Raw genomic sequence first — 57139 nt, forward strand, 5'->3', positions numbered from 1 at the left:
AATGCGTCCAGTAACAAGGTGGTCATCGCCGCCAGTCCGGGGCCGATTTCCACCATCACTTCGCCGCTTTGCGGATGAATTGCGCGGATAATCTGGCTCAATACCAGCTGATCGGTCAGGAAATTCTGTCCGAAACGTTTTCGTGGAATGTGTTTCATTTTTTAATATTCGTCATTGCCATGGCAGCTGCAGTGCGCAGTGCCACCTGCATGCTGCCGGTATCAGCGTGTCCGACACCTTGTGCTGCCAGATCGAGCGCTGTTCCATGATCGACCGAAGTCCGGATCAGGGATAAGCCCAGTGTGATATTGACACCCAGTCCAAAACTGGCATGTTTGAGTACAGTCAGTCCCTGATCGTGATACATCGCCAGCACACAATCAGCCTGCGCCAGATATTTTTGCTGAAACAGCGTATCTGCCGGATAAGGACCGGAAACCTGCAGTCCGAGTGCCTGCGCCTGAGCGATGACGGGAGCGATGATGTCGATTTCTTCCCGCCCAAGATAACCATTTTCTCCGGCATGCGGATTTAATCCGGTCACCAGAATGCGCGGATGTGCAATTCCCATTTTCTGCCGCAAGTCTGCGTCGATAATTTGCATAGTACGCAGCAGTTCATCGGACCGGATCGCATCCGGCACTTCTCTGAGCGGCAAATGGGTGGTTGCCAGCGCCACCCGCAAAGGCTGTGGCAGCTGAGGATTGGCATCGCAGGCCAGCATCATCACCACCTGCGGCGTCTGCGTTTTTTCTGCCAGGTATTCGGTATGGCCGCTGAACCGGACGCCTGCCTGATTGATAGTACTTTTTTGCAGCGGCGCGGTCACGATGGCATCGCACCATCCCTGCTGCACGCTCTCGACCGCCACATCCAGCGTCTGCAGCACAGCACGGCCATTGCGCGGATCAAGCTGACCGGCAATGACATGGGCATTGAGCGGACAGTCAATCACCGTCACACGCTGCTGATCCGTAGCGGGCAAGCCGGCGTTGCGCATGGCCTGCAGGGAAATACCCATCAACCGTATCGACGGATCGATTTCATTTGCCAGCATCGCCAGATAAGCGGCATCACCAATCAGCACCGGCCGCATTTGCTGCCGCAAAGCCCAGGCAGCACGAATGGAAATTTCAGGACCGATCCCTGCCGGTTCTCCTACTGTGACCGCGATCACCGGCAATCTGGAATCAGGCATTATTGATCTTCCGTGCGGTATTCGACATAAGTGCGGTCACGCAACTCACGCAGCCAGTCCTGCTGCGCCTCATCGGCTTTGCGCTCGCGCAACGCCTGCCGGGCGGCCATGCGCTGGCGGTCTTTCGACTGGTCTTCCGTCTTGCGCTCCAGTACCTGAATCAGGTGGAAACCAAATGGCGACTGCACAGGATCACTGATTTCATTGACTTTCAGCTTATTCATCGCCTGCTCAAACTCAGGCACCGTGTCGCCAGGATAAATCCAGCCTAACTCACCGCCTTTGGCAGCGCTGCCATCTGCAGAAAAGGATTTCGCCATGTCTTCAAATGTTGTGGCCTTGCTTTCGATTTTCTGTTTCAGCTCGACCAGTTTCTGGCGCGCTTCCGCCTCGGTCACAATCTGGTTTGCCTTGATCAGGATGTGACGCACACGCGTCTGCTGCACACTCGCAGCGCCATTCTGCGCGTCGTTGGCGGCGCGTTTGCCAGCAAGCTTCAGAATATGAAAGCCATTCGGACTGCGGATAATGTCGGAGAATTCGCCAACCTTCAGTTTATTGATGGCATCGACAAACAATTGCGGAATCCGGTCCTGTTCACGCCAGCCGATCTCTCCGCCCTTCAGCGCCTCGCTGCTGTCGGAGTAGGTCACTGCCAGCTTGGCGAAGTCACCGCCGGAACGCAGTTTTTGCACGACTTCTTCCGCACGGCTGCGGCGCAGGGCAATTTGCTCTGCGGTTGCATTTTCAGGAATGCGCACCAGAATATGGGACAGGTTGACTTCCTGTTTGCCTGCTTTGGCGCTGGCTTCCGCAGCCAGATAACTATCGACTTCTGATTCGGTGATGAGAATCTTGCTGTCCACCTCACGATCACGAATACGCTGCATCATGATGTCATCGCGGATCTCTTCGCGGAAACGGGCATAGGATGTGCCTTCACGCTCGATCTGATTTCTGAATTCCTGCAGGCTCATCTTGTTTTGTTCAGCCATGCGTTGCAATGTGCGGTCCAGCATCACATCATCGACGCGCATACCGTTCTCTTTCGCCAGCTGCAGCTGCGCCCGGTCAATAATCATGCGCTCCAGCAATTGCTTCTGCAGATCGGTGCGATCCGGCAACGCCGTTCCCTGCGCTTTCAGACGACGCTCGACGGAAACCATCCGCTCGTTCAGTTCCTGCCGGGTAATAACCTCGTCATTGACAACTGCAACGATATTGTTCACCAGCTGTGCCTTGGGTGGTTTCGATGGCACAACCGATTGCTGGGCAAAACCAGCCTGACTGGCCAGCAGGCTTGCTGAAACAGCGATGGCGGAAAAAAGTGTGCGTTGTTTCATGTGCAGTAAATGTCGCATAATGTTCTAAAACTGGTTAAGCCATGCTGCCGGAACAGCGCATCCTTCCGGTGCAAAAGCTGCAATATACACGTTGGTACGTATTTCACAAACAAAGTTTCCTGATATTACCAGGAGGCAATCAACGTCCCTCTCGGCCGCCCTGAATCTGTGCCTTCGCTCCGGCACCGGTTCGGTCGCGCTCGTTCAGTTCAGCGCTCGGAAATCGGCTGATAACCGGAAATATTCCGTTTCAATGCTTCAATCGGGTTATTTCCGACACCCAGCCGCGCCAGTCCGTTCAGTTCCAGCTGAATCGAAAATCCGGTATTACTGTTGATGCTGTCGATCGCAAACCGCTGCGCCACAAAACGCAACGACCAGCAATCGGCCTTATACTCAAACCCCGCCAGGCCATCCACAATCCGCTTATCCATTAATGAGTAGTTAGTCCGGCCAACCGCATACCAGCGATTGGCTAACGGCCATTGGCCTGAAAGGTCAACCTGCTCCAGTGTGTCGCGCTGAAAACGGTACGCCAGATTCAGCACTTTTTTAGGCTCGGGATGCCAGCTGATGCCATAGGTTGCACGAACCGACTGATGCGTACTCTGACTGATCTGCAAGGCGGTTTCCGCACTCAGCGTATCAAAAATTCTGCCATCTGCAGTCAGAAGCAAATCTGAGCGGCCAGGATTTTTTACGCCATCCAAAGTCACTCTCTGCTTACTGAAATTGAATCTCTGTCCAATCGCCAGTTTTAACCGTTCTGCCCCGTCTTCTTCCAGAAAACGGGAAATCAAAGCTAAGGTTACCTGATTAGCATCGCCGACCCGGTCTTGCCCTGTAAATCGGTTCGGGCTAAAAATCTGTGCAAAATTAAAATCCGCAATGGCGCTGTCAAAATTCGGCAATCTCCCCTGGCGATGATACGGGGTATTTACATAAAATATTCTTGGCTCCAGAGTTTGCGTCGTCGTTTTTTCGAACAATTCGCTGGGGCGTTCAAAAATCAAACCGCTGTCAACAGAGAAAGTAGGAATTTCCAGCTGGTAAGAGGGCTTCTGCCTTTTCCCCGGATTGGCCAGTTCATATTTGCTGAGATGCAGGGAAATTTTGGGAATCACAAAATATCCCGGCTGAATCAGTGGCAAAGAAAGCTGTGGAGTCACAACCAGACGATCGCCCTGAACCAGGGTCGGATGCTGAAAACGCGTTAATGTACTGTCAAGCGTCCAATCAAACCCCATTAAGTCATATTTTTCAGCATGGAACTGCAATTCAGGAGAACGGCTATATGGCAGAGCAATAGGAGTGGTCGCAGTGACGTCCTGCAAGACCTGATAACCGGTTGTACGCAAAGACGTATTCCAGAATGAGCCATAATAAGTCAGGCTCACATCACGCAGCAGCAGACGTTGTGCGGTTTTGGTGATAGAGTTCGAGAAATCGGATGGATAATTATCATCCGATGCAGAATTCAGATTCCATTCGAGCCGTAACTGCGGCGTCAGCTGCTGCTGATGCACGGAAGTCAGCGCGTAGCGGTTGGAGTTGGTCAGACGGTCATTCGCCAACCCCTCAATACTCGTTTCACCCCGATATGTTTCTCCGAGATAACGTCCTTCAACCCCCAACTGCAGGCCACGGCGGGAAATCAGCTTGGGGTACAACGTCAGGTCGCGGTTTGGCGCAATGTTGAAATAATACGGCAGCGCGAATTCAACGCCGCCTTTCGACGATGCGCCGACTACGGGCGGTAAAAACCCGGAATGACGCGCACTGGACAACGGGAAAGTCAGCGATGGCGTCGCCAGGATTGGCGTTCCCATGAAATACAGCACCGACTTCCCGGCAATGCCGGTATCGAGCCCGGTATCGAGGTTCAGCGTCTCCGAACGCAGGTACCAATCAGGATTCAATCCTTCGCAGGTGCTGTACGTGCCATTATTGACAATAGAACGCTCTTCATCGAGAAAATCAATACGTTCAGCTTTACCCTGCGCATTGTTGCGCAGTAATTGATAGACGGGATTAACGACATTACCGGCACCGGAATCGAGCTGCATGCGAACACTGTCACCGTTATAGCAGTCACCGTTACGCAGCATACGGACGCTGCCTTCCGCTGTCACTTCGTCTTCCAGAAAGCTGTAGCTGGCCCGGTCAGCATTGACCTGCGTGGCGCCTTTGAGGATTTCAACTTCATGTTCGAAATGGATGAAACGCTCTGGCCTGCCCCAGAATTTTCCGGATTCAATCAGGGTCGGCGCATTTTTATCGTCGGGTTGTTTTTCCTGCTGCAGCATCTTGTAACTTTGCTGACGTAGCAGTCTGTCCTCTTCAAAACTCTGAGGAGTAACGCTCTGCGCCTGGGCCTGGGCAAAAAAAGCAGGTACAAGCACCGATGCAACAATCGCCGGGATAGTAGGAAACAATAGCGGTGAGTGAGATAATACGGGTTTCCTGCGCATGAATTCAGAAGTCAGTAAGCGTTTTGGCAAGCATTCCGGACAGTGTCATCAGATCATCCGCCAGAAATCAATCGCCTATTATAGGTGAAATGCTGTTAAAACCGCCTGAACATTGCGCACAAACAAACTCGCTCATTTTTCTCATGTCACTCAACACGTCCCTCATTACGCAAACGGCTTCAGAACAAAAAGAACAGCGCCGCCTGGCTTTAAGTACCTGGCTGGCGCAGAAAACCGCACAGAATTTGCAGCTGGCCAGTATGCGGCCGGCATCGGCAGATGCCAGTTTCCGTCAGTTTTACCGGATAGATACGAGCACCGGGGAAAGCGTGATTGCTGTGGACGCGCCGCCAGCAACAGAAAATTCCGCCGCTTATCTCAGCATGGCAAAACTTCTGAAAGCGGCACACTTATCCGTGCCGGAGGTGCTGGAGTACGACCTGGAACAGGGATTTCTGCTGTTGACCGATCTGGGCCCCCACACCTATGCCCACGTTCTCAATCACAATACGGCACATCAGCTGTATATGGAAGCGATTGAGGCGCTGATTCTGCTGCAGACACAGAGCCAGCCTGAGGTACTGCCTGAATACGACCGCGCATTTTTAAAGCGCGAGCTGCACATTTTCACTGAATGGTATATCGGTAAACACCTCGGTGTGACGCTCACCGACGCACAGAGTCAAACCTTGAACACCGTATTCGACCACCTGCTGTCGGGCGCGCTGGCGCAGCCCCAGGTATATGTGCACCGTGACTTCCACTCCCGCAATCTGATCTGGATGGCAAAAGGTAATCCCGGCATCGTTGACTTTCAGGATGCGGTCTATGGTCCGCTTACCTATGATCTGGTATCGCTGTTGCGTGACGCATATGTGCAGTGGGATGAGGAAATGGTGCTCGACTGGGCGATCCGTTATTGGGAAAAGGCGCGCCGTGCCGGATTGCCTGTGCCGCAGGATATTGACCATTTTTACCGTGATTTCGAATGGATGGGCTTGCAGCGCCATCTCAAGATTCTGGGTATTTTCGCCCGCTTGTCCTATCGTGACGGCAAGGATAATTTTCTGAACGATATCCCGACCGTGATGGACTATGTCCGCAAGACTGCCCATCGTTACAAAGAGCTGGTGCCATTGCTCCGCCTGCTCGATGAGCTGGAAAATACCGCGCCACAAGTCGGCTACACGTTCTGAGGTGGAAACCATGAAAGCCATGTTACTTGCCGCCGGACGCGGTGAACGGATGCGCCCCCTGACCGATACCTGTCCGAAACCGCTGCTCAAGGTGCGCGGACGGCCGCTGATTGTCTGGCACATCCTGAATCTGGTCAAAGCAGGCATTACTGACATCGTCATCAATCATGCCCATCTGGGCCACATGCTTGAGGATGCGCTGGGCGATGGTTCGCAGTACGGTGCGCGACTGCTTTACTCTGCAGAGCAACAGGCGCTGGAGACGGCAGGCGGTATTGCCAAGGCATTGCCGCTGCTGGGTGATGCACCATTTGTCGCCGTATCCGCAGATATCTACATTCCCCATTTCGATTTCAAAGAATGCATCAATACGCTGGAAGATAACGATCCCTGGGGTAACCCACATGCCCCGGATCAGCGCGACATCGCCTGGCTGTATATGGTCAAAAATCCGTCCTTCCATCCGACCGGGGATTTTGCGATGACGCTGATGGGTTTATCCAATGAAGGAACACCGCGTCATACATTTGCCAATATCGGCGTCTACCGGCCTGAGATGTTTGCCAGTATCCGCCCGGGTGATCATGCCAAACTGGGCCCCCTGCTACGTGAATTCATTGATGCCGGACGGGTCGGCGGCGAACTGTACCGCGGCGAGTGGCATAATCTGGGCACTCCGGAACAGCTGAGTGCGCTGAATACACCGCTGTTCCAGCATCAGCAGTCATGAGCGCGGTACCGGCAAATCTGCATGGCTACCAGCAGCGCCGTCAGGCGTTGATGACGCAGATGGAACAACGGGGCGGCGGCGTTGCGATTATTCCGACGGCAAGGGAGTGGGTACGGAACAATGACAATCATTTCCCGTACCGGCATGACAGCTACTTTTATTACCTGTCCGGCTTTTGCGAACCGGAAGCGGTCATCGTGCTGACAGTCCGTCAGGGCCGGCAACAATCCCTGCTGTTCTGCCGCGAAAAAAATCCTGACCATGAAATCTGGGATGGCTACCGCTATGGTCCGCACGCCGCACAAGAACTGTTCGGCTTCGATCATGCTTATCCGATTGCCGATCTGGATGCCTGCATGCCGGACATTCTGTCGGACACGCCGCATTTGTTTTACAGCGCCGGCAATGCGCCGCATCTGGATCCGTCTTTACAGCAATGGCTGCAAGCCGTGCGTGAGCGCAGCCGTTCCGGCGTTCAGCCACCGCACACGATAATCGACATCCGTCCGCTGCTTGATGAGATGCGCCTGTTCAAAGACACGCATGAAGTGACGCTGATGCAGCGCGCAGCAACGATTTCCGGCCAGGCGCATCTGCGCGCAATGCGCCATGCCCGCCCGGGGCAATTTGAATATGAGCTTGAAGCAGAGTTATTGCATACCTTCCGTCGTCATGGCGCGCAATCGCCAGCCTATGGCGCCATTGTGGCCAGCGGCGCCAATGCCTGCGTACTCCATTACCAGAATAATCATTCTCAAATTCGCGATGGCGAACTGGTCCTGATTGATGCCGGTTGCGAATTCGACAGCTATGCTGCCGATATCACCCGCACCTTTCCCGCCAATGGCCGTTTCAGTAAAGCGCAACAAACCCTGTATGAACTGGTGCTCGCAGCGCAGCAGGCGGCACTCGACTGCGCCCGCCCCGGTGCCCGCTACATGGATGGCCATCATGCCGCCGTGCGCGTGCTGACGCAGGGTATGCTCGACACCGGGTTGTTAAACAAAAATCAGGTCGGCCACGTCGATGACGCCATTGCCAGTCAGGCTTACCGCCAGTTTTATATGCATGGCACGGGACACTGGCTGGGGCTGGACGTGCACGATGCCGGCCAGTACCGCGAGCCGGATCAGCAGGGTGATGAACGTCCTTACCGTCGCCTGGAACCCGGCATGGTCATGACGATTGAGCCTGGACTTTACGTCCGCCCGGCAGAAGGTGTTCCCGAAATTTACTGGAATACCGGCATCCGCATTGAAGACGATATTCTGATCACGCCGGACGGGCATCTGAACCTGACCCGGGACACGCCAAAAACAGTGGCCGAGATTGAGTCGGAAATGCGTCCGCACACCATGCGTCCATGAGGAAATAATGTCAGCAACGATGAATGATTTTGACATAGCCATCTGCGGCGCAGGTCCGGTGGGACAAGTGCTCGCTTTGTTATTGCAGAAACATGGCATTGCAGCACAACGCATCGCCTTATTCGATGCCAAAACCAGTGACCAGGCGGAGCAGGATGCGCGCACGATTGCGCTGTCCTACGGCAGTCAGCAAATCCTGCAGATGGCGGGATGCTGGCCGGTACGGGCAACTGCCATCCGTGAAATCCATGTCTCCCGCCGCGGCTATTTTGGTCGTACGCTGATCCGGGCTGAAGAACATCAGGTACCGGCACTCGGTCAGGTCGCCTGCTATGGCGACATCATTCGCCCGATGCAGGCTGCGCTGGCGGCCACCGAGGTGCAGCAATTCCGGCCATGTCTGGTGGAAAACCTGGAGGAAGCTGACGATCATGTGCGGCTCAATCTGTATCAGCCCACAACGAACACCCGTTTCTGCAAAAGCGCCAATATTGTCGTGCAGGCGGAAGGCGGGACATTTTCAGACCAGTCGCAGCGATTGCAACGGCACGATTACCGGCAAACCGCCCTGATCGCCCATGTGGAATTTGAGCAACCCCGTCCTGGTCGCGCATTCGAGCGTTTCACAGAACAAGGTCCGCTGGCCCTGCTTCCTCAGGATCAGGGTTATGCGCTGGTCTGGTGTGTCCGCCCGGCACGGGCGGAGCAGCTGATGGGCCTCAGCGATACGAACTTCATCCAGGCATTGCAGCAGGAATTCGGTCAACGTATGGGCAAGCTGCGCAAGCTATCCGCCCGCTCGGCTTATCCTCTTGGCCTGAATGCGCAAGCCCAGGCGACAGCGCGTACGGTCTGTATCGGCAACGCCGCCCAGACCCTGCATCCGGTTGCCGGACAAGGGCTGAATCTAGGGCTGCGCGATGCCTACACGCTGGCGCAATGTCTGGGCAGGCAAGACAATGCCGGTCAGAATGTGTTGCAACAATTCCTGCAGCAAAGACATACTGACCGCCAGCTCACCATTCGGCTGACCGACACGCTGGCCCGTATTTTTGCGCAGGATGAGCACGCGCCGCTGACGCAGTCAGTGCTCGGGCTCGGGCTCGGTATGCTGGACATGATTCCACCGCTTAAAAAAGTTCTTGCCGGACACATGATGTATGGCTGGCGCTAAACTGATCCCTTTGATCCCTTTTAACCTTTGACAAACAGGAAAATCAATGAAATTACGTACCAAACGACGTTTGCTGAATTATGGCCGGCTATATAACTACCAGCTGGCCACTGTACTGAATGCCGCTTTTGAGGAATTCAAAGCCGACTTCATTCAGGAAGGGGAATCCGTCTCTGACTCGCAGGAAGCCTTGAAAAAACTGGGTAACAGCTATCGTTACTTTAAAAAATTCAGCCTGCGTTTTGTCATTACACGCTGACATAGCATGACAGCAAGGCGATGCAGCACCTCGCCGCCCTGCTGTCTCTGCACTGCGCCGGATCTGCCGGTTGCCGATCAGGGTGCATGCCCGGCATTCTGCAACGGTAGATCAGATAAGCAATCAGCCGATCGGCAAACCACTGACCGGCTTGATTTCTTCCATACAAATCATCGACCGCAGCGATGCCACTCCCGGCACCTGCATCAGGGTATCCGTCAGAAACAAAGACAAGCTCTTCAGGTCAGCCGCCACCACTTTCAGGATGTAATCAAAATCCCCGGAAATCGTGTGGCACTCAATAATGTTGGGGAACGCCATCAACTGCCGTTCTACTTCCCTGACATTGCGGAATTGTTCACGGTCCAGTGAAAGATTGACGAAAGCCATCACCCCCAGCCCCACCGCCTGAGGTGCCACCTGCGCCACATAACCGCGTATCACCTTTTTTTCTTCCAGCATCCTGACCCTGCGCAGGGTTTGCGGTGCAGACAAATGTATTTTTTCAGCCAGATGCAGATTGCTGATACGGCCATCATCCTGCAAGTGGCGCAAAATACTTAAATCGTAGTTATCCAACTTGACCTCTTTTCACGGACATTTTCTCAATTATTTTATATAAAACTTTATTTTAGAAATAAAAATACTTTTTTCAATAAAAATAGAAATTTTATTTCTCATTAAATAGAATCAACAACACATTTAGCAATCTTATTATCGCCGGGTCTGGCTACAATGACTATCAGGACTCGTTGTTTTGGAAAGCAAGGTTTTGCTTGAGGCTTTTGCGAAATGTGGAAAAATTTCGCAACAGCTTCCGGACATGCCTCAGATGCTGTATCTCTGGCTAAGTTCAATGACGATGTTCCAGACAGATCAATCAACATCACGGAGAACATCATGGTGACCTTCATCGGCACAAAGGAAATGCAAACCCATTTACGCCAGGTACGGCTTGAAACCGCGATTACGCGGATGGCGGAAATGATCAGGGAAGACTATCTGCGCTGGAGCAGTTTTGATAAATCAGCCCGTGTTGCCAATCATTCCGACATTGGCGTGATTGAGCTGATGCCAATTTCGGACGGGAAAAATTATTCGTTCAAGTATGTGAATGGCCACCCGAAAAATACTCAGGCCGGTTTGCTGACGGTAACCGCTTTCGGTGTACTGGCTGATGTTGCCACTGGCTATCCGCGCTTGCTGTCAGAGTTAACGCTCACGACCGCCATCCGCACGGCGGCGACGTCTGCCCTTGCGGCACGCTACATGGCACGGCCAGACAGCCGCAGCATGGCGCTGATCGGCAATGGCGCGCAAAGCGAATTTCAGGCCACCGCTTTTCATACCATGCTGGGGATTCAGGAATTGCGCGTCTTTGACGTTGATCCGGCAGCGACGGATAAACTGGTACGAAACTTAAGCGTCTATCCTGCATTGCGCGTCATCCGCGCCCGCTCGGTGGCAGAAGCCGTTAAAGGTGCAGATATTGTCACGACTGTGACAGCAGATAAAACCAATGCCGTCATCCTGACCGCCGAAATGACGGAACCCGGCATGCATATCAATGGCGTTGGCGGCGATTGTCCGGGAAAAACCGAGCTTGACGCCGGGATTTTGCAAAACGCACGTGTTGTGGTTGAATACGAACCGCAATCCAGAATAGAAGGCGAATTACAGCAGATGCCGGATGATTTTCAGGTCACCGAGTTATGGCAGGTGCTCAACGGCGATACAATGGGACGCGAGAATGCGCATCAAGTCACGGTATTCGATTCAGTCGGCTTTGCACTGGAAGACTTTTCTGCCATGCGTTATCTGGAAAAATACGTCGTGCAGAAAAATTCCCCCGTGCTGGATCTGATTCCGGAAATGCTGAATCCCAAAGATCTGTTTGGCATGGGAATGAACGGCACGATTGCCACGACACAGTCACCAGTCAGTTTCGCCGCGCCTGCAGTACCGATACAAGCAGTACACGCTTAATTTTTACTATCACGACCCATCATCATAAGAATGAAAACTATTTCCATCATCGGGGCGCCAACAGATGTCGGCGCCAGCGTCAGAGGTGCAGGCATGGGGCCTGATGCTCTGCGGGTAGCAGGACTGAATGAGGCGCTGGAAGCGCGTCAGCTCAGCGTCATTGACCACGGCAACCTGCATGGCCCGGCCAATCCCTGGGAGCAGCCAGTGAATGGCCTGCGCCATCTGACACAAGCCATCGACTGGAATCAGGCAGTTTATGATGCAGTCAGTGAAGCCTTGCTGAATGGCCATTTCCCGATGATGCTGGGTGGCGATCACTGCCTGGCTATCGGCTCAATCAGCGCAGTAGCGGCACACTGCCGCCGGGCCGGAAAAAAATTACGCGTTTTATGGTTTGACGCACATGCCGACAGCAATCTGTCCACCATCAGCCCGACCGGTAACATTCACGGTATGCCTGTCGCCTGCCTGATGGGACACGGCCCCAAAGAACTGATCGCTTATTCGGGCGTCACCCCGGCTATACAGCCCGCGGACATACGGCTGATCGGTATCCGCAGTGTGGATGCCGGAGAGAAAAAATTCATCCACGATATGGGTATGCAGGTTTTCGACATGCGCTATATCGATGAATACGGCATGCGCAATGTCATGAGTTCGGTGCTCGCCGGGTTAGATTCTGACACGCACCTTCATGTCAGTTTCGATATGGATTGCCTGGACCCCGGCATCGCTCCGGGTGTCGGTACGGCTGTATTAGGCGGCCCGACCTACCGCGAAGCACAGCTCTGCATGGAAATGATTGCCGATACCGGATTGCTGGCATCGCTCGATGTGGTGGAACTGAATCCGGCGCTGGACGTCCGCAACCAGACGGCTCTCCTGGCGGTTGACCTGATTGAAAGCCTGTTTGGAAAATCCACGCTGGTCAGAATGTGATCTGTACAAAAAAGCCGCTGATACAGCGGCTTTTTTGTAGCATGTTGCTTATTTTTTCCCTCCGGATGGCGTACCATTGGTCTGCCCCCCCATATTCGGAGGGCCCATGCCGGTTGTTTTCGCGCTCATCAGATTTTGCTGATTTTGTTTGTCCTGTTCCTGCTGAAAAGCAATTTTCTTCTCAACTGCTTTATTGTTTGCCACGATAAAATCTTCTGTGGCTATTTTCCATTGTTTCTGACGCTGCAACATTTCATCCAGCGTATTCTTTGCGTCACTTGCAGCAGAGGCATAAGCTTTATCCATACGCTCTGTCGCCGCATCCATTTCATCCTCGTTCATAAGACGTTCAATATCTTTAGGAATGACTTTTCCAGCCGGTAAAGAATTCGTCAGATTTTCAGCGAACCGGTTATAACACTTTGTCCAGGCCGAAAATTCATTCTGTACTTTTTTAATTTCCTCATTGGTTTTAGACACTTCAGGAATCACTGGCGTACCGCACTGAAATGCACTCAATTGCACCTCTTTGCCGTCAAATTGGCTGGTGTAGTATAAAATTTTCTCCCGATTGGCTGCACGGTCAGCAATTAATTTCAGAAATTCTCTACCTTTGACATTTCCTCCCATGGCAGACTGCCGGAAATATTTTTCTGCAATCTGTTCATCTCTTTTCACACCATCGCCATACCAGTAAAGCTCTCCCAGAGCTTCCTGAGCGTCCGCATTCCCATTCTGTGCCAGCTTGTTGTAAATCGGAATCGCATGTCCAAAATCCTTTTTATCCGCCAGCCTGGCGGCTTCTGTCAAATCATTCGCAAAAGCCAAGCCTGCAATACTCGATAAGAAGATAATACTGATCCATCGTTTCATACAACTTCCCCCGATTGAAATGAAGTACTGTGATTTTTATGATCCATGAATTCAAACAGCGTCATAAATGAGACTCAAGAAAATTTTTCAGAATACCCAGATAACTATGCGATCAACTGACGATGCGTTTTCTGCACTTCTCAGTTACGTTGAACTAACATGGATGTATTAATATATTAGTACAATATTTCATTAATTGGAAAAATTGAATGCCTTTAATGCACCAAAATTTGGCGACTGACTTCTGTTGAGACGTACTGCCGGTTGATTGACTGCATACAAATTTTCATTCATAAAAAAACCTCCTGCGAATACAGGAGGTTTTTGAAGGAAAAAGAAGCGGGTACGCGGATTACTCGACCGCTTTTACCATATCTTCAATGACTTTTTTGGCATCGCCAAATACCATCATGGTTTTGTCCATGTAGAACAGTTCATTGTCCAGTCCGGCATAACCGGAAGCCATAGAGCGTTTGTTCACGATTACCGTTTTTGCCTTGTAAGCTTCCAGAATCGGCATACCGGCAATCGGTGATTTCGGATCTTTGGCAGCAGGATTGACCACATCATTTGCGCCCAATACAAGAACCACGTCAGCCTGTCCGAATTCACTGTTGATGTCTTCCATCTCAAACACCTGGTCGTACGGAACTTCAGCTTCGGCCAGCAACACGTTCATGTGCCCCGGCATACGGCCAGCCACCGGATGAATCGCATATTTGACGGTAATGCCTTTGTGCGTCAGCTTTTCAGTCAGCTCTTTCAGCGCGTGCTGGGCACGAGCGACCGCCAGTCCATAGCCCGGAACGATAATCACGGTTTCTGCATTGCCCAGTAAGAAGGCCACATCGTCCGGAGAACCGGATTTCACGTTCCGCTGTACCTGTGTGCCAGCAGATGCTGCCGCTGCCTCACCACCGAAACCTCCGAGAATCACGTTAAAGAAGGAACGATTCATTGCCTTACACATGATGTAAGACAGGATGGCGCCGGAAGACCCTACCAGTGAGCCCGCAATAATCAGCATCGAATTATTGAGCGAAAAGCCAATTCCGGCAGCAGCCCAGCCTGAATAGCTGTTCAGCATCGAGACCACGACCGGCATATCAGCACCACCGATAGGAATGATGATCAGCACCCCCAATACAAAAGCGATAGCAGTCATCAGCAGGTAAGGTATCCATGCCGGCTGGGCGCCGGGTGCGAAGCAAAAAATCAGGCCGAAACCGATCATCGCTACTGCCAGCAGCAGGTTCAGCATATGCTGGCCGGTAAAGCTGACCGGCGCGCCCTGGAATAAACGGAATTTATATTTTCCGGACAACTTACCAAAAGCGATCACGGAACCCGAAAAAGTAATCGCACCGACAAATGTACCGATAAATAATTCCAGGCGATTGCCGAACGGAATGGCGGCATCACGTGCAGTGATATTAAAAATCCACGGCTCGGCCACAACCGAAACGGCAATACAGACGGCAGCCAGACCGATCAATGAGTGCATCGCAGCAACCAGTTCAGGCATTTTGGTCATTTCGACCCGTTTCGCCAGCGTTGCACCAATACCGCCGCCAACAATCACTCCCAGCGCCAGCAAACCGTAACCCAGACCGCTGCCAGCCGCTTCGTTTTTAAGTTTGACGATCAGTGCCACCGTGGTGAATACCGCCACCGCCATACCCGCCATGCCAAATGCATTGCCGCGACGCGCCGTCGATGGGTGGGACAAACCTTTCAATGCCTGAATAAAGCAGACCGATGCGATCAGATACAGCATCGTAACGAGATTCATGCTCATTATTTGCTCTCCCTCGCGTTTGTTTTGTTCTCTTTTTTCTTGAACATTTCCAGCATCCTCTGGGTCACCAGAAATCCGCCGAAAACGTTAACCGCAGCCAATGCCACGGCAACGGTTCCCATAACCTGCGCCAGCAAGCCTTCCGTCAGACCGGCAGCCAGCATGGCGCCGACAATGATGATGGCGGAAATAGCATTGGTGACCGCCATCAAAGGCGTATGCAATGCCGGAGTGACCGTCCACACCACGTGATAGCCCACATAAATGGCGAGCACAAAGATGATGAGATTGGTAAGGGTATGACTAACTTCCATGGTGTCCTCTCTGTTTTTTGGATTAAGACATGCAAATCAGTTCAGATGCAGCACGCCCGACATGATGTCTCACTTCCATCGCAGTTTTACTTCAGATGGCGGCAGTGAGATTCAGCGGAAAGCGGCTGCATATGCGCTTCAATTACTCCTTCAGACCGGTGATCTGGTTTTTTGCGTTAACAAAAACCACTTTCGGCTTGTACCCGCTGGCTTCCTGTTCCGTCATCGGGGCGTAGGTACAAATGATCATCAGGTCTCCCAGCTGTACACGGCGGGCTGCGGCGCCATTTAATGAGATTTCGCCGCTGCCACGTTTGCCTTTGATGGCATAGGTGGAAAAGCGCTCGCCGTTATTGACGTTGTACAGCTCGATCTGTTCGTTCTCGATGATATTCGCAGCGTCGAGCAGATCTTCATCGATACCACAGGAACCTTCATAGTGGAGATCGCACTGGGTCACAGTGGCGCGATGAATTTTGGCGCGGAGCATATTTCTTTGCATGGTGTTTCTGCTTTCTGATACCTGTTACTCAAATACTGATTGTTTCTCAAATTACTTCTTCAACACTTCGCCGCCGGCACACAGCAAAGTGGCTGCGACAATCTCATCCTCGCGGTTGATCGCAAGCTGCGCATCCTTATCGATAATCAGCTTCAGGAAATCCAGCACGTTGCGGGCGTACAGCGCGGAAGCATCTGCCGCCACCAGTGTCGCCAGGTTCGGCTCGCCGATGATATGTACACCATGTTTAGTGACTGTCTTCCCGAGTTCGGATAAAGGACAGTTTCCACCCTGCTCTACCGCCATATCGACAATCACAGAACCCGGCTTCATTGCCTTGACAGTTTCTTCCGAAATCAGCACCGGCGCTTGACGACCGGGAATCAGCGCTGTGGTGATGATGATGTCGGCCTGTTTCGCACGCTCATGCACCAGCGCAGCCTGACGCTGCATCCATGCTGCAGGCATAGGACGTGCATACCCCCCGGTTCCTTGCGCAATCTCGCGCTCCTCATCGGTTTCATAAGGAACGTCAATAAACTTTGCGCCCAGGGATTCGACCTGTTCTTTCACCGGTGGACGGACATCGGAAGCTTCAATCACAGCACCGAGACGCTTTGCCGTCGCGATCGCCTGCAGGCCTGCAACTCCGACGCCCATAATCAGCACCCGGGCAGCCTTGACAGTTCCTGCGGCAGTCATCAGCATCGGCATGAAACGCTGATAAGTGTTCGCTGCCAGCATCACGGCTTTATATCCGGCAATATTCGCCTGAGAAGACAATACATCCATAGACTGCGCACGGGTGATCCGCGGCGCAGCTTCCAGTGCAAAGGCACTCAGACCATGTGCCGCCATGGCGGCAATATTTTCTGCATCAAAGGGATTCAGCATACCGATCAGGACGGTGCCGGACTTGATCAAAGCCCGCTCGCCTGCATCAGGAGCCCGCACCTTCAGCACCAGTTCGGCACCGAATGCGTCGGCAGCCGAACCCAGCTGTGCGCCGGCTGCCAGATAAGCTTCATCCGTGATACTCGAGGCCACACCAGCACCAGACTGCACAATCACCTGATGTTTTGCAGCAATGTACTTCTTGATGGTTTCCGGAGTTGCCGCAACGCGCGTCTCCCCGGGCCGAGTCTCGGCGGGAATGCCGATTTTCATAGATTTGCTCCCTGATTAAGTGAATAAAATCGTTCATCACACGCACCCGTCTTTACATCGCATGCAGTACGGCAACACAAGATGTTTCTGTCAGATGACGTGCTTAACTGCGACCTGTCTGTCCTGCCTCACAGGGGTTTATGCCCACACATTGCAGTCACAGAGGCCAAATGCTTACCTGAAGCTTACATTTAATATTCGACAACGATATTACACGGAAAATGTTTTTTAGCACAACCGTTCGTTTTTTATTATTTTCTGTATTATTTTGATAAAAATATAGAATTCCCAATTACCGGATATTTTCATGAGAATTTATTTTTATCTTTAAAAACAATCACTTAAAAATTCCTATTACCGATTTGAATTGGTAATTTCAAAATTCCGACCAAAAATCCGGGTGGCGAAGCCGCCATTAGATCAATTCTGCATTAGCTAATTCGCTTTCAGATTTGCTGGATTGCCACATAAATTCTGACGGCAAAGTAAAATGTCACCCTCATTGAGAAAAGTTATGTCTGCTATCTGGAAACCATCTGTCACTGTCGCCGCTGTCATCGAATCCAATAAACGTTTTCTGATGGTGGAAGAAGAAACGCCGGAAGGCATCCGCATCAACCAGCCTGCCGGTCATCTGGATTCGGGCGAATCACTCGAACAGGCGGTTATCCGGGAAACGCTGGAAGAAACCGCGCACGATTTCACGCCTACCGCGCTGATCGGGACTTATCTGTCACGCTATGTATCGCCCACCGGTGAGCAGGTGACTTATCTGCGCTTTGCCTTTACCGGCGAGCTGGGTCAGCAATATGACCGTCCGCTCGATACCGGCATACTGCGCACGATCTGGATGAGCTATAACGACATTCTGCACAGCGAACACCTTCATCGCAGTCCGCTGGTGCTGCAATGTATTGACGATTATCTGCGGGGTAAGCGCGCGCCGCTTTCCCTGCTGTTTACCCATCCGAGCGCCTTATGAGCAAGAAAAAAGTTGTGATTGGTATGTCCGGCGGCGTGGATTCCTCCGTTTCCGCCTGGCTGCTCAAAGAACAGGGCTACGAAGTCATTGGTCTTTTCATGAAAAACTGGGAGGACGACGACGATTCCGAATATTGCTCAACCCGCGAAGACTGGATCGATGCGGTCAGCGTCGCCGATGTGGTCGGCGTGGATATTGAAGCCGTCAATTTCGCCAGCGAATACAAAGACCGCGTATTTGCTGAGTTTTTGCGTGAATATCAGGCCGGACGCACACCCAATCCGGATGTCCTGTGCAATGCCGAAATCAAATTCAAGGCATTTCTCGACCATGCGATGAAACTGGGAGCGGACTATATCGCAACCGGCCACTATGCGCGCGTGCGCGAAATGCATGGTGAATTTCAGTTATTGAAAGCGCTGGACGCGAGCAAGGACCAAAGTTATTTTCTGCACCGGCTGAATCAGAAGCAACTGGCGAATACCTTGTTCCCGCTCGGTGAAATTCATAAAACCGAAGTCCGGAAAATTGCCGAGCAACTGCAGCTGCCGAATGCCAAGAAAAAAGATTCGACCGGCATCTGTTTTATTGGCGAGCGTCCGTTCCGGGAATTTTTAAATCGCTACCTGTCCTACCAACCTGGCGACATTAAAACTGCTGAAGGCGAAGTCATCGGTCAGCATGTCGGCCTGAGTTTTTATACGCTGGGTCAGCGCAAGGGCATCGGTATTGGCGGGATCAAATCGCACCAGAATCAAGATGGCAGCAGCGATGCATGGTATGTGGCGCGCAAAGATGTGGCCAATAACACTTTGTATGTAGTGCAGGGCCATGACCATCCCTGGTTGCTGTCGGCGGCACTGGACGCCACGCAAGTCAGCTGGATCGCCGGACACGCTCCGGAGCAAACGGCATTATCCGCCAAGACGCGTTATCGTCAGCCTGATGTCGCCTGCAACTTCGCTGGCAACAACGAGCATTTTTCGCTGCAATTCCCAGACCCGCAATGGGCAGTCACACCCGGACAATCCGCCGTTTTATATGATGGCGATATCTGCCTCGGTGGCGGCATCATCCATTCCGCACATCCATAAGCCCGTCTGCCCCGCACCAGTCATGGCCGGGGCAGCATTTCGCTGCATCACTGCCATCTCTGCATCCCGCCAGCACAGATCACCCAGAAAAAGGTGATTGCCGAATATTATTTATCTATTTTTAAACATTCAGAGCAATCTTCAGCTGCCTTGGTGTAACCATACATGACGAAAAGCCTTGCCTCTGCTGCTATTTGATACGTTTTATTGCTTTACATTTAAAATTTATGAAATTATATTTACATTCCCATTTCACCGGAATCGCCAGCCCATCATGAATCATCCTGATATGCAAGCCCTCGGCGGCACTGTCAATGCACGTATTGGCAAGGTTTATATGAGTCTGTCCAAAGCCCACAAAAAAGCGGCTGACTATGTGCTCTCCAATGTATTCCGGTCGGCCACCATGTCCATTGATGAATTAGCCAATGCGGTGGGAATTTCTGTCGCCACCGCCAACCGGTTTGCGCGGGCGCTGGGATTTGAAGGTTATCCGCAATTCCGCGCCGAACTGGTTTGCGGATTCGAGGCCATGCTGGCGCCAATTGATAATTTGCGCAGTGAAGTGCAGCGGCCCGCCACCAGCACGGAAATCATCGCCGGTTCACTGAACGAAGACCTTGCCAATCTGGAAGCCACACGCCGCGGACTCGATCCGGAATTATGCAATCAGGCAGTTAAAATGATTCTGAATGCAGAACGGATTTATGTTGTCGGATACGGTGCAAGCGCTTATCTGGGCGGCTTAATGGCGCACAGTCTCGATCCGTTTTGTAATACGGTGCAATCCACCATCGGCACCGGCGGCCCTTCTGCCGTAGCCCGCCAGCTGTTCAAATATACCGAACGTGATCTGGTGATCGGCATTTCCTTTCCCCGCTATGCGGAAGATGTCGTAACGATCCTGCGCCAGGTCGGAGAAAAAAATGTTCCGGTACTGGCACTGACGGATGCGCCCAGTTCGCCACTGGCGGCGCTGGCAGACATTACGCTGTACGCGCAGACCCGCCGCCATTTTTCGCCGAATTCGGAAGGTGCGGCACTGTGTCTGATCGAAGCTATCTGCAGCGCAGTCGCGCATCAGGCAAAAGCACCGGTTCATGCTGCATCGGAAATGACCAAATTTGTTCTGCCGTGGCTTTATCAGGAACCAAATGCCAGCATGCGCAAGAGCCTGACATCGGAAATCAAATCCATCGATGATAACCGTCCGGCCTGATGTGATTTCTGTGGCATCACCGCGGTCAGACACTGGTATGAAAAAAGCCTTCAGGGAAGCAATTTCCTGAAGGCTTTTTTCATCTCTCTGTCGCATGGACCAGTCAGCCCGCAATGACCGGGCCATGCGATCCGTTGAATAGATAAATTACGATCTGATCAGGTAATCAAATGCACTCAGCGCTGCTTTTGCCCCTTCGCCGACAGCAATCACGATCTGCTTATACGGCACTGTCGTGACGTCACCGGCAGCAAACACGCCCGGCAGGGAAGTCTGTCCACGCGCATTGACTTCGATTTCGCCATGACGTGACAGGCTCAGCGTATCTTTCAGCCATTCTGTATTTGGCACCAGGCCAATCTGCACAAACACACCTTCGAGTTCAACACGGTGCACACTGTTATTGCTGCGATCCTGATAACTGATGCCATTCACTTTCTGGCCATCACCATGAATTTCTGTCGTCTGCGCCTGCGTAATCACAGTCACATTCGGCAGGCTGTGCAATTTGCGCTGCAATACCGCATCGGCACGCAATTCCGCAGCGAATTCCAGCAAGGTGACATGGCTGACAATGCCGGCCAGATCAATCGCGGCTTCCACGCCGGAATTACCGCCGCCAATGACGGCAACCCGTTTGCCTTTAAACAAGGGGCCATCGCAGTGCGGACAGTAAGCCACGCCGTGGTTACGGTATTCTTTTTCACCCGGCACATTCACTTCACGCCAACGGGCACCTGTTGCCAGAATCACGCTTTTCGCTCTGAGCGTCGCGCCACTGGCTAACTGCACTTCGGTCAGTCCGTCTTTTTGCACCAGTTTTTCTGCACGTTGCAGATTATTGATATCGACATCATAAGTTTTGACATGCTGCTCAAGCGCCGCAGCGAACTTCGGTCCTTCTGTCTCCGTCACGGATACAAAATTTTCAATCGACATGGTATCAAGTACCTGCCCGCCAAAGCGCTCTGCAACGACGCCGGTGCGTATTCCTTTGCGGGCGGCATAAATCGCTGCGGCTGCACCGGCAGGGCCACCGCCGACGATCAACACATCGTAAGTCTCTTTTGCATTCAGCTTTTCCGCAGCGCGCTGGGTTGTGCCGGTATCCAGTTTGGCCAGAATTTCCTCTACCGACATACGTCCCTGACCAAATACCTGGCCATTCAGATACACCGTCGGCACTGCCATGATCTGGCGCTGCTCCACTTCGCTCTGAAACAGCGCACCATCTATGGTCACGGATTGAATGCGCGGATTGAGTACCGCCATCAGATTGAGTGACTGAACCACTTCCGGGCAGTTCTGGCAGCTCAGGGAAATATAAGTCTCAAAATGGAAATCGCCATCGAGCTGCTGTATTTGCTGAATCACATCCGCATCAACTTTTGGCGGATGGCCGCCGGTCTGCAGCAAAGCCAGTACCAGCGAGGTGAACTCATGCCCCATCGGGATACCTGCAAAGCGCAGGGAAATGGCCTGTCCCGGTGAAGTGATCGCAAATGAAGGTTTGCGTTCTGCATCATCACGTTGTTCGACAACGGAAATTTTTTCAGACAACTCAGCAATCTCACGCAGCAGTTCCTGCATTTCCCCCGACGTCTTACTGTCGTCCAGCGATGCCACTAACTGAACAGGCCGGGTCAGGCGTTCCAGGTAAGACTTTAATTGCGTTTTGAGTGTGTTGTCTAACATGATGCGTCTTTCTGATTCGTGATGAAAAGCTCCTCAGAGCCGCTGCTGCAGGCAGACAACGTTGTCATCAGGCTGTCTGCCGGGGATATGTGCGGTACTGTGTGCGGTACTGAGGAGCGGTGCTGCAGGCAGGACTCAGATCTTGCCGACCAGATCCAGAGATGGTGTCAGTGTTTCTGCGCCTGGTGTCCATTTTGCAGGGCATACTTCACCTGGGTGGTTAGCCACGTATTGCGCTGCCTGCACTTTACGCAGCAGTTCTTTTGCGTCACGGCCGATACCATTGTCGTGCACTTCCATGACTTTGATTTCGCCAGCCGGATTCACAACGAACGTACCGCGCAGCGCCAGACCTTCTTCTTCGATCAGCACTTCGAAGTTACGGGAAATCTGCAGTGTCGGATCGGCCAGCATCGGGTACTGGATTTTAGCGATGGTGTCAGACGTGTCGTGCCATGCTTTGTGTGTGAAGTGGGTGTCGGTAGAAACAGAGTAGATTTCTACGCCCAGCTTTTTGAACTCTTCGTAATGATCAGCCAGGTCGCCCAGTTCTGTCGGGCAAACAAATGTGAAGTCTGCTGGATAGAACACGAATACCGACCATTTTCCAGCCAGATCTTCATTGGCGACCGGAACGAATTTGCCATTGTGGTAAGCAGTGGATTTGAATGGTTTGATAGTTGTATTGATCAGTGACATGGTGATTTCCTTTGTGGTTAAAACACGTTCGAAGTAACGGGTTCAAATGATAAAGCGTTTTAATACATTTAAATAGTAAATTAATTTTATAAAAACAATTAATTTTAACTATCAAGCTTAGTATACCGTATTCTGATGAAACTGCGATGTCACCCCATCAATGCGCACGTCTTTCAGGCTGACTGGCACACCATAGTCCATATTCCGTTTTTTAGCTGAACGACATTCGTTGCGATGACGAGGAAAAATGGCTGCGCCGCAGGCAGGACAAAATACCCGCTTTCATTCGCGTCAACGTTATAATTCCCGACCACTTCACCTTCAGGAAATCTATCGTGTCTGACCGACTTGCCGTGCTTCCTCAATACCTGCTCCCCAAAAAAGCATTGACCATGCTGGCCGGGAAACTGGCACATGCCAGAGCAGGTCAGCTGACGACCAGCGTGATCCGCTGGTTCGTGCAACGCTATCAGGTGAATATGGAGGAGGCTGCGAATCCTGATCCCGGCAGTTACCGAAGTTTCAATGAATTTTTTACCCGCCCTCTGCGCGCAGGCATCCGTCCGCTGGCGGATGCCGATCTGGTGTGCCCTGTGGATGGCGCTATCAGTCAGTTCGGGCCGGTTGCCAAAGGTCAGATTTTTCAAGCAAAAGGACATGACTATTCAGCAACGGCACTGCTGGGCGGTAATCAACAACTGGCATCGCCCTTTCAGAACGGCTGCTTTGCCACGATTTATCTGAGCCCGCGGGATTATCACCGGATTCATATGCCTTGTGACGGAACGCTCACGCGCATGGTGTACGTGCCGGGTGACCTGTTTTCTGTCAACCCGACGACAGCACGCGGCGTGCCCGGTCTGTTCGCCCGTAATGAGAGAGTAGTTTGTTTCTTCGATTCAGCCCGTGGTCCGTTTGTGATGGTGCTGGTCGGAGCCACGATTGTCGGCAGCATGGCGACGGTATGGCATGGCACCGTGAACCCACCGCGCAGCGGTGATATCCGCGAATGGAATTACACCGGACAAAATATCAGGCTCGAAAAAGGCGATGAAATGGGACGCTTCATGCTCGGCTCCACCGTCGTGCTTCTGTTTCCCGATAATACGATGCAATTTAACCCTGCATGGCAAGCCGCAAAGCCGGTTCGTCTGGGTGAATGCATGGCAGATTACGCCGCATCCTGACCTGTCTTACCGGAGTCACCAAAAAGCCCATGTCATACATGGGCTTTTTTTTATTTCTGCCATTGAGGCCAGTCATGCCGCTGATTTCTGCTGTAACCAAGAGCAACGCTCAAACCGTATGGCTTTACCTTCATTTTTGCTTCCGATCACATCGTTGATAAAAAAAACTTGCAATGCATCTCAAATTAAACAATAATTTAAATAAGAATTATTCTCGTTTAGATTTGAAAATTATGATAACCATTCCCTCTGCGATTCAAACACCCTCCGGCGATGCCTTCGCTGACCAGATGCCGGGCAATTGCCAACCGCCCGCCATTCCCCGCATCAAAAGCAGCGATCTGATGCCGCGGCACAGAGAGCTGGAAATCGATCATGGCGGACGTATTTATCGTTTACGGATCACGCAGCTCAATAAGCTGATCCTGACCGCATGAAATGCATGTAATTCCGTCCGGCATTCTGGATTAACGCCCACCCTTCTCACTTTTGGACACATATGATGCGCACCGACCAATCACTGAATTCAAATACCGCTACTGCGACAGCAACTTCCTCCCAGCCGGAATTACTGGTCTCTGCTGTATTGCATCTGATGTCGCATTACACCGTGCAATCCGGCCAGACCAATGGGGAAGGCGCCTGCATCAAACTGGCCTCCGTGATTGAACGGCATCTGAAAGTGCTGTCGGATCTGCCGGAGCTGGCGCCTGTTCTGCGCGCAACCTGCCAGCAGCTCTCCGAGCAGTGGGAAATCCTGATTCACCATAATTTGTCGCGCCAGGCGCCTGCTAAACGCTTTGGCTGGCTGCACCCGAAAAACGCTTAAACTCAGAGGTATTTCCATGATTGTCTGCGTCTGCAATAACGTCTCCGATAAGAAAATCCAGCGTGCTGTTGAACAGGGCATGAGTACGATGTCGGAACTGCGCACGCATCTGCAGGTTGCGACCTGCTGCGGCAAATGTGCCGGCTGCGCCCGGGAAGTACTGCAGAAATGTCTGCAAGCCACATCTCATGAACCCAGCGGCATGCGCGGTCTGCTCCAAAAAGTTCACTTCCAGCCTGATCCTGTCGCCATATGAGTCCGTTTGCCATGCCCCTTGCATTTGGTTCACAGCCGGTTCTGCGGACCTCACGCCTGTTACCTTTCAGCATCATTGTCATAGCGCACCTGATGCTGATTATCGCCCTGCAACACATCCTGTTACCGGACACGGCACCGGCAGCGCCAAAAGCAATCGTCATGACGCTGCTGACACCGCCACCACCTCCGGCGGCGGCCGTTGCCACGCAACGCGCTATTCAACCGGTTACCCCCGCAGTTTCGCATCCGGTTCTCGCAGAACCGTCTCCTGTCAACATCGCGCCTGCGCCTGAAGCCACGTTCGTGCCGCCTGCGATTGCCGTGATTACACCAGCGACAGCTCCCGCCATAACAGAAACAACACATGGCACTGCCACCCATCCGACACCTCCGGCAATCAGGCAGATCAGCGAAGTACAGTACATCCGCGCACCGCAGGCCGAATACCCGCCTATGGCAAAGCGCATGGGCGAACAGGGAAAAGTCACGCTGACTGTTCTGGTCAATGAAAAAGGTCACGCCGAACGCGTCGATATCCAGAAAACATCCGGCTCGCAACGGCTGGATGAAGCAGCCCGGCAGGCATTGATGCGTGCGGTATTCAAACCTTACGTCGAAGATGGCAAACCCTTGCCGGTGATGGCTTTTGCAACGATCAGTTTTTCACTTGATACCTGAGACCTGTCGGCCGTCAGAATTTTTATACCTGTCATCCAGCTAACTTGCTATGATGAATGCATCCAGATCATTCATGAAAGGATGCAAAATGAAAGGCGATGCGGCAGTCATCAAATTGCTCAATGCGCAACTGACGAATGAACTCAGTGCGATCAACCAGTATTTTCTGCATGCCCGGATGTATAAACACTGGGGGCTCGATAAGATTGCGAAAAAGGAATACGAAGAATCTATCGGTGAAATGAAGCACGCCGATAAGCTGATTGACCGCATTCTGATGCTGGACGGACTACCCAATCTTCAGGCTCTGCACAAGCTCATGATCGGTGAGGATACGCTGGAAATGTTGGAGTGCGACCTCAAACTCGAAACCGCAGCACAGCAAACCGTCAAAGAAGGAATTGCGACTGCTGAAGCCTGCGCCGACTACGTGTCACGCGACTTGTTTCAATTGATTCTGGAAGATACCGAAGAGCATATCGACTGGCTGGAAACCCAGATTGAACTGATAGAAAAAGTCGGCACCCAGAATTATCTGCAGTCCCAGATGTCCTCCAGCGAGTAAGTCTCCGGAAAACAGGAACCGTCATACTTCACATTCAGCAATAAAAAAGGATGGCGCATTGCCATCCTTTTTTATTGAACACATTTGCAATCAGCGAAATAAGCTTATTGAGGAATCGTTTCTTTGAACGAAGGACGTTCCGATAATTTATCAAACAGTTTTGCCAGATTCGGGTAATCATCCCGCCAGGCGATGTCGGGGAAACGGAAATTCAGCCAGCCCAGGGCACAGCCGACACTGATATCCGCCAGCGTCAGATGATTGCCGCAGCAGACGGCCGACTCCCCCAGCCCTTCCGACATGGCTTTCAGACTGGCGCTAACCTTACCCATCTGACGTGTGATCCATTCTTCGCTTTGCTGTTGTTCAGGCCGTAAGGTCTTTTCAAGGCGCACCAGAATAGCGGCATCCAGCAAACCATCTGCCAGCGCTTCCCAGCATTTCACTTCGGCACGTTCGCGCCCCAGACCGGGAATCAGCTTGCCAACCGGAGTCAGCGTGTCGAGGTATTCAACGATGACGCGGGAATCGAACATCGCGCCACCATCTTCCATTAGCAGGCATGGCACTTTCCCCAGAGGATTGGACTGCTGAATCGTCGTGTCAGCCGCCCACACATTTTCCTGAAGAAATGCATAGTCAAGCTTTTTTTCCGCCATAACGACGCGGACTTTTCTTACGTAAGGACTGGTGGTAGAGCCAATGAGTTTCATAAATTTCAATAAAATGATTTGCTGCAAATTATAACATCGGGCCATGACCGGACGAGACTGGTCAGATGTGAACAAGCTTTACACGCGCAGCCAGAAACACGGTCCTGAGTTCGTTCAAATGGTAAAATCACGCATCCCGCGCAAAACAAGTCTGCTCAACAATGTATAACAGCTTTCAAAGGCTGGGCACAGATTTGACATAATTTGCAAAATTGTTGTTCTTTGCGCAATAATTTTTCCATTTTACCTCACGAACTCATCATCATGGCTTTTTCCTCCCTGTCCGCCCTTTCTCCGATCGATGGCCGTTATGCCGCCAAAGTTGACGCGCTGCGCGCCACCTTGTCCGAAGCAGGTTTCATGCATCACCGCGTCAAAGTTGAAGTCTCCTGGCTGCAAGCTTTGTCCCAGGCTGGCTTCGATGAGATCAAACCATTTTCTGCCCAGGCCAATGCCTTGTTAGACCAACTGGTGGCGGAGTTCTCGGAAGCCGATGCCGCGCGCATTAAGGAAATCGAAGCCGTCACAAATCATGACGTCAAGGCCGTCGAATACTGGCTCAAGGAAAAAGTAGCGAATTCTGCAGAACTGACTGCTGCCAGTGAATTCATCCACTTTGCCTGTACCTCAGAAGACATCAACAACACCTCGCACGGCATGATGCTGAAAACAGCGCGTGACCAGGTCATGGTGCCGGCACTGCAGAAAGTCATCAGCAAACTGACCGAAATCGCGCATCTGAATGCTGAAGTACCGATGCTGTCACGTACCCACGGTCAGCCAGCCAGCCCGACAACGCTGGGCAAGGAAATCGCCAATGTGGTCGCGCGTCTGCAACGTGCGGTCAAACGCATTGAGCAAGTTGAAATTCTCGGCAAGATGAATGGCGCCGTCGGTAATTACAACGCGCATTTATCGGCATACCCATCGTATGACTGGGAAAATTTTTCCAAAAATGTCATTGAGCAGCGCCTGGGCCTGACTTACAACCCGTACACCATCCAGATCGAACCTCACGACTACATGGCAGAAATGTTCGATGCATTTGCCCGCGTCAACACTATCCTGCTCGATCTGAACCGTGACATCTGGGGTTACATCTCGGTTGGCTATTTCAAACAGAAAACCAAGGCGGGCGAAATCGGTTCCTCCACCATGCCGCACAAAGTCAATCCGATCGACTTTGAAAACTCGGAAGGCAATCTGGGGCTGGCCAATTCCCTGCTGCGCCATCTGTCTGAAAAATTGCCGGTATCACGCTGGCAGCGCGACCTGACCGATTCGACCGTGTTGCGTAACATCGGCGTTGCGTTAGGTTACACCCTGCTCGCTTATGACAGCTGCCTGCGTGGTCTGAACAAGCTGGAAACCAATCCCGAACGCCTCGCAGCCGATCTGGATGCAACCTGGGAAGTGCTGGCAGAGCCAGTCCAGACGGTCATGCGCCGTTACGGTATTGAAAATCCTTATGAGCAGTTGAAAGAACTGACTCGCGGCAAAGGGATTTCGAAAGAAGCGCTGCGTGACTTTGTACAGGGGCTCGCTATTCCGCAGGAAGCAAAGGACCTGCTGCTGGCAATGACACCGGCAAATTACACAGGCATCGCCGTCAAACTGGCGAAGGCAATCTGAGCGCTCCCCTGATCGCCGTACACATAAGGCGGTCTGCCACAATATCCATGATGCCTTGACGCTGGCATCTGAACTTCTGAAAGAGCATCCTGTCTGATGGACGGATGCTCTTTGCATTTGGTCGGCGAGGCATTCCCGGAAAACGGTTCTGCTGAACAGAAAAGCAAGATTGTCAACTTCTGAAAACTTTCTGCAGACTTTCATTTTTTTTGCTATATTAGTTCGCATTAGAACTAATTTCCAATTTAAACAGGATTAAGCATGCGCACCCAACAACGTTTTCCGGGATCGATGATTTTGTTGCACTGGCTGATCGCCGGCCTGATTATCGCCGCCTTCATTCTCGGTACAGTGATGACGGACATGAAAATCAGCCCGACGAAATTACAATATTACGCATACCATAAATGGATAGGCATCACCGTGCTGGGGCTGGTCGCCGTACGCCTCATCAATCGTCTGCTCAGCACACCGCCGGCCTATCCTGCGCACATGAGTCCGTGGCAGGTCATCGCTGCGAATGGCGCGCATAGCATGCTCTACGTGCTGATGTTTGCCGTACCTCTGTCTGGTTATTTTTACACTTCCGCTGCCGGTTATCCGGTGGTGTATCTGGGTCTGTTTGAATTACCGAGCCCGATTGCCCCTAATCCTGAACTCAAATCCCAGCTGAAGGAACTGCATGAAATCCTGACTTATGCCATGCTGGCGCTGGTCTCGCTGCATGTTGCTGCAGTGTTAAAACATCAGATCATTGACAAAGACGGCTTGCTGCACCGCATGCTGCCAGGTCAGACAACTTAAAAAGGACACACGATCATGAAATTCCCGACGCCTTCCAGAACATTGACCACAGCATTGCTGGCAGCCGTCATTGCGGTACCTGCACTGGCTGCCATGACGAAGCTCGATAACACCAAGAGCACGATTGCGATCGTCTTCAAGCAAATGAATGTGCCGGTCGATGCGAAATTCAAGAAATTCACCGCCGCGATCGATTACGATGCTGCCAAACCGGAAACCTCGAAAGCCAGTGTCGAGATTGAACTTGCCAGTTTTGATCTGGGCGATCCGGAGTACAACAAGGAAGTGTTGAAAAAAGAATGGTTTAACACTGCACAATTTCCCAAAGCCAGCTTTGTTTCCAGCAGTATGAAACAAAGTGCGGCCGGAAAACTGGACGTCCACGGCAAACTCACCATCAAAGGTAAAACTGCTGATGTGAGCTTTCCGATGACGGTCAAAAAGGAAGGGAACAGCCAGATTTTTGACGGCAGCCTTCCGATTAAACGCCTGACTTTCAACATTGGCGAAGGCGAATGGAAAGATACGGGCATGGTTGCCGATGAAGTCACCATCAAGTTTCACGTAGTCACGCAATAAATCACCTACCTTATTTGAAAAGGAATATCCCATGAAATTGCATCCAATGATCATCGCCGCTTTGTTCGTCAGCGCAGCACCGGCATTTGCAGATACGTACAATGTCGATCCTAGCCACACCTATCCAAGCTTTGAGGCAGACCACTTTGGGGGCCTGTCCGTATGGCGCGGCAAATTCACCAAGAACAGCGGCAAGATCACTCTGGACCGCGCAGCAAAAACCGGTACCGTCGATATCACGATTGATGCCAGCTCCATCGATTTCGGTCACGAAAAACTGAACGAACATGCACGCTCCAAAGAAATGTTCAATGTCGCGCAATTTCCGACCGCCACTTACAAAGGCACATCGATCAAATTCAATGGCGACACACCGGTGGCTGTTCAGGGTGAATTCACCTTGCTGGGTGTGACACATCCATTGACTCTGACCATCAACAAGTTCAAGTGCATCCAGCATCCGATGCTGAAAAAAGAAGTCTGTGGCGCAGACGCTTCTGCTGAATTCAAGCGTACCGATTTCGGCCTGAACTATGGCATCGCTTACGGCTTCGCACCGGAAGTCAAACTGGCGATTGAAGTAGAAGCGATCAAAGCTGACTGAGAAACTTCAGGTCAATGATTTGCCGCAGCGATGCTTGATGGCAGCGCATTGCGGCAGATCACCGCCTTGCCTGGCCGGTGCAGCCGTCATGGTTCAGCACCGGCTTTTTCATGGACGTATGATGGATAAACGTTATTTACGCAGCATCCGCCTGCTGTCGGAATGCATGCAATTATTCGAACAGGCATCGGCCCGCAAAGTTCGCCAGTTTGGCCTGACCCATTCCCAGTTCGATATTATCGCCACACTCGGCAACACCCCCGGCATGACCTGCAAAGAACTGGGCGAAAGAACCCTGATGACCAAAGGCACGCTGACAGGTGTGCTGGACCGGCTGGAAGAAAAGAGGCTGATACAACGCGAGCGCGGTGCCGATGACCGGCGCCAGCTGTTTGTGCGCCTCAGCAACAGCGGCGAGCAGACTTTTGCCGAAGTTTTTCCACAAGTGGTGGAAAACGGAAAACAGCGCTTCACCAGCTATACCGCGGATGACTATCAGACGCTGGAGGATGCGCTGCTCAAGCTGAAGCAACATCTGGAGCAGGATCAGCGCTGACGGGGGATCATCGGTCGGCTGCCAGCAACCAACAGACTGGCCGCATATATACTCCCCCTCAGTATGTAGAAATGCCCTGATTTTTTATTGATCTCAGGGCATTTTGATTAAAAACACAGGGGAGTATCTGTTTACAACGTATCCCCGACTATCGGACCGCTGCCGCTGAAACGATCCAGTGCCAGATAAATCACCGGTGTAATGAACAGCGTGATCGCCTGCGAGAAAATCAGCCCGCCCACCACCGCCAAACCCAGCGGCTGGCGCAATTCAGCACCGGCCCCCAGTCCCAGCGCAATCGGCAAAGCACCGACCAGCGCGGCCAGCGTGGTCATCATAATCGGCCGGAAACGCTGGATACATGCTTCCCGGATCGCTTCTGCCGGTGTCATGTTGTGATGGCGCTGTGCGTCCAGCGCGAAGTCAATCATCATGATCGCGTTTTTCTTCACGATACCGATCAGCAGCAAAATGCCGATCGTTGCAATCAGTGTCAGATCTTCGCCAAACCATTTCAGAGTCAGTAACGCACCCACCGCAGCCGACGGCAAGCCTGCCAGAATGGTAATCGGATGAATATAACTTTCATACAAAACACCCAGCAGCACATAAATCACCAGCAACGCGGCCACAATCAGCACCACCTGTCCGGACTGCGTGTCCTTGAACACTGCCGCATCACCGCCGTAGGACGTGATAATCGATGCCGGCATTTTCAATTCGTCGCGATACTGCTCAATACGTTTGGTCGCGTCGCCCAGCGCTGTACCTTGCGACAGATTGAATGACACCGTCACTGCCTGCAACTGTCCAACGTGATTAATCGACGTCGGGCCGACGGTGCGCCTGACCATGGCAACGCTCGACAACGGCACCAGTGTGCCGGTATTGCTGCGCAGATAAATACCGTCAATCGCACTTTCGTCTGCCTTCGCTTCAGGACCGACTTCCATGATGATCTGGTAGCTGTCGACATTGGTGTACATGGTCGATATCTGACGCTCACCGAACGCGCTGTACAAAGCCGAACGGATGGCATCCATGCCGACGCCGAGCGTATTGGCACGGTCACGGTCAATCTCCACCGAAGCCTGCAAGCCTTTGAGCTGAGAATCCGTGGTCACATCTTTAAAGCCATTGTCATTACGCAGCTTGTCCTGTAATTTGCCGGCCCAGTCACTCAGCTCACTGGCTTCGACACTCTGCAAAATATACTGATACTGGCTTTTACTCTGACGGCCACCCAGCTGCAGGTTCTGCGTCGGACGCAGGAACACATTGATCCCGGGAACCTGCGCCAGTTTCTTGCGCAAGCCATCCACCACATCCTTCATCGGCTTGCGTTCGTTACGCGGCTTCAGATTCACAAACATCCGGCCCGTATTCTGCGAACCGCTGCCGCCATTGAAAGAGGCGACGGTCAGCACGTTAGGGTCGTCACGGATAATTTTGGCCGCCTTGTCCTGCAATACCAGCATGGCCGGGAAAGACACGTCTTCCGCCGCTTCCGTCGTGACGTTGATCTGTCCGATATCTTCTTGCGGGAAGAATCCTTTTGGAATCGTTTTGAACAGATAGGCCGTCGCGATAAAAGTCAGCAAGGCAATCAGCAACACCATACGACGATGGCGCAGCGCCAGATCCAGGCTGCGGGTATAAGCGCGCAACGAGGCAGTAAAGGCGTTTTCAAAACCATGCAGTATCCATGCTGCCCATTTGGGCGGCTCGGCAAGCTCATGCTCGCTTTTCAGGAAGCGGCTCGCCAGCATCGGAACCAAGGTCAGCGACACGAATGCCGACGCCAGAATCGCCAGGCTGACGATCACCGCAAATTCATGAAACAGCTGGCCAATCACCCCCGGCATGAAAAAAATCGGAATAAAGACCGCCACCAGCGAAGTGGAAATCGAGATGATGGTAAACCCCACCTCGCGCGAACCCTGCAGCGCCGCTTTAAACGGCGGCTCGCCATTTTCAACGTGCCGCATGATGTTTTCCAGCATCACGATCGCATCATCCACCACCAGCCCCACCGCCAGCGTCAGTCCGAGCAGGGAGATGTTGTCCAGCGTATAGCCGAAGCCCCACAGGAGACTGATTGCGCCGACCAGCGAAACCGGCAAGGACAAGGTCGGGATCACCGTCGCAGTCACACGCCGCAGGAACAGGAAAATCACCACTACCACCAGGAATATCGTCAGCAGCAGGGTCAGGTTCACGTCATGCAAAGCATCACGCACCGACACAGAACGGTCATTTACCAGCCCGATTTTGACCGAAGCAGGTAATTGCGCCTGAAAACCCGGCAAGGCCGCTTTGATCGAGTCCACCACCTTCACGGTGTTGGCATCCGTCTGACGCTGGATGCCTAGGGTGATTGAGCTTTCGCCGTTGTAATTCGAAGCCGACTTGACCTGTTCATAACTGTCTTCCACGACCGCCACGTCGCGCAGGCGGATCACCAGTCCGCCTTTATTTCCGACCACCAGATCGGCAAACTGGCTGGCATTGAGCAACTGCCGGTTCGCCAGAATTGTCAGAGTCTGCTTGTCACCATCGAGCGTGCCGACCGGTGTATTGGCATTGGCATTACGGATGCTGGCAGCCAGCTCATCGAGCGTCATATTGCGCAGCGCCAGCTCCTGCGGCTTGACCCGGATGCGGACGGCATAGCGCTTGATACCGTAAATATTGACCTGAGCCACACCGTCGAGCGTGGATAAACTGGGAGAAATCAGATGTTCTGCATAACTGGTCAGTTCAGACAAGGTCATCGACGGCGACCTCAGCGACAGCACCAGCACCGGCGCATCCGCCGGATTCACTTTCCGGTACGAAGGTGGCGAAGTCATATCCACCGGCAGCGACCGCTGCGCACGCAGCAAGGCGGCCTGCACATCCACTGCGGCCACATCAATATTCCGGTTCTGGTCAAATTCCAGCGTCAGCGAGGTATTGCCTATCGTATTGCTGGAACTGATGACGGACAGGCCGGGAATGGTTGCAAACTGTTTTTCCAGAGGCAACGCCACCGATGTTGCCATTGTTTCGGGACTCGCGCCCGGCAGATTGGCATTCACGCTGATGACGGGAGTGTTATAACTTGGTAAAGCCGCTACCGGAATAAAGCGGTAAGCCAGTACGCCGGCCAGCACCACCGACAGATTCAGCAACACCGTCATCACCGGACGGCGGATAAACAGCTCAGATAAATTCATGATGCGCTCGCTGCCGATGCTGGTTTGTCTGTTGATTTTTCCTGACCGCTGCCGCCAGCCTGATGGTTTTTGCCGGATTTTGCGCCGTCCTTCGCGTCATTGTCGCGCTCTTTCACCGCGGCGCCAGGATGCAGATTCTGTTTGCCATCGAGGACAATTCTGGTACCCGCCGCGATACCTGTCACCACGGCATCCGTTCCGAAACTCTGGGTCACCACGACCGGCCTGAGTTCCGCCTTCTCTTCCGCAGTGACCGCATAAACCGATTTGCCACGCGCGCTGACGATCACCGCATCCTGCGGCACCACCACAGCATCCTTGAGTGTCTGTACGCTGAGTTCCACGGTGACATAAGCACCCGGCCACAACTTCATTTCCTTATTATCGAAAATCGCTTTGACCTTGACTGTCCCGGACGCTGCATCAACCGCATTATCGACAAACTGCAGTTTCCCTTTGAACGGTGTGACACCGTCCGGTAATCTGGCCGTGACATAACTATCAGCGCGGCGCATGCTTTCCAGCGCATCCGGCAGATTCCGTTGCGGCAAGGGGAAAGTGATCGCAATCGGATCAATCTGGGTAATGGTCACCAGAGCCGGTGTGGTGGCGCTTGGCTGCACCAGCGAACCCGGATAAACACTGATGATGCCGGTGCGGCCGGCAGACGGCGCCACGATCCGGTCATAGCTCAGCGCAACTTTGGCGGCGACCACCGCTGCCTTATCCGAAGCCACCACTGCTGACTGGGCATCTACCGCCGCCTGGCTGGTGTCGAGCGCACTCTGCGCCACGAATTTTTTAGCCACCAGTTCTTTGCTGCGCACCAACTGGCGCTGATAATCGGCCAATGTGGCGAGGTCCTTGTCCATTTGCGCCTGCGCCTTTGCCAGATTTACCTCATCAGCGCGGCTATCCAGCGTGAACAGTAACTCACCGGCTTTCACAAACTGACCTTCGCGGATATGCACTTTGCTGACAGTGCTGGTCACCTGCGGCCGGATATCCACGGTATTCAGAGCCGACACCGTGCCATTGGCAGAAATCCGGACCGGGTAGTCGCGCTGTTGCGCCAATACCGTTGACACACTGACAGGACGCGCCGAAGCATCCCCGTTTTTTCCTGCCGCACCACTGGCGGATGCGCCAGTGTCAGCCTTGTTCAGAGTTGAAGGAACGGCAAAATACCAGGTGCCGCCGGCAAGCGCGGCAATCACGGCGACGATAGTCAGTGTTTTGTATTGGCTCATGTTGTTTTTATCCTTTGCAGATGCTTTCAGACTGGCGCAGGACAGGAAAGTTCGGTGGAATTGCTGGATGACTGCGGAGAAAACGTATCAAATCAATGCGTAAAGTACGAAATTGAAACAGCACAATACCTGCGCCAGATTTACTGTTGATAGTAAAACGAGAAGGCGATATCAAAGATGAATTTTTTTCCAGTCAGCGGCAGACGGCTATGCTACCAAAGAAAAAGCCAGCATCAATGCTGGCTTCCTCTGCCGATACCTTACGTTACACCAAAGTCAGGTAGCGGAATGTCTGATGCAGGTGATAGGCTCAGACGACGGCACCATCGGTATCGTCTTTTTCCTTGACCGGTTTGATCAGGTCTTCGCGCGTCACACCCAGCCACATCGCAATCGCGGCAGCCACGAATACCGACGAGTAAATACCGAAACAGATACCGATCGTCAGCGCCACTGCAAAATAATGCAGTGTCGGCCCGCCGATCAGCAACATCGACAGCACCATCATCTGGGTGCAGCCGTGGGTAATGATCGTGCGGGAAATGGTGCTGGTAATCGCGTTATCGATAACTTCCTTCACGCTCATCTTGCGCTGCTTGCGGAAGTTTTCACGGATACGGTCAAAAATAACTACCGACTCATTCACCGAATACCCAAGTACAGCCAGCACCGCCGCCAGTACCGAGAGATTGAATTCCCATTGGAAGAAAGCGAAGAAACCGAGAATAATCACCACGTCATGCAAGTTCGCGACAATCGCTGCAATCGCAAACTTCCATTCAAACCGGATCGCCAGATAAATCACCACGCCCAACACCACAAACAGCAAAGCCATCAGACCGTCATGCGCCAGTTCGTCACCCACCTGGGCGCCAACCTGCTCAACACGCTGCTGACGGACTTCCGGGTCTTTGGCCTGCAGAGCCTGCATGACCTGAGTTGCCTGATCTGCTGCGGTCATCGTCTTTGACAACGGCAGGCGGATCACCACATCCTGCGCCTTACCAAAAGTCTGTACCGGTGCATCGGTGTACCCCAGTCCTTCCACGGTGCGGCGGATCGCATCCACGTCGGCAGCTTTCGGATAGGTGACTTCCATCACGGTGCCACCGGTAAACTCAACTGAAAAATGCAGCCCTTTGTGCAGCAGGAAAAACACTGCCGCCACAAAAGTCAGCGCCGAAATGACATTGAAAATCAGCGCATGGCGCATGAAAGGAATGTCTTTTTTAATGCGGAATAATTCCATAATAGATTCCTGAATCCTTATCTTGGCTACGCGGTCACTGCTTTACATCAGTCTGTACATCTGCTGCTGGCTTCCAGATCTGTCCGATCGAAATCGAGGCCAGCTTTTTCTGACGGCCGTACCAGAAATTCACCACGCCGCGCGAAACAAAGACCGATGAAAAAATCGAAGTCAGAATCCCGAGGCAATGCACCACCGCGAAACCGCGGATCGCACCGGAGCCGAAAATCAACAACGCCAGACCGACGATCAGCGTGGTCACGTTGGAATCGAGAATCGTCGCCCAGGCATGGGCAAAGCCTTCTTCTATCGCTTTTTGCGGAGACTTGCCGCTGCGCAGTTCTTCGCGGATACGCTCGTTAATGAGCACGTTGGCATCAATCGCCATACCGAGCGCCAGCGCAATCGCGGCGATTCCCGGCAAAGTCAGTGTCGCCTGCAACAGGGACAGGATCGCCACCAGCAGCAGCAGGTTCACAGACAAAGCCAGCACACTGAAGAAGCCGAACATCAGGTAATAGATCACCATGAAAATCGAAATCGCGGCAAAACCGTACAGCGTGGAATTGCGTCCCTGCTTGATGTTTTCAACACCCAGCTGCGGACCAATGGTGCGCTCTTCAATGATTTCCATTGGTGCGGCCAGTGAACCGGCACGCAGCAGCAAGGCCAGATCGGATGCAGCCGTCGTGGACCCCATGCCGGTAATACGGAAGCGGGAACCTAACTCATCCTGAATAGTGGCTACGGTCAAAACTTCGCCCTTGCCCTTTTCAAACAGGACAATCGCCATCTTCTTACCGATTTTATTACGGGTCGCCTCACGCATCTTGCGTCCACCGTCGCCGTTCAGATCGATACTGACCGCAGGTTGCTGATGCTCATCAAAACTGGCCGATGCGCCGGCAATATAGTCGCCGGTAATCACAGGCTCTTTGTACAAAATCGCAGGGGCGCCACGGCCAACCTTGAACAGCTCTGAACCAAAAGGAACCGGAGTGCTCTCATCCACCGGGCCGATCACGGACTCGTCCGACAGACGCACTTCCAGTGTCGCGGTACGGCCAATGATTTCCTTGGCGCGCGCCACATCCTGCACACCCGGCAGCTGCACCACGATACGGTCAGGACCTTGCTGCTGGATGATCGGTTCGGCCACACCGAGTTCGTTTACCCGTTTCGACAACGCGGTAATATTCTGCTTCACACCCTCGGTAATGACCGCTTTCAGCGATTCCGGTTTCAGGCTGACCTGCAGATTGAATTCGCTGTTATCTGTACTCGCCACATCCGTCAGGCTGACGTCATTCATTTGTGACGACAGCACATTTCTTGCTGCATTGCGTGTTTCCGCTTCACGGAAACGGACGGTGATCGCATCACCATCCCGGCTGATGCCGGCATGACGCACATCTTTTTCGCGCAAGGCAGAACGGATCGAAGACTGCAATCCCTGCACCCGCTTCTGCATCACTGCCTTGGTATCCACCTGCATCAGAAAATGCACGCCGCCGCGCAGATCCAGCCCCAGATACATCGGCAGCGCATTCATGCTCTGCAGCCACTTCGGCGTATTCGATAACAGATTAAAAGCGACGGTGTATGTCGGATCGGCAGGGTCGGTGTTCAGCGCTTTTTCCAGCACATCTTTCGCCTTGAACTGGGTATCCGTATCCACGAAACGTGCCCGCACGGAACCTTGCATACCGTTGAAATCATAAAAAACGCCACTGTCTTTCAAACCTGCCTGCTGCAAGGTTTGTTCGACGCGGGTTTTCATGCTTTCATCAATTTTGACTGTCGATTTGGCGCTGCTGATCTGCACTGCCGGCGACTCGCCGAAGAAATTCGGTGCGGTGTACAGTCCGCCGAATATCAGTGCAATCAAAATCAGCAAATACTTCCAGAGTGGATAGCGATTCATAATAAAAAAGAAAATTGGAAGCTCAAAAGAACAACGCAGTCCAGTTCATCTGTGGACTGCGTTGCCGGTATATGCCGATTAAATCGCTTTAATGGTGCCTTTCGGCAGCAGTGCGGTAATGGCCACTTTCTGCACCACGAGTTCGGTGCCCTCAGCCACTTCCAGCGTCACGTAGCTTTCGCTGACTTTCGTGACCTTGCCCAGCACACCACCGGCAGTCACGACTTCGTCGTTTTTCGCCAGTGCATCCATCATGGATTTCTGTTCTTTCTGACGCTTCATCTGTGGACGGATCATCAGGAAATACAACACCACAAACATCAGTACCAATGGCAGAAAGCTCATCAGACCACCGTCAGCGCCGATTCCGGCTGATTGCGCATAAGCGTTGGAAATAAACACGTTCAGACTCCGTTGTAATATAAATTTGACCAGCATTCAGATCTGACTATCAAATCTGCAACACTGACTTCAGCAAATGGTGACACTACATCCCATTTCAACTGCTAAAGCGCCACATTCTAGCATTGACGCCAAGGCAATTGGCGATTCTGCGTTCAGACCCCGCGCGCGCGGTCGGTATGAAATTCCTGAACGAATTCCGGGAAACGTTCTTCGTCCAGCGCCTTGCGGATGTTTTTCATCAGATCCAGGTAATAATGCAGGTTATGGATGGTATTTAAGCGCGCACCCAGAATTTCGCCGGTACGGTGCAGGTGATGCAGATAAGCGCGGGAAAAGTTTTTGCATGTATAACAGGAACAGGTGGCATCCAGCGGCTCTTTATCTTCCTTGTAACGCGCATTCTTGATTTTCACATCGCCGTAGCGCGTGAAAATCCAGCCGTTGCGGGCGTTACGGGTCGGCATCACGCAGTCGAACATGTCGATACCGTTTGCCACTCCTGCCACCAGGTCTTCCGGCGTACCGACACCCATCAGGTAATGCGGCTTGTTTTCCGGCAGTTTCGGGCCGGTATGCGCCAGAATGCGCATCATGTCTTCCTTTGGCTCACCAACCGACAAACCGCCGATGGCAATACCGTGAAAGCCCAGCTCGTTCAAGCCCGCCAGCGATTCGTCGCGCAGATGTTCAAACATGCCGCCCTGCACGATGCCGAACAAGGCGTTCGGATTGTCGGTGCGTTTGAATTCGTCGATTGAACGCTGCGCCCAGCGCAGGGACATACGCATCGACTTGCCGGCCTCTTCCGTCGTGGCGGGGCGGCCGTCGATTTCATACGGCGTGCATTCGTCAAACTGCATCACGATGTCTGAATTCAGCGAACGCTGAATCTGCATCGATATTTCCGGCGACAGAAACAGGCGCTCACCGCTGATCGGCGAAGAAAATTTCACGCCTTCTTCGGTAATCTTGCGCATGGCGCCGAGCGAAAATACCTGAAAACCGCCGGAATCGGTCAGGATCGGTTTGTCCCAGCCCATAAAATCGTGCAGGCCGCCAAATTTATTCAATACATCCAGCCCGGGACGCAACCACAAGTGGAAGGTATTGCCCAAAATGATCTGGGCATCAATTTCCTTTAATTCCAGCGGCGACATGGCTTTCACCGAGCCGTACGTGCCAACCGGCATGAAGATGGGGGTTTCAATCTCGCCGTGGTTGACTTTGACCCGGCCGCGCCGGGCCGCTGTGGTTTTGTCTTTTTTGATTAAGGTAAATTCAAGCATCACTTTTCCTCATGCATCTCACAGATGCACATTCATCTTCAGGGCTGACGCAAAATTGTCCTGCCGAAGGAGCGCCGCCAACCGCGCATCATTACGGTGAAGCAGAGCAACCATGCCAGGGCGGTTTTGCGTCAGTCCTGAACGCATTAATTTTCGGACTGTAACAGCATCCGGATCACGCCGGATAGCGGGTATCGCCTTATTTTTTTCCCGACTGATTTGTCAGCAGCATGGCGTCACCGTAACTGAAGAAACGGTAACGCTGTGCAACGGCATGCGCATAGGCGGCGCGGATAGGCGCATAGCCGGCAAATGCCGACACCAGCATCATCAGCGTGGATTTCGGCAAATGGAAATTGGTAATCAGCCGGTCCACGGTTTTAAATACATAACCCGGAGTGATGAATAACCGAGTATCTGCGCTGCCCGCTTCCAGCTGTCCGCTCTGCGATGCCGATTCCAGTGCGCGCATACTGGTGGTGCCGACCGCAATCACGCTGCCGCCGCTGGCCTTGACCTGCCGGATCAGCGCCACAGTCTCTTCCGGCACGGTATACCATTCGCTGTGCATCACATGCTCACTCAGGTTTTCCACCCGCACCGGCTGGAAAGTGCCGGCACCGACATGCAGCGTCACATAAGCGAGCTGGATTCCTTTATCGCGGCAACGCTGCAGCAACGCCTCATCAAAATGCAGTCCCGCGGTCGGTGCCGCCACCGCGCCCGGCACCCGGCTGTAAACCGTCTGATAACGCTGTTCATCAAAATCGTCGGCATCATGTTCGATGTAAGGCGGCAACGGCAGGCGACCATAACGCTCCAGCAGCGAAAAGACATCCTCCGGGAAAAACAGCGTAAAAAACTCCCCCTCGCGCTCTCCGACAATCACATCAAACGCATCAGCCAACCGGATCCGGCTGCCGGGCAAAGGCGATTTGGAAGCCCGCATCTGCACCAGCACGCGCCGGTCCTGTTCCGTATTAGAGACAATCCGCTCTACCAGCAGCTGCACTTTGCCACCGGTTTCCTTCACCCCGTGAAAACGCGCCTTCAGAACCCGCGTATCATTAAAAACGAGCACATCCCCCGCCGACAACTGATCCAGCACATCGGCAAAATGCCGGTCTGTCAGCCGGTCGCCATCCACATGCAACAGGCGCGACGCGGTACGGTCAGGCAAAGGTGTCTGAGCGATCAGCGCATCAGGCAATTCAAAATCAAAGTCACTCAGAGAATAATTCATACACGGAAAGCGGAAAAAACAGAACAAAATGCTGCGCACTGTATAAAAAATCAGTAAAATGCATCTCAACCCAGTGTTACCTGATGGCCAGACTAACAGCAAAACCCACCATTTTACACTCATGGCAGCTGAAGACCCAAGCGCGCATTCCGCCACTCCCTCCGCTCAGGCAAACGCGGCTGATCAGCGCCAGCGTAAAAAACCGCGCACCCCGTCTGCCAGAACGGCTTCCGCCGCATCAAACGCCAGCCAGACCAGCAAAATCAGCGACAAGCTGGCACGGCTCGGATTGCGTACTGATATGGATTTTGTGCTGCATCTGCCGATGCGTTATGAAGATGAAACCCAGGTGCTCGATATCCGCGAGGCAGCGCTGCGCGGCGGCAGCCAGGTACAGATCGAAGGTGAAGTGCTCAGTGCGGATGTGCAATACAGGCCGCGCCGCCAGCTGATCGTCACAATCGCCGATGACAGCGGCCAGGCGATACTGCGGTTCCTGAATTTTTACGGCAGCCAGCTCAAACAGTTTTCTGCAGGCGCGAGAGTTCGCGCCCGTGGCGAATTGCGGCATGGTTTTGCCGGACCGGAAATCGTGCATCCGTCTTATAAAATGGTGATCCAGGGCGCGCCCCTGCCAACCGCGCTGACACCGGTCTACCACACCGCTGAAGGTATTTCGCAACCCCTGCTACGCAAAGCAATTGCCAGCGCAATGATGCGCAGCGAATGGCGCGATACGCTGTCTCCTGCGCGCCTCGCAGCACTCGGCCTACAGGACTTTGAAACCAGCGTCCGGCTGTTGCACAATCCACCACCGGAAGCCGACCAGTACAGCTTACTGGAAAAACATCATCCCGCCTGGCAAAGGATGAAATTCGATGAACTGCTGGCACAGCAGCTGTCACTGAAACGGGCCCAGCAAACACGCCGCCGCCAGGGTGCCAGCGCACTGCCGCTGGTGGGCGAACTCAGCAATGCTTTTTTGCTGACATTGCCATTCTCACTCACCGGGGCGCAGGAAAAAGTGCTGGCAGAAATCCGTCACGATTTGCGCCAGACCTTTCCCATGCAAAGATTGTTGCAGGGTGATGTCGGCAGCGGAAAAACCATCGTGGCGGCATTGGCAGCGGCGCAGGCGATCGACAATGGTTTTCAGGCCGCACTGATGGCCCCGACCGAAATTCTGGCGGAACAGCATTTCCGGAAAATTGCCGCCTGGCTCGAACCGCTGGGCGTCCGCACCGCCTGGCTCACCGGCAGTCTGAAGAAAAAAGAAAAAGAGCAGGCCAGCGCGCTGATTGCCAGCGGCGAAGCGCAGCTGATCATCGGTACTCACGCATTGATTCAGGACACCGTCCAGTTCAAAAAACTAGGCCTGACGATTGTCGATGAACAGCACCGCTTCGGCGTTGGTCAGCGCCTGAATCTGGCCAATAAAGCCGAAGCAGGAAAAATACCGCATCAGCTGATGATGTCTGCCACACCGATACCGCGCACGCTGGCGATGACTTATTTTGCCGATCTGGAAGTATCGGTCATTGACGAACTGCCGCCGGGACGCACACCAGTGCTGACCAGGGTGATTGACCAGCAGCGGCGCGATGAAGTCATCGCCCGGGTGCACGCGGCAGCGCTGGAGGGGCGGCAGGTGTACTGGGTCTGCCCGCTGATCGAAGAATCCGAAGCATTGCAGTTACAGACGGCCACCGACACCCACGCCATGCTATCGGCTGCCCTGCCCGACATCCGGATAGCACTGGTGCACGGTCGCCTGAAGCCTGCCCAAAAGCAGGCTGTGATGGCAGATTTCAGCCGGCAGCAGACTCAGGTGCTGGTCGCCACCACGGTTATCGAAGTCGGGGTGGATGTGCCAAACGCCAGCCTGATGGTGATTGAACATGCAGAACGTTTCGGCCTGTCGCAGCTGCATCAGTTGCGCGGCCGGGTCGGCCGTGGCGCCGCCGCCAGCATCTGCCTGCTGCTGTACCAGAGCCCCCTGGGCGATACGGCCAGACAGCGACTGGCAATCATGCGCGAGAGTAACGACGGCTTTGACATCGCCCGCAAAGACCTGGAGTTGCGCGGCCCCGGCGAATTTCTGGGTGCGCGCCAGTCCGGCGAGGCGCTGCTCCGCTTTGCCGATCTGGAAACCGACCAGCCGCTGGTGGAAAAAGCCCGCAATCTGGCGGAAGAATTATTGCGGGATGATCCCGTCACTGTCGCCGCCCATCTGCACCGCTGGATGGGAAATAAAGAAGAATTTCTCCGGGTCTGAACATGTCGCCCGGCCTGTGTCCCATCGATACCCTGCGATACCAGCCACCTCATTTTTTTAACAGGATTTTCCCATGCTGACTTTCCTCAAAGCCGATCTGCGCAACGACCGGCATACCAGTGACCTGCTGCATCTGCTCAACAGCTATGCGCTCGACCCGATGGGCGGCGGCGAGGCACTCTCACCTTATTGCCGCCAGCATCTGATTTCCGAATTACAGCAGCGGGAGCGCACCGTGCACGCTTTCCTGCTGTATCAGGATCATGTGGCGGCGGCATTCTCAATCTGTATCGAGGGCTTCTCCACGTTTGCCTGCAAACCGCTGCTGAATATTCATGATTTTGCAGTGCATCCGGATTTCCGCGGACGGCAGCTCGGTAAACATCTGATGAGCCAGATCAGCCAATACGCAGAACAGCATGGCTTCTGCAAACTGACGCTAGAAGTATTGGAAGGAAATCATCCGGCACAGGCACTGTACCGCTCTCAGGGTTTTGCCGGCTACGAACTGAATCCGGCGATGGGTGGCGCCATCGTGATGCAGAAAAAATTCTGAACCAGATCGCCCGAATCTGAATACACCCTCCAGTCATCACAGGGTAGAATCAGCAGCACTTTACCTGCTGCATTAACTTCGATAAGGATGACGACATGAGCTTAGATTTCAAAGGCCGCGTAGCGATTGTAACTGGCGCCGGTGGCGGTCTGGGGCGCGAACACGCGCTGGCGCTGGCGGCACGGGGCGCCAAAGTGGTGGTGAATGATCTCGGCAGCGCAACCGATGGCTCTGGCGGCTCCTCCGCTGCGGCATTGGCCGTGGTCGAAGAAATCCGTGCAGCCGGTGGCGAAGCGATTGCCAATGGCGCTTCCGTGACGGATTTTGCAGCCGTGCAGGCAATGGTGGCAGATGCTATGGCAACCTGGGGCAGAGTCGATATCCTGATCAACAACGCCGGCATTTTGTGCGACAAGAGTTTCGCCAAAATGGAAATCGATGATTTCCGCCTCGTGATTGATGTGCACCTGATGGGCGCGGTGCATTGCTGCAAAGCGGTCTGGCCGGTGATGATGGAACAAAAATACGGCCGCATCGTGATGACGACCTCCTCCTCCGGACTGTATGGTAACTTCGGTCAGTCGAATTACGGCGCGGCCAAACTGGCGCTGGTCGGCCTGATGCAGACGCTGGCGCTGGAAGGCGCGAAATACGATATCCGCGTTAACAGCCTGGCACCAACCGCAGCCACCCGTATGACTGAAAGCCTGTTCCCCGCAGAATTCCTGCAGGCACTGAAACCGGCAGACGTCGTGCCTGCCATGCTGGTTCTGGCGGCAGAAAATGCGCCAAGCCGCGCTATTCTGTGCGCCGGCGCAGGCAGCTTTGAGGCCGCCCATATCACACTGACACAAGGCATCTGGGTCGGACGCGACAGCGATGCACCGGAACAACTGGCGGCACGGCTGGCTGAAGTCAGACAGCGCGATGGCGAAAACGTCCCGGACAGCGGTGCAGCGCAGGGACACCTGGAACTGACAAAAGCGATGTCTCAGCTGCAGAAAAACTGAGTTTGCCCTGATGTGCCCTGGCTTGCCAAACAGGCAAGCCAGGGAATTTTATACTCCCCCGGTGTATATGAAAAAATCAGCCTGATGCCATTGAAAGCAAAGGGCGAAAAAATATACTCCCCCCGTTTCCTGCATCCTGACAGGATGTTTTAAAACAGATTGCTGACGTCAGCGCCAGTCTGTGCCACACTAAGCGCATGACCCTCACCGAATTAAAATATATCGTCGCCGTCGCGCGCGAAAAGCACTTCGGCCATGCCGCAGAGGCCTGTTTTGTCGCGCAGCCGACGCTGTCGGTCGCCATTAAAAAACTCGAAGATGAGTTAGGCGTCACCATTTTTGAACGGGGCGGCAGCGAAGTATCCACCACCCCGCTGGGTACGCAGATTGTCGCCCAGGCCGAACGTGTGCTGGAGCAAACTGCAGCCATCAAGGAAATTGCCAAACAAAATAAAGATCCGCTGGCCGGCTCCTTCCGCCTCGGCGTGATTTACACGATCGGCCCTTATCTGCTGCCGGTGCTGGTCAAGACCATGATTCAGCAGGTTCCGCAAATGCCACTGGTGTTGCAGGAAAATTTCACGGTCAAGCTGATTGAGCTGTTGCGTCAGGGTGAACTCGACGCCGCGATCATGGCCCTGCCCCTGCCTGATCAGGGGATGATGGTGCAACCCCTGTATGACGAACCCTTTGTCGTTGCCATGCCGCGACAGCATCCCTGGGCCGGCCGAGACAGCATTCCTGCGGCCGAGTTGAAATCCGAAACCATGCTGCTGCTGGGCAACGGACACTGCTTCCGCGATCAGGTGCTGGAAGTCTGTCCGGAAATGGCACGCTTTTCGACATCCGGCGATGGCATTGCCCGTACATTCGAAGGCTCTTCGCTGGAGACTATTCGTCACATGGTCGCCTCCGGCATCGGCCTGACTGTGCTGCCAGTCGCCTCCATACCGGATATGCATGCGCAGGATGGCATGCTGCGTTACGTGCCGTTTGAATCGCCGGCACCGGAACGGCGCGTCGTCATTGCCTGGCGCAAGAGCTTCACCCGTCAGGCTGCAATTGAAGCAATCCGGAAAGCGGTGCTGGCTTGCCACCTGCCGGGAGTCACCATGCTGGACGAAGCTCCTGGCGTGCAATAAATCCCGCCCTGCAAAACAGCACGCATTGCAGAGAACTGCGTCGCGGTTAGCGCTTTTTCGTGCCGATCTGATGCGTCAGCACAGGTAATTCCGGTTTAGCTTCTGGTCGGCGCAATGCGGTAAAAGCGGAAAACTCCCAGGAACGGAACCCGACCAGCAAAGTGAAGCCATCGCGTTCTTCCGGTTGCAATTTGCGATCGTCCTGATGCAGGCGCGCCAGCTCGGCAACCAGCTGCTGGATTTTCTGCACGACCTCCTGCGCGCTGTGGATGGAAACACGCGCAGGCACGCACAGCAAGGTTTCTCCAACCTGATCAAAGCGGCCATTGAAATAATCGCTGACCACATGTTCGCGGAAATATTGCTGAACCGGTCCATCGGGCCGCCAGTGAAACGCCGCCGACACATTCAGGCGGTAGCGGTTATTCGGACGCAATTCAATCAGCTCCAGCTTATCGAGTGCAATCAGATGCAAAATGCATTCTGCCTGACTCAGCGAATAGGTTTCGACGATCTGCTCCAGCGTCCAGTGTCCCAGACAGCAAATCGCCACCAGCAGTAATTTCGGCTCAGCCATCAGGGATTTTTCCTGTGCCAGCGTCAGCGTATCCGAATGCGGCGTCACATCGGCAGCCTGCCGCAGCACGTCTTCCATCGCCACGCCGGATGCCTTGCATATCTGCGCCAGCCGGGACAGGCTCATATCTTTCTGACCAAACATGCGTTTGACGCTGGATTCACTCATGCCTATCTGTTCTGCCAGCATTTTGTAGGTCACACCGGCGGCGCGCAATTCGCTGCGCAACACACTGATCAGTAATTCGGGAGAACTCATTTTGACGTCCTGACTCAATATTAAAATAGCAAATAGTCGTAAATTTCAATACCAATAATTCTGAAATATGACACTTTGAACATTTTCATAGTACCAAGTTCCCGATCAGATGAAACTTATCCCGATGACTGATGCGCAAGTCATCTGTGTTGTGTGCGATGCGGGCCGTCATGCCTCCTCCATGCCGGTCCGCATTACCTGATCAACCATCATAGGAAACCCGCTATGAAATCCCTGTTCCGCTACAGCCTGTGTCTGGGCATCACTGCAGCCGTATTCCTGTCCGGCTATCTGGCCGGGCAATCTGCCGTTGTCTCTGCATCTGCCTGCCAGCTGCCGGCTGCCGCCCGCTTTGCCAATGACACGGCAGACAGTCCCGCCAACGCAGATACCAGCTTTGTTCCGGAGAACCACCCGCATTCCCCCCTGCTGCTGTAAGACCGATACCGGCGTCCGTGAGCGGGAGATTCGCCTTTATAATGCGGATCGTCACGACTTTTTCACGCTCTCATGAACGCCACCCTGAACCGCCTGCACTGGTATCTGAAACTGGTCCGTCTGGATAAACCCATCGGTATCGTCTTGCTGTTATGGCCGACCTTATCGGCACTGTGGATTGCCAGCCATGGCGTTCCTGACTGGAAACTGGTACTGATTTTTTGCCTCGGCACCACGCTGATGCGCTCTGCCGGTTGTGCCGTGAATGATTATGCCGACCGGGAATTTGACCGTCACGTGAAACGCACGGCAGAACGTCCACTGACCAGCGGCAAAATTTCCGGCAAAGAAGCGCTGCTGATTGCATTGCTACTGTCGGTGATTTCTTTTCTCTTGATCTGGCCGCTGAATATCCTGACCAAACAGCTATCAGTGCTGGCCGTCATGATTGCTGCCAGTTATCCGTATTTCAAACGTTTCTTTCCGATTCCGCAGGCTTATCTCGGGATCGCCTATGGTTTCGGCATTCCGATGGCTTTTGCCGCCGTACAAGACCATGTGCCGCTGATTGCATGGGGTCTGCTGCTGGCCAATATCTTCTGGACGGTCGCTTACGATACCGAATATGCGATGGTTGACCGCGACGATGACCTGAAGATCGGTATCAAGACGTCTGCCATTACTTTTGGCCGCTTCGACGTTGCCGCCATCATGATCTGTTATGCCACCAGCTTTGCACTGATCACGCTGATCGGCTGGCAACAAGGATTGCGCTTCTGGTTCCTCGCGGGCATGGGCATTGCAGTACTGTGCGCGCTGTATCACTATCGCCTGATCCGGGAACGGGACCGCATGCGCTGTTTCGCTGCCTTCCGTCACAATAACTGGCTAGGAGCCGCAATCTTTGCTGGTGTTGCGCTGGACTATGTATTACATTGACTCTGACTCGTATAACAATATCAACACGGCGTTTATTTGATCTGCAACAAGAGGCCTTGTTTTGGCTTACCTAGACTACAGATAAGAATTCTCCAATTACTTTTCATAAAGGATCTGCCATGAGTTCCGTAGAACAGCATAAAGATCAGTTGATGCACGATTTGAATCAGGTTATCCGTGATGCCGAAGAGTTGCTGAAAAATACTGAGCAGCAGTCGGGCGAAGGCTTCAAATCCGCCAAGGCACGCTTTGAGCACACATTGAAAAATGCGAAAGCAGAAGTAGAACGCATCGAAGACCTGGTTGTGACCAGAACCAAGGAAGCCGCCAAAGCGACGGATGTCTATGTTAAAGAAAATCCCTGGCAATCCGCCGGTATCGCTGCCGGTGTTGGCCTGCTGCTCGGTTTGCTGATCGGCCGCAGCAAATAATTCATGGCCATACTGGACTCGGTAAGGCATCTCGGCGCGACAGTTGCGGGTATTCTGCATACCCGTCTGGAGCTGGCTGCAGTGGAAATTGAGGAAGAACTGCACCGGTTTTCGTCATTACTGCTCTGGTCGCTGACCGCGCTGTTTTGCGCCTGCTGCGCCGTTGTGTTGCTGGTGGTGTTCCTGATCGCCGTTTTCTGGGACAGCTATCGTTTAACGCTGATCTCGGTTCTGATCGCCGCATTTGGCCTCAGTGCAGCCGGTATCGCCTGGTGGGTGCGCAAGCAGTTCAGCCTGAAACCTGGTTTGCTGTCACACAGCCTGCAGGAGCTGGAAAAAGACAGCCTGACGCTGCGCAGGCAGGACAGCACAGTCACGCCACCCATCACACCATCCGGCACGGAAACATCGTCAGGACAATGAACATGGCTTCTGATTACGCAGACCGGCTGGCCTTGCGCCGCGAAACACTGTTACTGAAAATTCAGGCACAACGCCAGTTGCTGTCCTTGCAGACTCAGGATGTCGGGGAACAAATTGCATTTGCTGAATGGAGTTTTCAGGCCGGGCAGCAATTAATCCGGCTGGTCAGACACAAACCTCTTGCCGGCATTGCGGTCGTGGCCGGTATCGTAGCCGTTAAGCCGGCGCGCTTACTGAACTGGCTCGGTACGTCTTTCCGTATCTGGAAAATCTGGCGGCAGATGGCGCCTTTGCTGAAGCAGGATCAGCCGCGCTCTTAAACAAGCGCTGTCGACTGGCGTGCGAATAATGTGCGCCAGATTCGGTCGTCGTGAAATTTCAGACAGCTTAACGCATGTGATGCGGTTGCTGCCCCAAAGCCAGTTGTCCGCCCGTTTTTTTGGCAGCAAACAACCATAAACGCTCACGCTGATCTCCCGGACGCGCACCTTCCCAGACCAGATGCCACTGATGGCTGTTCAGATGTTCCGGTAACTGACTCTGAAAACCATTCACCAGCAACAGATCGCATTGCACATCAGGCTGATTCTCCTGACGATAGGTAGTGATGCCGGCAAAATAGCGCAACATGGCACGTTCTGATTCACCCAGATCCTTACTCGCCATGCAGTCAAAATTATGCGGCAACGCTGTTTCCATCGAATAGAAAACGCTGCGGTAGCTTTTTGCATAATCCACCCATGGCAACAACAGGTTGCTCATCAGCATCCAGCTCAGGCTGACGCCCGACACCCAGCTCACCAGACCGCGGCCATGCACATGTTTAAGCCTGCCGAGATAGATCACCGCGATGGCGGTGATTCCGGAAGCAAACAGCACTTCCACCCATCTGAAATCCGGTGTGAATGTGTCCGGCAAGTATTTGAGGATAAACATCCAGCGTGGCGGCCCGCCCTCCCAGATCATGGCTGCCCAGAGCGTCCAGATGAACAGGGCTATCACACCAAAAATCAGGCGGGAAGTCCAGTCGAAAACACGGTCCACCCTGAACGATAAATGACGGGCCGCAGGCGCAGCCAGAATGGCAAGCGGTAATAACAGCGGCAATGCGTAATTATCCCTGGCGGAAGCGGCGCGCCATAACACCAGCAACATAATCGAAAACACCAGCACACAAACCTGCAGCGCAGCAGAACTCCGCCACTTGGCACGCTCTCGCCAGAGCGTCAGCGCGGCCAGCGGCAAGGCCGGGAAAGTAAACCACGGCAAAGTCGTGATCCAGAATCCGTCTGTGTGCGGTGCACCCAGCTGCGCCACTGAAAAGCCGAAAAATCTGCCGATGTTATTCAGCCAGAACCAGTCCATGAACAAAGCCGGGGAACGCCCCAGCAAAGCCAGCGGCCAGATCAGCAGCCACGGCAAAGAAAAACCCAGGGCAACCAGCAAGACATGCAGATACGCTTTCCTGCGCCACGATTGAAACAGCAGCGGCAACAAAACTGCCGTCAGGCCAAACACACCCAGCGCCAATACCCCTTTTGCCATAAAACCGATACCAACACCTGTGCCCAGCAGCATGCCCGATCGCAGCGGATTATTTTTTACCTCTGCAAATCCGGCGGTAGCAACCGCAAAACCGGTCAGCAAAGGAACATCCGTCAACATCATATGAGAATGTAAAAGCAGTCCCAGACAGGCCAGCAAAGACATTATCGCGAAACGTCCGTAGCCCTTCCCCCACCAAGTACGGGCAGCCCAACCGGTAGCAATACAGGTAATGACCATAAAAACGCCGGTTGCCAGCCGCGCACCGTCATGTAACGCCAACCAAGGAGAAAGCGTATTTGCAAGAACGGTAGCCAGCCAGTAATACAAAGGCGGTTTTTCCATAAATGGCTCGCCTGCCATCATTGGCACAATCCAGTCACCACTTTCCAGCATGTGATGGATAATCCCAAATATATAAGTTTCATCCTGCTTCCAGGGATCGTGTCCGATCAAACCAGGAAACAGGTAAATGGAAATCAAGATCAACAATGCGAACAATGCCGCATTGACACGTTGCGAAACCCATTCAATCAAGCAGGCAACAACAGATGCGTTACCTGTTTCACACAAGGCAACAGAAGCGGCGCCATCGCCGATAAGGCGAGGGCGAACAGAAAAGAAGGTACGCAACCAGTCAAGGAAAATCATGTAAGCACATCAAGGGAAATACATTAAAGAGATGTGCAATGATTCATCGAACTATCAGGAGACGCGAAAATTTTCGCGATAAACGATACAAAGCACATAAATCCGGCCTGCTGAAATTAGCAGAACAACAAAAAAATTAACTCCGGAAGGTAACATATTGTATCTCAAATGCGAGTCTTTTTTTCTAAAATTTCTACTCCAAAAGCCAGATGACACGCAATTTTGCATTTGCGAAAAAACATTTTCAGAATAAATCCTCATGAAAATGCATGACGTCCTGATTTTTCATCTTCTAAATTGCAATTGAGCAATTTTTAATCAATGTCATGCGCTTTTATGACTATGCTTGCTGACCAAACTCATCACCCAGTTCTGCTGCTCTGACAGCAGCGGCCTTGACGGCCGTTACGATGGACTGGCCGACCCCGGCGGCTTCCAGGCTGGACAAGGCGGCATACGTGGTTCCACCTTTTGAGGTCACCCGCTCACGCAGAATGCTGACTGGTTCACTGGAATGCATCGCCAGTTGAGCCGCTCCCTCAAAGGTGGCGATAGCAAACTGGTTGCCCTGTTCGGCGCTCAATCCCAGTTCCTGCGCTGCCTGTTGCAGGGCTTCGATAAAATAAAACACATAGGCGGGACCGCTGCCGGAGATAGCAGTGACGGCATCGATCTGCTGTTCCTGCGCCATCCAGGATGTCAACCCGACAGAACGCAGGATATCGTCAGCGATCTGCTGTTCGTGTGCGCTGACTCCGGGTAAGGCAAACATCCCGGTGATGCCTTTACCAACCAAGGCTGGCGTATTCGGCATCGCCCGCACAATTTTGCCGTAAGCATTCAGCCAGCGAGAAATATCGCTGGCACGGATACCGGCAGCAATCGTAATCAGCAGCTGTTGCCGCACATACGGTGCCAGTTCCCCGACCACATCTCTTAACTGTTGCGGCTTAACGGCAAGAATAATCACATCAGCATCCTGCAGGCGCGCATCCATCGCCAAAGCGGTGGTCACGCCAAATTCTGTTTCCAGGCGATTCAACGAAGTCTGGTTAACATCCACGACATGAATACAGGCAGGCAGTGTGAAATCAGGCAATAAGCCGCCAATCAATGCGCCCGCCATATTGCCGCCGCCGATAAAGGCAATTTTTAATTTATTTTGCATAATTCCTGCTCCCAAAAATTCCTGTTCCGATTCTGACCATCGTACTGCCTTCCGCGATCGCGGCATGCATGTCACTGCTCATTCCCATTGATAATGTATCAAGAGGAATGCCTCGCGCAATCAACTGATCCTGCAAGGCACGCAGCCGCTGAAAAGCTGCACGCTGCACGACAAAATCCGTGGCCGGCGCAGGCACGGCCATCAGACCGCGCAACCGGATTTTCGGCAGTCCGCTGATCCGCCCGGCCAGCGCCAGCACTTCGTCTGGCGAGACCCCGCTTTTGCTGTCTTCACCACTGATATTCACCTGCAGACAGATATTCATATCCGGATAATCCGGAGGGCGCTGCTCAGACAAGCGATACGCAATCTTCTCCCGGTCGACGGAATGCACCCAGTCAAAATGCTCCGCAATCGGTTTCGTTTTGTTACTTTGTATCGGTCCGATGAAATGCCACTCCAGCGCAAATTCAGGCACACTTTGTTTGAGGAACGCAATCTTGTCGAGTGCCTCCTGCAGGTAATTTTCGCCAAAAGCACGCTGCCCGCAGCGCGCCGCCTCGATAATGGCATCGGTTCCAAAAGTCTTGGAAACCGCCAGTAAACGTACGCTGGAAGCAGGTCGCCCATATTGCAGCTCGGTGCGCCTGATATCAGACAATACGGCTTGCAAGTTGTCAGAAATTAAGGACATAATCGAACAGTTTTGTATGAAACTTCACTCAATCCGGGCTGCACCAATCCGCAGCCCCCTTGTGTCATGCCGGCCATCCAAGGATGGCGCACTAATAGCGGAATTATAAATGGACATCTCTGAGCTACTTGCGTTCTCGGTCAAGAATAACGCTTCCGACTTACATCTTTCTTCCGGCCTGCCACCCATGATACGTGTACATGGCGATGTGCGGCGCATCAATCTGCCGCCGCTGGAACACAAAGACGTGCATGAACTGATTTACGACATCATGAACGATTCCCAGCGCAAGATTTACGAAGAAACGCTGGAATGTGATTTTTCCTTTTCGATTCCCGGTCTGGCCCGTTTCCGTGTCAACGCCTTCAATCAGGAACGGGGACCAGCGGCAGTTATGCGTACCATTCCCTCCAAAATCCTGACGCTGGAACAGCTAAACGCACCGAAGATTTTTGCCGATCTCGCGTTAAAACCGCGTGGTCTGGTACTGGTGACTGGCCCGACGGGCTCCGGTAAATCCACGACTCTGGCCGGAATGGTGAATCATCTCAATGAAAACGAATACGGCCACATCCTGACCGTTGAAGACCCGATTGAATTCGTCCATGAATCCAAAAAATGTCTGATCAATCAGCGCGAAGTCGGGCCGCATACCATGTCCTTCAACAACGCGCTGCGTTCTGCGCTGCGTGAAGATCCGGATGCGATTCTGGTTGGTGAATTGCGTGATCTGGAAACCATCCGTCTGGCGCTGACCGCTGCAGAAACCGGCCATCTGGTGTTCGGCACCCTGCATACCTCGTCAGCGGCAAAAACCATTGACCGTATTGTCGACGTGTTCCCGGCGGAAGAAAAGGAAATGGTGCGCTCCATGCTGTCGGAATCCTTACAGGCGGTGATTTCACAAACCCTGCTGAAAACCAAGGACGGCTCCGGACGGGTCGCAGCACATGAAATCATGATTGGCTCGCCCGCGATCAGAAACCTGATTCGTGAAGCCAAAGTCGCCCAGATGTACTCAGCCATCCAGACTGGCAACAATCTCGGCATGCAGACGCTGGATCAGAATCTGACCGATCTGGTCAGGCGCAATGTCATTTCGGTGGGAACAGCACGGGCTGCCGCCAAAATTCCTGAAAACTTCCCAGGCTAACCTGAAACGATAGGAGCATCCCGACATGGAACGCGATCAGGCCACAAAATTCATGCATGACCTGCTGAGACTGATGCTCAGCAAAAACGGATCCGATTTATTCATCACCGCAGACTTTCCTCCTGCTTTCAAAATTGACGGCAGAGTGACTCCGGTTTCCAACCAGCCGCTGACACCAGCGCATACTGTCGATCTTGCGCGCGCCATCATGAACGATAAACAGGCCGCCGAATTTGAATCATCCAAGGAATGTAATTTCGCGATCAATCCGGCAGGCATGGGGCGTTTCCGCGTTTCCGCCTTTATGCAGCAGGGCCGCGTCGGGATGGTGCTGCGGACGATCACAACCGCCATTCCCAAATTTGACGAACTTGGCCTTCCGGAAAATCTGAAAGAAATTGCCATGACCAAACGGGGGCTGGTCATCATGGTGGGGGCCACCGGTTCCGGTAAGTCCACCACGCTTGCGGCAATGGTCGGATACCGCAACCAGCACAGTTACGGTCACATCATCACCATTGAAGACCCGATCGAATACGTGCATCCTCACGCAAACTGCATCGTCACTCAGCGTGAAGTGGGTATTGACACAGAAGACTGGGGCGCCGCACTGAAGAACTCGTTACGGCAGGCGCCGGACGTCATCCAGATCGGCGAAATCCGGGACAGGGAAACGATGGATTTTGCGGTCGCCTTTGCAGAAACCGGACATCTCTGCCTCGCCACCCTGCACGCCAACAGCGCCAACCAGGCACTTGACCGTATCATCAACTTCTTCCCGGAAGAACGCCGCGCCCAGCTCCTGATGGATCTGTCGCTGAATCTGAAGTCCGTGATTTCCCAGCGCCTGATTCCCCTCAAAGGCCGCAAGGGGCGGGTTGCCGCTGTCGAAATCATGCTGAACTCGCCTTTGGTTTCTGATCTGATTTTTAAGGGACAGGTGCATGAAATCAAAGAAATCATGAAAAAATCCCGCGAACTCGGGATGCAGACTTTTGATCAGGCTTTGTTTGACTTACATGAGGCCGACCAGATTTCATACGAAGACGCATTACGCAATGCCGATTCCGTCAATGAATTACGTCTGGCGATCATGCTCAAGGGAAAAGAAGCCAAAGAACGTGACCTGAGTGCAGGCACACACCACCTGGGGATCGTATGATGAGCGCACTGGATTACACGGCAACCAACCTGCAGGGAAAAGAAACCGATCTGCGCCAGTATCTGGGGCAGGTTGTGCTGATCGTGAACACGGCCAGCCAGTGCGGTTTTACCCCGCAATACAAAGGGCTGGAGGAGGTGTACCAGCAGTTCAGGGATCAGGGTGTCGTCGTGCTGGGTTTTCCTTGCAATCAGTTCGGTCATCAGGAGCCCGGCGATGCGGATCAGATCGGCCACTTCTGCGAAAAAAATTACGGCGTCACTTTCCCCTTGTTTGAGAAAGTCGACGTCAACGGGAAAAATGCCCACCCCTTATTCCAGCATTTAAAATCGGCGGCGCCAGGCGTTCTGGGAACGCAGGCAATCAAATGGAATTTCACCAAATTCCTGATCGGGAAAAATGGCCAGGTCTTTAAACGTTATGCCCCGCAAACCACTCCGGCAGAAATCACGGATGATATCCGCGCGTTGCTGGCAATGACCTGAAGTCAGTCAGATCATTCCCAGACCGCGCAATGCCAGCGGCAGCAGGATTGCCGTCAGCAACCCGGATAACCCCATTGCCAGACCGGCAAACGCACCAGCCTGCTCACTCATCTGGAATGCCCGTGCAGTACCAATGCCATGCCCGCTGACACCCAGCGCAAAGCCACGGATGCTGTCATCCCTGACCCGCAGCAGAGTTAAAATCACGGAAGCCATCATCGCCGCCGTGATTCCCGTCAGCAT

58 protein-coding genes (2 of these 58 cut by a window edge) are annotated in these 57139 nt (G+C 53.2%); 33 read left to right on the top strand and 25 right to left on the bottom strand.

The window, feature by feature from the left end:
• The 4 genes from rsmA to H8K27_RS09335 all read right to left on the bottom strand — a co-directional run.
• A protein-coding gene (gene rsmA / locus H8K27_RS09320; protein WP_186862905.1) for a 16S rRNA (adenine(1518)-N(6)/adenine(1519)-N(6))-dimethyltransferase RsmA crosses the window boundary here: on the bottom strand, positions 1-158 show its beginning. Its footprint begins 625 nt before the window's first position; 158 of the gene's 783 nt are visible here — the first part of the coding sequence; it begins with the start codon at positions 156-158; its stop codon lies beyond the left edge, outside the window.
• Entirely contained in the window at positions 155-1198 is a 1044-nt protein-coding gene (gene pdxA / locus H8K27_RS09325) for a 4-hydroxythreonine-4-phosphate dehydrogenase PdxA (RefSeq protein WP_186862906.1), read from the bottom strand. The genes rsmA and pdxA overlap by 4 nt, the downstream gene beginning before the upstream one ends.
• Entirely contained in the window at positions 1198-2541 is a 1344-nt protein-coding gene (locus tag H8K27_RS09330) for a peptidylprolyl isomerase (protein WP_230419121.1), read from the bottom strand. Before H8K27_RS09330 ends, pdxA begins: the two co-directional genes overlap by 1 nt.
• 209 nt (positions 2542-2750) lie before the next feature.
• Positions 2751-5012, bottom strand: a complete 2262-nt coding sequence (locus tag H8K27_RS09335) for an LPS-assembly protein LptD (protein ID WP_186862908.1) — start codon at positions 5010-5012, stop codon at positions 2751-2753.
• A 143-nt stretch (positions 5013-5155) separates the two neighbouring features.
• On the opposite strand from H8K27_RS09335, the gene H8K27_RS09340 reads away from it, so the two are divergent.
• The 5 genes from H8K27_RS09340 to H8K27_RS09360 are packed head-to-tail and all read left to right on the top strand — an operon-like array spanning position 5156 to position 9738.
• Positions 5156-6208 carry an aminoglycoside phosphotransferase family protein gene (locus H8K27_RS09340; protein WP_186862909.1) on the top strand — a complete coding sequence of 351 codons (1053 nt, stop codon included), beginning with the start codon at positions 5156-5158 and terminating at the stop codon, positions 6206-6208.
• A gap of 10 nt (positions 6209-6218) precedes the next feature.
• Entirely contained in the window at positions 6219-6938 is a 720-nt protein-coding gene (murU, locus tag H8K27_RS09345) for an N-acetylmuramate alpha-1-phosphate uridylyltransferase MurU (protein WP_186862910.1), read from the top strand.
• Positions 6935-8305, top strand: coding sequence for an aminopeptidase P N-terminal domain-containing protein (locus H8K27_RS09350; protein WP_186862911.1), 1371 nt, complete (start codon positions 6935-6937; stop codon positions 8303-8305). The genes murU and H8K27_RS09350 overlap by 4 nt, the downstream gene beginning before the upstream one ends.
• A gap of 19 nt (positions 8306-8324) precedes the next feature.
• Positions 8325-9479 carry an FAD-dependent monooxygenase gene (locus H8K27_RS09355; RefSeq protein WP_186862912.1) on the top strand — a complete coding sequence of 385 codons (1155 nt, stop codon included), beginning with the start codon at positions 8325-8327 and terminating at the stop codon, positions 9477-9479.
• 46 nt (positions 9480-9525) lie between these two features.
• Positions 9526-9738, top strand: a complete 213-nt coding sequence (locus H8K27_RS09360; RefSeq protein ID WP_176802708.1) for a hypothetical protein — start codon at positions 9526-9528, stop codon at positions 9736-9738.
• Between the two features lie 123 nt (positions 9739-9861).
• On the opposite strand, the gene H8K27_RS09365 is transcribed toward H8K27_RS09360, so the two are convergent.
• The gene (locus tag H8K27_RS09365) at positions 9862-10317 is read right to left on the bottom strand and encodes an Lrp/AsnC family transcriptional regulator (RefSeq protein ID WP_186862913.1); all 456 of its coding nucleotides are present in this window, start codon (positions 10315-10317) and stop codon (positions 9862-9864) included.
• Positions 10318-10638: 321 nt separating this feature from the next.
• Between H8K27_RS09365 and H8K27_RS09370 the strand changes: the two genes are divergently transcribed.
• Both H8K27_RS09370 and rocF read left to right on the top strand, forming a co-directional pair.
• Positions 10639-11724 (top strand): ornithine cyclodeaminase, encoded by a 1086-nt coding sequence (locus H8K27_RS09370; RefSeq protein ID WP_186862914.1) that lies wholly within the window; start codon positions 10639-10641, stop codon positions 11722-11724.
• A 30-nt stretch (positions 11725-11754) separates the two neighbouring features.
• The gene (gene rocF / locus H8K27_RS09375; protein ID WP_186862915.1) at positions 11755-12666 is read left to right on the top strand and encodes an arginase; all 912 of its coding nucleotides are present in this window, start codon (positions 11755-11757) and stop codon (positions 12664-12666) included.
• A gap of 48 nt (positions 12667-12714) precedes the next feature.
• Here rocF and H8K27_RS09380 read toward each other — a convergent pair whose 3' ends face one another.
• From H8K27_RS09380 to H8K27_RS09400, 5 genes are all read right to left on the bottom strand, one after another.
• Complete coding sequence (locus H8K27_RS09380; protein ID WP_186862916.1) at positions 12715-13539, bottom strand: tetratricopeptide repeat protein; 825 nt, start codon at positions 13537-13539, stop codon at positions 12715-12717.
• Between the two features lie 352 nt (positions 13540-13891).
• Positions 13892-15337 carry an NAD(P)(+) transhydrogenase (Re/Si-specific) subunit beta gene (locus tag H8K27_RS09385; RefSeq protein WP_186862917.1) on the bottom strand — a complete coding sequence of 482 codons (1446 nt, stop codon included), beginning with the start codon at positions 15335-15337 and terminating at the stop codon, positions 13892-13894.
• Positions 15337-15651 carry an NAD(P) transhydrogenase subunit alpha part 2 gene (locus tag H8K27_RS09390; protein ID WP_186862918.1) on the bottom strand — a complete coding sequence of 105 codons (315 nt, stop codon included), beginning with the start codon at positions 15649-15651 and terminating at the stop codon, positions 15337-15339. Before H8K27_RS09390 ends, H8K27_RS09385 begins: the two co-directional genes overlap by 1 nt.
• A 142-nt stretch (positions 15652-15793) precedes the next feature.
• Complete coding sequence (panD, locus tag H8K27_RS09395) at positions 15794-16153, bottom strand: aspartate 1-decarboxylase (protein WP_186862919.1); 360 nt, start codon at positions 16151-16153, stop codon at positions 15794-15796.
• Between the two features lie 51 nt (positions 16154-16204).
• Positions 16205-17320: a Re/Si-specific NAD(P)(+) transhydrogenase subunit alpha gene (locus H8K27_RS09400; protein WP_186862920.1), complete on the bottom strand. Its 1116-nt coding sequence runs from the start codon at positions 17318-17320 to the stop codon at positions 16205-16207.
• Positions 17321-17834: 514 nt separating this feature from the next.
• On the opposite strand from H8K27_RS09400, the gene H8K27_RS09405 reads away from it, so the two are divergent.
• From H8K27_RS09405 to H8K27_RS09415, 3 genes are all read left to right on the top strand, one after another.
• Positions 17835-18302, top strand: a complete 468-nt coding sequence (locus H8K27_RS09405) for an NUDIX hydrolase (RefSeq protein WP_186862921.1) — start codon at positions 17835-17837, stop codon at positions 18300-18302.
• Positions 18299-19396: a tRNA 2-thiouridine(34) synthase MnmA gene (gene mnmA / locus H8K27_RS09410; protein ID WP_186862922.1), complete on the top strand. Its 1098-nt coding sequence runs from the start codon at positions 18299-18301 to the stop codon at positions 19394-19396. The genes H8K27_RS09405 and mnmA overlap by 4 nt, the downstream gene beginning before the upstream one ends.
• A 274-nt stretch (positions 19397-19670) precedes the next feature.
• On the top strand, positions 19671-20615 hold the full coding sequence (locus tag H8K27_RS09415; RefSeq protein ID WP_186862923.1) for a MurR/RpiR family transcriptional regulator: 945 nt from the start codon (positions 19671-19673) through the stop codon (positions 20613-20615).
• Between the two features lie 147 nt (positions 20616-20762).
• Here H8K27_RS09415 and ahpF read toward each other — a convergent pair whose 3' ends face one another.
• Together ahpF and ahpC are read right to left on the bottom strand one after the other, a co-directional pair.
• Positions 20763-22310 (bottom strand): alkyl hydroperoxide reductase subunit F, encoded by a 1548-nt coding sequence (ahpF, locus tag H8K27_RS09420; protein WP_186862924.1) that lies wholly within the window; start codon positions 22308-22310, stop codon positions 20763-20765.
• A 135-nt stretch (positions 22311-22445) separates the two neighbouring features.
• A complete protein-coding gene (gene ahpC, locus H8K27_RS09425; protein WP_186862925.1) occupies positions 22446-23009 on the bottom strand; it encodes an alkyl hydroperoxide reductase subunit C in 564 nt (187 codons plus the stop codon).
• A 335-nt stretch (positions 23010-23344) separates the two neighbouring features.
• On the opposite strand from ahpC, the gene asd reads away from it, so the two are divergent.
• From asd to bfr, 6 genes are all read left to right on the top strand, one after another.
• Positions 23345-24196, top strand: coding sequence for an archaetidylserine decarboxylase (gene asd / locus H8K27_RS09430; protein ID WP_186862926.1), 852 nt, complete (start codon positions 23345-23347; stop codon positions 24194-24196).
• 290 nt (positions 24197-24486) lie between these two features.
• A complete protein-coding gene (gene hemP / locus H8K27_RS09435; RefSeq protein WP_186863114.1) occupies positions 24487-24633 on the top strand; it encodes a hemin uptake protein HemP in 147 nt (48 codons plus the stop codon).
• A 65-nt stretch (positions 24634-24698) separates the two neighbouring features.
• Entirely contained in the window at positions 24699-25025 is a 327-nt protein-coding gene (locus H8K27_RS09440; protein ID WP_230419182.1) for a hypothetical protein, read from the top strand.
• A gap of 16 nt (positions 25026-25041) precedes the next feature.
• On the top strand, positions 25042-25281 hold the full coding sequence (locus H8K27_RS09445) for a (2Fe-2S)-binding protein (RefSeq protein ID WP_186862927.1): 240 nt from the start codon (positions 25042-25044) through the stop codon (positions 25279-25281).
• A gap of 11 nt (positions 25282-25292) precedes the next feature.
• Positions 25293-25961, top strand: coding sequence for an energy transducer TonB (locus H8K27_RS09450; RefSeq protein WP_186862928.1), 669 nt, complete (start codon positions 25293-25295; stop codon positions 25959-25961).
• 88 nt (positions 25962-26049) lie between these two features.
• Positions 26050-26526, top strand: a complete 477-nt coding sequence (gene bfr / locus H8K27_RS09455) for a bacterioferritin (protein WP_186862929.1) — start codon at positions 26050-26052, stop codon at positions 26524-26526.
• A 104-nt stretch (positions 26527-26630) separates the two neighbouring features.
• On the opposite strand, the gene H8K27_RS09460 is transcribed toward bfr, so the two are convergent.
• Positions 26631-27239, bottom strand: coding sequence for a glutathione S-transferase N-terminal domain-containing protein (locus H8K27_RS09460; protein WP_186862930.1), 609 nt, complete (start codon positions 27237-27239; stop codon positions 26631-26633).
• A gap of 264 nt (positions 27240-27503) precedes the next feature.
• On the opposite strand from H8K27_RS09460, the gene purB reads away from it, so the two are divergent.
• The 5 genes from purB (at position 27504) to H8K27_RS09485 (ending at position 31414) form a co-directional block, all read left to right on the top strand.
• Complete coding sequence (purB, locus tag H8K27_RS09465; protein ID WP_186862931.1) at positions 27504-28871, top strand: adenylosuccinate lyase; 1368 nt, start codon at positions 27504-27506, stop codon at positions 28869-28871.
• A gap of 261 nt (positions 28872-29132) precedes the next feature.
• Positions 29133-29675, top strand: a complete 543-nt coding sequence (locus H8K27_RS09470) for a cytochrome b (protein WP_186862932.1) — start codon at positions 29133-29135, stop codon at positions 29673-29675.
• A 15-nt stretch (positions 29676-29690) separates the two neighbouring features.
• Positions 29691-30254, top strand: a complete 564-nt coding sequence (locus tag H8K27_RS09475) for a YceI family protein (protein ID WP_186862933.1) — start codon at positions 29691-29693, stop codon at positions 30252-30254.
• Positions 30255-30285: 31 nt separating this feature from the next.
• On the top strand, positions 30286-30858 hold the full coding sequence (locus H8K27_RS09480; protein WP_186862934.1) for a YceI family protein: 573 nt from the start codon (positions 30286-30288) through the stop codon (positions 30856-30858).
• Positions 30859-30976: 118 nt separating this feature from the next.
• Positions 30977-31414 (top strand): MarR family winged helix-turn-helix transcriptional regulator, encoded by a 438-nt coding sequence (locus tag H8K27_RS09485; RefSeq protein ID WP_329604381.1) that lies wholly within the window; start codon positions 30977-30979, stop codon positions 31412-31414.
• Between the two features lie 131 nt (positions 31415-31545).
• Here the strand turns inward: H8K27_RS09485 and H8K27_RS09490 are convergent, their stop codons facing one another.
• The 7 genes from H8K27_RS09490 to queA form a co-directional block, all read right to left on the bottom strand.
• Positions 31546-34632 (bottom strand): efflux RND transporter permease subunit, encoded by a 3087-nt coding sequence (locus tag H8K27_RS09490; RefSeq protein WP_186862935.1) that lies wholly within the window; start codon positions 34630-34632, stop codon positions 31546-31548.
• Positions 34629-35882, bottom strand: coding sequence for an efflux RND transporter periplasmic adaptor subunit (locus H8K27_RS09495; protein ID WP_186862936.1), 1254 nt, complete (start codon positions 35880-35882; stop codon positions 34629-34631). The genes H8K27_RS09490 and H8K27_RS09495 overlap by 4 nt, the downstream gene beginning before the upstream one ends.
• 310 nt (positions 35883-36192) lie before the next feature.
• A complete protein-coding gene (gene secF / locus H8K27_RS09500; RefSeq protein WP_176802731.1) occupies positions 36193-37131 on the bottom strand; it encodes a protein translocase subunit SecF in 939 nt (312 codons plus the stop codon).
• Between the two features lie 34 nt (positions 37132-37165).
• Positions 37166-39055 carry a protein translocase subunit SecD gene (secD, locus tag H8K27_RS09505; protein ID WP_186862937.1) on the bottom strand — a complete coding sequence of 630 codons (1890 nt, stop codon included), beginning with the start codon at positions 39053-39055 and terminating at the stop codon, positions 37166-37168.
• A 78-nt stretch (positions 39056-39133) separates the two neighbouring features.
• Positions 39134-39457 carry a preprotein translocase subunit YajC gene (yajC, locus tag H8K27_RS09510; protein WP_176802733.1) on the bottom strand — a complete coding sequence of 108 codons (324 nt, stop codon included), beginning with the start codon at positions 39455-39457 and terminating at the stop codon, positions 39134-39136.
• A gap of 155 nt (positions 39458-39612) precedes the next feature.
• Complete coding sequence (gene tgt / locus H8K27_RS09515; RefSeq protein ID WP_186862938.1) at positions 39613-40746, bottom strand: tRNA guanosine(34) transglycosylase Tgt; 1134 nt, start codon at positions 40744-40746, stop codon at positions 39613-39615.
• A 199-nt stretch (positions 40747-40945) separates the two neighbouring features.
• On the bottom strand, positions 40946-41989 hold the full coding sequence (queA, locus tag H8K27_RS09520; RefSeq protein WP_186862939.1) for a tRNA preQ1(34) S-adenosylmethionine ribosyltransferase-isomerase QueA: 1044 nt from the start codon (positions 41987-41989) through the stop codon (positions 40946-40948).
• Positions 41990-42110: 121 nt separating this feature from the next.
• Here queA and recG point away from each other — a divergent pair, with 121 nt between their 5' ends.
• From recG to H8K27_RS09540, 4 genes are all read left to right on the top strand, one after another.
• Positions 42111-44264, top strand: coding sequence for an ATP-dependent DNA helicase RecG (gene recG / locus H8K27_RS09525; protein ID WP_186863116.1), 2154 nt, complete (start codon positions 42111-42113; stop codon positions 44262-44264).
• A gap of 73 nt (positions 44265-44337) precedes the next feature.
• Entirely contained in the window at positions 44338-44820 is a 483-nt protein-coding gene (locus tag H8K27_RS09530) for a GNAT family N-acetyltransferase (protein WP_186862940.1), read from the top strand.
• Positions 44821-44915: 95 nt separating this feature from the next.
• Complete coding sequence (locus H8K27_RS09535; protein ID WP_186862941.1) at positions 44916-45830, top strand: SDR family NAD(P)-dependent oxidoreductase; 915 nt, start codon at positions 44916-44918, stop codon at positions 45828-45830.
• A 197-nt stretch (positions 45831-46027) separates the two neighbouring features.
• The gene (locus H8K27_RS09540; protein ID WP_186862942.1) at positions 46028-46972 is read left to right on the top strand and encodes a hydrogen peroxide-inducible genes activator; all 945 of its coding nucleotides are present in this window, start codon (positions 46028-46030) and stop codon (positions 46970-46972) included.
• Between the two features lie 46 nt (positions 46973-47018).
• On the opposite strand, the gene H8K27_RS09545 is transcribed toward H8K27_RS09540, so the two are convergent.
• A complete protein-coding gene (locus tag H8K27_RS09545) occupies positions 47019-47807 on the bottom strand; it encodes a helix-turn-helix domain-containing protein (protein ID WP_186862943.1) in 789 nt (262 codons plus the stop codon).
• 225 nt (positions 47808-48032) lie between these two features.
• Between H8K27_RS09545 and H8K27_RS09550 the strand changes: the two genes are divergently transcribed.
• The 5 genes from H8K27_RS09550 (at position 48033) to H8K27_RS09570 (ending at position 50358) form a co-directional block, all read left to right on the top strand.
• A complete protein-coding gene (locus tag H8K27_RS09550; RefSeq protein WP_186862944.1) occupies positions 48033-48245 on the top strand; it encodes a hypothetical protein in 213 nt (70 codons plus the stop codon).
• 84 nt (positions 48246-48329) lie between these two features.
• Positions 48330-49184: a 4-hydroxybenzoate octaprenyltransferase gene (ubiA, locus tag H8K27_RS09555; RefSeq protein ID WP_186863117.1), complete on the top strand. Its 855-nt coding sequence runs from the start codon at positions 48330-48332 to the stop codon at positions 49182-49184.
• A gap of 119 nt (positions 49185-49303) precedes the next feature.
• Complete coding sequence (locus H8K27_RS09560) at positions 49304-49615, top strand: ElaB/YgaM/YqjD family protein (protein ID WP_186862945.1); 312 nt, start codon at positions 49304-49306, stop codon at positions 49613-49615.
• A gap of 3 nt (positions 49616-49618) precedes the next feature.
• A complete protein-coding gene (locus tag H8K27_RS09565; protein ID WP_186862946.1) occupies positions 49619-50038 on the top strand; it encodes a phage holin family protein in 420 nt (139 codons plus the stop codon).
• A gap of 2 nt (positions 50039-50040) precedes the next feature.
• Positions 50041-50358, top strand: coding sequence for a YqjK family protein (locus H8K27_RS09570; RefSeq protein WP_186862947.1), 318 nt, complete (start codon positions 50041-50043; stop codon positions 50356-50358).
• A 67-nt stretch (positions 50359-50425) separates the two neighbouring features.
• Here H8K27_RS09570 and H8K27_RS09575 read toward each other — a convergent pair whose 3' ends face one another.
• The 3 genes from H8K27_RS09575 to H8K27_RS09585 form a co-directional block, all read right to left on the bottom strand.
• Positions 50426-52234 (bottom strand): ArnT family glycosyltransferase, encoded by a 1809-nt coding sequence (locus H8K27_RS09575; protein WP_186862948.1) that lies wholly within the window; start codon positions 52232-52234, stop codon positions 50426-50428.
• A gap of 340 nt (positions 52235-52574) precedes the next feature.
• A complete protein-coding gene (proC, locus tag H8K27_RS09580) occupies positions 52575-53402 on the bottom strand; it encodes a pyrroline-5-carboxylate reductase (RefSeq protein ID WP_186862949.1) in 828 nt (275 codons plus the stop codon).
• A complete protein-coding gene (locus H8K27_RS09585; RefSeq protein WP_186862950.1) occupies positions 53392-54096 on the bottom strand; it encodes a YggS family pyridoxal phosphate-dependent enzyme in 705 nt (234 codons plus the stop codon). The genes proC and H8K27_RS09585 overlap by 11 nt, the downstream gene beginning before the upstream one ends.
• Before the next feature lie 109 nt (positions 54097-54205).
• On the opposite strand from H8K27_RS09585, the gene H8K27_RS09590 reads away from it, so the two are divergent.
• Genes H8K27_RS09590 through H8K27_RS09600 form a run of 3 tightly spaced genes read left to right on the top strand, consistent with a single transcriptional unit; the run spans position 54206 to position 56896 of the window.
• Complete coding sequence (locus H8K27_RS09590) at positions 54206-55249, top strand: type IV pilus twitching motility protein PilT (protein ID WP_186862951.1); 1044 nt, start codon at positions 54206-54208, stop codon at positions 55247-55249.
• A gap of 25 nt (positions 55250-55274) precedes the next feature.
• Positions 55275-56411: a PilT/PilU family type 4a pilus ATPase gene (locus H8K27_RS09595; RefSeq protein WP_176802750.1), complete on the top strand. Its 1137-nt coding sequence runs from the start codon at positions 55275-55277 to the stop codon at positions 56409-56411.
• Positions 56408-56896, top strand: a complete 489-nt coding sequence (locus H8K27_RS09600) for a glutathione peroxidase (protein WP_329604382.1) — start codon at positions 56408-56410, stop codon at positions 56894-56896. Before H8K27_RS09595 ends, H8K27_RS09600 begins: the two co-directional genes overlap by 4 nt.
• A gap of 6 nt (positions 56897-56902) precedes the next feature.
• Here the strand turns inward: H8K27_RS09600 and H8K27_RS09605 are convergent, their stop codons facing one another.
• Positions 56903-57139: the end of an LrgB family protein gene (locus tag H8K27_RS09605; RefSeq protein ID WP_186862952.1), read on the bottom strand. It continues 489 nt past the right edge of the window; only the last 237 of its 726 coding nucleotides appear in the window; its start codon lies beyond the right edge, outside the window; it ends in the stop codon at positions 56903-56905.

The sequence above is a fragment of the Cognatundibacterium griseum genome (assembly GCF_014284195.1).
In the GTDB taxonomy this organism is placed as follows: Bacteria; Pseudomonadota; Gammaproteobacteria; order Burkholderiales; family Burkholderiaceae_D; genus Undibacterium; species Undibacterium griseum.

Coding starts and splice junctions, on each gene's coding strand:
- secD (WP_186862937.1), bottom strand. CDS start 39,055: ATGAATCGCTATCCACTCTGGAAGTATTTGCTGATTTTGATTGCACTG.
- H8K27_RS09370 (WP_186862914.1), top strand. CDS start 10,639: ATGGTGACCTTCATCGGCACAAAGGAAATGCAAACCCATTTACGCCAG.
- proC (WP_186862949.1), bottom strand. CDS start 53,402: ATGCAAAATAAATTAAAAATTGCCTTTATCGGCGGCGGCAATATGGCG.
- H8K27_RS09535 (WP_186862941.1), top strand. CDS start 44,916: ATGAGCTTAGATTTCAAAGGCCGCGTAGCGATTGTAACTGGCGCCGGT.
- H8K27_RS09330 (WP_230419121.1), bottom strand. CDS start 2,541: ATGAAACAACGCACACTTTTTTCCGCCATCGCTGTTTCAGCAAGCCTG.
- H8K27_RS09565 (WP_186862946.1), top strand. CDS start 49,619: ATGGCCATACTGGACTCGGTAAGGCATCTCGGCGCGACAGTTGCGGGT.
- H8K27_RS09530 (WP_186862940.1), top strand. CDS start 44,338: ATGCTGACTTTCCTCAAAGCCGATCTGCGCAACGACCGGCATACCAGT.
- queA (WP_186862939.1), bottom strand. CDS start 41,989: ATGAATTATTCTCTGAGTGACTTTGATTTTGAATTGCCTGATGCGCTG.
- H8K27_RS09540 (WP_186862942.1), top strand. CDS start 46,028: ATGACCCTCACCGAATTAAAATATATCGTCGCCGTCGCGCGCGAAAAG.
- H8K27_RS09600 (WP_329604382.1), top strand. CDS start 56,408: ATGATGAGCGCACTGGATTACACGGCAACCAACCTGCAGGGAAAAGAA.
- H8K27_RS09490 (WP_186862935.1), bottom strand. CDS start 34,632: ATGAATTTATCTGAGCTGTTTATCCGCCGTCCGGTGATGACGGTGTTG.
- recG (WP_186863116.1), top strand. CDS start 42,111: ATGGCAGCTGAAGACCCAAGCGCGCATTCCGCCACTCCCTCCGCTCAG.
- H8K27_RS09585 (WP_186862950.1), bottom strand. CDS start 54,096: ATGTCCTTAATTTCTGACAACTTGCAAGCCGTATTGTCTGATATCAGG.
- H8K27_RS09570 (WP_186862947.1), top strand. CDS start 50,041: ATGGCTTCTGATTACGCAGACCGGCTGGCCTTGCGCCGCGAAACACTG.
- H8K27_RS09355 (WP_186862912.1), top strand. CDS start 8,325: ATGAATGATTTTGACATAGCCATCTGCGGCGCAGGTCCGGTGGGACAA.
- H8K27_RS09460 (WP_186862930.1), bottom strand. CDS start 27,239: ATGAAACTCATTGGCTCTACCACCAGTCCTTACGTAAGAAAAGTCCGC.
- H8K27_RS09590 (WP_186862951.1), top strand. CDS start 54,206: ATGGACATCTCTGAGCTACTTGCGTTCTCGGTCAAGAATAACGCTTCC.
- H8K27_RS09360 (WP_176802708.1), top strand. CDS start 9,526: ATGAAATTACGTACCAAACGACGTTTGCTGAATTATGGCCGGCTATAT.
- H8K27_RS09440 (WP_230419182.1), top strand. CDS start 24,699: ATGCGCACCGACCAATCACTGAATTCAAATACCGCTACTGCGACAGCA.
- H8K27_RS09390 (WP_186862918.1), bottom strand. CDS start 15,651: ATGGAAGTTAGTCATACCCTTACCAATCTCATCATCTTTGTGCTCGCC.
- ahpF (WP_186862924.1), bottom strand. CDS start 22,310: ATGTTAGACAACACACTCAAAACGCAATTAAAGTCTTACCTGGAACGC.
- mnmA (WP_186862922.1), top strand. CDS start 18,299: ATGAGCAAGAAAAAAGTTGTGATTGGTATGTCCGGCGGCGTGGATTCC.
- H8K27_RS09385 (WP_186862917.1), bottom strand. CDS start 15,337: ATGAGCATGAATCTCGTTACGATGCTGTATCTGATCGCATCGGTCTGC.
- hemP (WP_186863114.1), top strand. CDS start 24,487: ATGCCGGGCAATTGCCAACCGCCCGCCATTCCCCGCATCAAAAGCAGC.
- H8K27_RS09470 (WP_186862932.1), top strand. CDS start 29,133: ATGCGCACCCAACAACGTTTTCCGGGATCGATGATTTTGTTGCACTGG.
- rocF (WP_186862915.1), top strand. CDS start 11,755: ATGAAAACTATTTCCATCATCGGGGCGCCAACAGATGTCGGCGCCAGC.
- H8K27_RS09405 (WP_186862921.1), top strand. CDS start 17,835: ATGTCTGCTATCTGGAAACCATCTGTCACTGTCGCCGCTGTCATCGAA.
- H8K27_RS09445 (WP_186862927.1), top strand. CDS start 25,042: ATGATTGTCTGCGTCTGCAATAACGTCTCCGATAAGAAAATCCAGCGT.
- H8K27_RS09495 (WP_186862936.1), bottom strand. CDS start 35,882: ATGAGCCAATACAAAACACTGACTATCGTCGCCGTGATTGCCGCGCTT.
- H8K27_RS09380 (WP_186862916.1), bottom strand. CDS start 13,539: ATGAAACGATGGATCAGTATTATCTTCTTATCGAGTATTGCAGGCTTG.
- H8K27_RS09415 (WP_186862923.1), top strand. CDS start 19,671: ATGAATCATCCTGATATGCAAGCCCTCGGCGGCACTGTCAATGCACGT.
- H8K27_RS09335 (WP_186862908.1), bottom strand. CDS start 5,012: ATGCGCAGGAAACCCGTATTATCTCACTCACCGCTATTGTTTCCTACT.
- secF (WP_176802731.1), bottom strand. CDS start 37,131: ATGGAATTATTCCGCATTAAAAAAGACATTCCTTTCATGCGCCATGCG.
- H8K27_RS09475 (WP_186862933.1), top strand. CDS start 29,691: ATGAAATTCCCGACGCCTTCCAGAACATTGACCACAGCATTGCTGGCA.
- H8K27_RS09450 (WP_186862928.1), top strand. CDS start 25,293: ATGCCCCTTGCATTTGGTTCACAGCCGGTTCTGCGGACCTCACGCCTG.
- murU (WP_186862910.1), top strand. CDS start 6,219: ATGAAAGCCATGTTACTTGCCGCCGGACGCGGTGAACGGATGCGCCCC.
- H8K27_RS09480 (WP_186862934.1), top strand. CDS start 30,286: ATGAAATTGCATCCAATGATCATCGCCGCTTTGTTCGTCAGCGCAGCA.
- ahpC (WP_186862925.1), bottom strand. CDS start 23,009: ATGTCACTGATCAATACAACTATCAAACCATTCAAATCCACTGCTTAC.
- H8K27_RS09575 (WP_186862948.1), bottom strand. CDS start 52,234: ATGATTTTCCTTGACTGGTTGCGTACCTTCTTTTCTGTTCGCCCTCGC.
- H8K27_RS09400 (WP_186862920.1), bottom strand. CDS start 17,320: ATGAAAATCGGCATTCCCGCCGAGACTCGGCCCGGGGAGACGCGCGTT.
- H8K27_RS09545 (WP_186862943.1), bottom strand. CDS start 47,807: ATGAGTTCTCCCGAATTACTGATCAGTGTGTTGCGCAGCGAATTGCGC.
- purB (WP_186862931.1), top strand. CDS start 27,504: ATGGCTTTTTCCTCCCTGTCCGCCCTTTCTCCGATCGATGGCCGTTAT.
- H8K27_RS09560 (WP_186862945.1), top strand. CDS start 49,304: ATGAGTTCCGTAGAACAGCATAAAGATCAGTTGATGCACGATTTGAAT.
- pdxA (WP_186862906.1), bottom strand. CDS start 1,198: ATGCCTGATTCCAGATTGCCGGTGATCGCGGTCACAGTAGGAGAACCG.
- bfr (WP_186862929.1), top strand. CDS start 26,050: ATGAAAGGCGATGCGGCAGTCATCAAATTGCTCAATGCGCAACTGACG.
- H8K27_RS09340 (WP_186862909.1), top strand. CDS start 5,156: ATGTCACTCAACACGTCCCTCATTACGCAAACGGCTTCAGAACAAAAA.
- tgt (WP_186862938.1), bottom strand. CDS start 40,746: ATGCTTGAATTTACCTTAATCAAAAAAGACAAAACCACAGCGGCCCGG.
- H8K27_RS09350 (WP_186862911.1), top strand. CDS start 6,935: ATGAGCGCGGTACCGGCAAATCTGCATGGCTACCAGCAGCGCCGTCAG.
- H8K27_RS09550 (WP_186862944.1), top strand. CDS start 48,033: ATGAAATCCCTGTTCCGCTACAGCCTGTGTCTGGGCATCACTGCAGCC.
- panD (WP_186862919.1), bottom strand. CDS start 16,153: ATGCAAAGAAATATGCTCCGCGCCAAAATTCATCGCGCCACTGTGACC.
- H8K27_RS09485 (WP_329604381.1), top strand. CDS start 30,977: ATGATGGATAAACGTTATTTACGCAGCATCCGCCTGCTGTCGGAATGC.
- H8K27_RS09595 (WP_176802750.1), top strand. CDS start 55,275: ATGGAACGCGATCAGGCCACAAAATTCATGCATGACCTGCTGAGACTG.